We start from the raw sequence: 57148 nt of genomic DNA, 5'->3' as shown, positions 1-57148 counted from the left end.
CGTCGTCCTGGGGATCTCGAGCATCGCGCCGGTCTACGCCCTGACCGTGACGCTCGGCCCGACGGTGACCGAGGTCGGCCTGCAGATGCCGGCCGTCTTCCTGGTCGGTTTCATCCCGATGCTGCTCGTGGCCTACGGATACCGGGAGCTCAACCGCGTCGCGCCCGACTGCGGCACCTCGTTCACCTGGGCCACCAAGGCGTTCAACCCCTACCTCGGCTGGATGGCCGGCTGGGGCGCGCTGCTGGCCACGATCATCGTGCTCTCCAGCCTCGCCGGGGTCGCCGTCTCCTTCTTCTACCTGCTGCTCGGGGAGATCACCGGCTCCGAGGACGTCGGCGCGCTGGGCGACGACCGCCTCGTCAACGTGCTGACCTGCGTGGCCTTCGTGGCGCTGGCCACCTGGATCACCTACCGCGGCGTCGAGGCCACCAAGCGGCTGCAGTACACGCTGGTCGGCTTCCAGATGGCGGTGCTGCTGCTGTTCGTGGTGCTCGCGCTGGTCAGGTCCGGCTCGTCGCCCGGCGGCATCCCCTTCTCGTTCTCCTGGCTCGACCCGACGGCGATCAGCTCGTTCAGCGCGTTCACCGCGGGGCTGTCGCTGTCGCTGTTCATCTACTGGGGCTGGGACACATGTCTGACGGTCAACGAGGAGACGACGGGCTCCGCGCGGACCCCCGGCCGCGCCGCGCTGCTGGCCATCGCGGTCATCGTGGCCACCTACCTGGTCACGGCCATCGCCGTGCAGATGTACGCCGGTGTCGGCACGGAGGGCGAGGGGCTGGGCAACCCGGACACCGGGGACAACGTCTTCGCCGCGCTCGCGGGGCCGGTGCTGGGCTCCGGCCTGGCGTTCATCCTGTTCCTCGCGGTGCTGGCCAGCTCGGCGTCGTCGCTGCAGACCACGTTCCTCCCGCCCACCCGCACCCTGCTGGCGATGGCGACCTACGGCGCGCTGCCGGCACGCCTGGCCGACGTCCACCCGCGGTTCCGGGGCCCGTCGACGGCCACGCTCGTCGCCGGGGTCGCCACCGGCGCGTTCTACGTGGGGATGACGCTGATCAGCGAGAACGTCCTGATCGACACCATCTACGCGCTCGGCCTGATGATCTGCTTCTACTACGGGATCACCGCCTACGCCTGCGTCTGGTACTTCCGCCACGAGCTGCGGCGCAGCGTCAAGGACCTGTTCGTCAAGGGCGTCATGCCGCTGCTGGGCGCGCTGATGCTCACGGCGGTGTTCGTGCAGACGGCGATCGACACGCTCGACCCAGCCTACGGCAGCGGCTCGTCGGTGTTCGGGCTGGGCAGCGTGTTCGTCATCGGCATCGGCCTGCTGGTGCTCGGCGCGGTGCTGATGCTCGTGTGGCGGGCCCGGCACCCGGCGTTCTTCCGTGGTGAGACGCTGCGGCAGGACACCCCGTCCCTGGTCTTCGACGAGTGACGCCCGGCTGAGCGCCTCCCGTCCCGACCATCATCGGACGTGTGCACGGTCGCCCGGCGTGCCGGCGCGTGTCCGTGCACACGTCCGATGATCACGAGCGAACGGTGTCCGGGTGCCAGCCCCGGCTGACCAGCGCCGCCCGGGAGCGCTCCACCACCACGCCAGGCCCGCCCAGGTGCCGCGCGGCGAACCGGAGCACCAGCCACCCGCCGGCGGCCATGAGCGAGTAGCGGTCGACGTCGCGGCCGAACTGATCTGCCTCGGCGTGCTGGCGCCCCTCGTACTCGACGGCGATGCGGTGGCGCTCCCAGCCGAGGTCGGCGTGTGCCACCACGCGGCCCCGCCGGTCGAGGACCGGCACCTGCACCTCCGGGGCCGGCAGGTCGCTCGTCGCGAGCCAGTACCGCAGCAGGCTCTCGGGCCGGGACGTGGCCCGTCCGTCGAGGAGCGCCGCGCACTCCCGCGCCCGGACGATGCCGCGGACCCGTCCGCCGCGTGCCAGGCGCTCGGCCAGTGACGCCTCGCAGAGGCGCCGGGCCCGGAGCAGCGCGTCGCCGATCGCGAGGAGCTCGGCCGGCGGTGTCCGCAGTGCGAGGTCGAGGAGGGTCTGGGCGCCCGAGGTGACCCGCAGGCCGCCCACCTCGACGACGTCCTCCGGTCGCAGGTCACGCACTGCGACGACGAGTCCACGCCGCCGCGGCAGGACGGGCCGGGGCCGGAGCACGACCTGGACCTCAGGTGGAGGGTCAGTGTGCACCCCGAGCAGGGAGGCCGCGGTCTCCAGGCCGAAGGCGGCATCCCGCGGCAGGAGCCGTGTCCACGCACGGCAGCGCACGGAGAGCGACGAGGGCTGGGCGCGGGAGAGGTGCAGGCCGCGGGACAGCTGCTCGCCTCCCTCGGCGATCCGCCGCCGCGTCGCGCCGCGCCGCCGTGCGTCCGTCCACGTCCAGTTCGAGCCGAGGTCCAGGGGTTCCACCCGGCCACCGTCGGGTGCGCGGAGTCCGGTGCCCGGCGGCCGGTGTCATCTGTGGACGACGGCGACGGCTGTGCACTCGGGACCGTCTCGCCGCGATCGTCGGATGCGTGTACGCGTGCGCGGCGTGTCCTCCCGGTGTCGTGCACGCAGCCGATGGTCGGCGCGCCGGCCCTCAGCCGTCCAGGCGCGCCAGCTGCTCGGGTGTCAGCTGCAGCTCCGCCGCGGCCGCGGAGTCCTGGATCGACGCCGCCCGCGACGCCCCCGGGATGGGCAGCACGACGTCGGCCTGGGCGAGGTGCCAGGCCAGCGTCACCCGGTACACCGAGACACCGAGCTCCTGCGCCACCTCGGCGAACGCCGGCGCCGTCGAGTCGAGCGACCCCGCCGCGCCCACCCCGCCGAACGGGCTCCACGGGATGAAGGCCAGCCCGTGCCCGGCGCAGTGGGCGAGCTCGTCGGCGGAGAACCGCCAACCCGGCGCGAACTGGTTCTGCACGCTCACCAGCGCCGGTCCCACGATCGAGCGGGCGACGTCGATCTGCGCGACGTCGGCGTTGGAGATGCCGGCCCGCTGCACCAGGCCGTCGTCGACGAGCTGCCGCAGCGCGCCCATGGAGTCCTCCCACGGCGTCCGCGGGTCGGGCCGGTGGAACTGGTAGAGGCCGATGGCGTCGACGCCGAGCCGCCGCAGCGACGCCTCGCACGCCTGCCGCAGGTACCCGGGCGACCCGTCGAGCTCCCAGTCGCTGCCGCGGCGGGTGTGACCGCCCTTGGTCGCCACGAGCACGCCCGAGGTGTCGCCGCCGTAGGAGGCCAGCGCCGCGGCCACGAGCTCCTCGTTGTGGCCGAACTCCGACTCGTCGCGGGCGTAGGCGTCGGCGGTGTCGACGAGGGTCACGCCGGCGTCGAGGGCGGCGTGCACGGTGGCGACGGCGTCCTCCCGGGACGGCCGGTCGGTCTTGGTGGACAGGGGCATGGCCCCGAGCCCGATGGCACTGACGGTCAGGTCTCCGATGCGTCGCTGCTGCACGGGGCTGTCGTGCCCCGCGGGTAGCGTCGGTACCCGTGACTTCGCTGTTCGACGAGCCGGCGGAGGACGGCGGCACCGTCGACCCGGGCGCCCCGCTGGCGGTGCGGATGCGCCCGCGCTCGCTCGACGAGGTCGTGGGCCAGCAGCACCTGCTCGGCCCGCGGGCGCCGCTGCGCCGCCTGGTCGAGGCCGATGAGCCGATGTCGCTGGTGCTCTACGGCCCGCCCGGCACCGGCAAGACCACGCTGGCGCACGTCATCTCGCTGGCCACCAAGCGGCAGTTCGTGCAGCTGTCGGCCCTCGACGCCGGGGTGAAGGAGGTCCGCGCGGTCATCGCCGGCGCCAAGCGGGAGCTCACCTACGGCGGCCGGCGCACGGTGCTGTTCATCGACGAGGTGCACCGGTTCTCCAAGACCCAGCAGGACAGCCTGCTGTCGGCCGTGGAGGACCGGATCGTCAGCCTCGTCGCGGCCACCACCGAGAACCCGTTCTTCTCCGTCGTCAGCCCGCTGCTCTCGCGCAGCCTCGTGCTGGCGCTGCAGCCGCTGTCCGACGACGACGTGCGCTCGCTGCTGCGCCGGGCGCTCACCAGCGACCGCGGCCTCGACGGCGCCGTCACCCTCGGCCCCGACGCCGAGGAGCACCTCGTCCGCATCGCCGGGGGCGACGGGCGCAAGGCGCTGACCGCACTGGAGTCCGGCGCCGGGGCCGCGGTCGCCGCGGGCGCCGCCGAGATCGACCTCGCCACGCTCGAGACCGCCGTCGCCCAGGCCGCCGTGCGCTACGACCGGCAGGGCGACATGCACTACGACGTCGCCAGCGCGCTGATCAAGTCCATCCGCGGCAGCGACGTCGACGCCGCCCTGCACTACCTGGCGCGGATGGTCGTCGCGGGGGAGGACCCCCGGTTCATCGCCCGCCGCCTGGTCATCGCCGCCAGCGAGGACGTCGGCATGGCCGACCCGACGGCACTGCAGACGGCGGTCGCCGCGGCGGAGGCGGTCGCGTTCATCGGCATGCCCGAGGGCCACTTCCCGCTCGCCCACGCCGTCGTCCACCTGGCCACCGCGCCGAAGTCGAACGCGGTCACCGTGGCGATCGGCGAGTCGGTGGCCGACGTGCGCGCCGGGCTGGGCGGGCCGGTGCCGCCGGGACTGCGCGACGCCCACTACGGCGGGGCGAAGAAGCTCGGTCACGGCAGGACCTACGTCTACCCGCACGACGCGCCCGAGGGGATCGTGCCGCAGCAGTACCCGCCCGACGCGCTGGTCGGGCGCGACTACTACCGCCCCACCAGCCGCGGCGCCGAGGCCGGCATCGGGGCCCGGCTGGCCAAGCTCCGCGCGATCCTCCGCCGCCCCCGGTGACCGCGGAGGGCCGCGACTACTGTTGCCACGCCGGTCGCCTCCCCCGCCCGGCTGCCAGACGGAGAAGAGGAGACGCCGCGTGTCCGCAGGAGAGTGGGCCGGACTGATCGCCGCCCTGGCGCTGGTGCTGCTGGTGGTGCTGCTCGCCGTCCCGCTGCTCAAGCTGGGCCGCACGCTGGACGAGACGACGCTGACGATCCGCCAGGTGCGCGAGCAGAGCCAGCCGATCCTCGGCCAGGCGCAGACGACGATCGCCCAGGTCAACAGCAACCTCGAGCGGGTCGACGACATCACCGGCAACGCCGCCAACGTGTCGAGCAACGTCGCGGCCCTGACCAGCGTCGTCGCGGCCACGGTCGGCAGCCCGCTGATCAAGGTCGCCGCGTTCAGCTACGGCGTGCGCAGCGCCACGAGGAAGCGCCGGGAGGGCCAGGCCCTCGCCGAGGCCGCCGCCCGTGACAAGGCCGACCGCCGCGCCCGGCGTGCCGCCCGGCGGGCCGCCTGATGCGCCGGCTGTTCTGGCTGGCCATGGGCATCACGATCGGTGCCCTCGTCGTCCGCAAGCTGTCCCGCGCGGCCGAGAAGATGACGCCCGCCGGCATCGGCGCCTCCATCGCCGAGGGGCTGCGCGACCTCGCCGACGCCATCGGTGACTTCGGCGCCGACGTGCGCGCCGCGGCCGCCGCCCGCGAGGAGGAGCTGCGCGCCGGCACCGGCCTCGACGCCCCGCTGCCCGAGCGCGACTCCACCCCGCTGCAGCTCCCCGGCGGCCGCCGGGGCGGCGCCCACGCGGCCGACCGCTGAGCCGCACCCACCCCCGCGGGAGACGACCCGCCCTGAGGACCGAGTAGGCCATGCAGACCGCCGAGATCCGCCGCCGCTTCCTGCAGCACTTCGAGCAGCGCGGCCACACCGTCGTCCCCAGCGCCTCGCTGGTGTCGCCCGACCCGTCCCTGCTGTTCACCGTCGCCGGGATGGTCCCCTTCATCCCGTACCTGACCGGCCGCGAGCCCGCGCCGTTCCCGCGGGCCACCAGCGTGCAGAAGTGCGTGCGCACCCTCGACATCGAGGAGGTGGGCAAGACCACCCGCCACGGCACGTTCTTCCAGATGAACGGCAACTTCTCCTTCGGCGACTACTTCAAGGAGGGGGCGATCCGGCACGCCTGGGAGCTGGTCACCGGGCGGCTGGAGGACGGCGGGCTGGGCTTCGACCCCGACCGCATCTGGGCGACGGTCTACCTCGACGACGACGAGGCCGCCGAGGCGTGGCACCGCGTCGCCGGGCTGCCCAGGGAGCGCATCCAGCGGCTGGGCAAGAAGGACAACTACTGGCACACCGGTGCCGAGGGGCCCGGCGGTCCCTGCTCGGAGATCTTCTTCGACCGCGGCCCGGAGTACGGCCCCGACGGCGGCCCGTTGGTCGACAGCGCCGGGGACCGGTTCCTCGAGATCTGGAACCTCGTCTTCATGCAGTACGAGCTCGCCGACGTCCGGGGCAAGGAGGACTTCCGGATCGTCGCCGAGCTGCCGAACAAGAACATCGACACCGGCATGGGCATGGAGCGGGTGGCCTTCCTGCTCCAGGGCGTCGACAACCTCTACGAGATCGACGAGGTGGCGCCGGTGCTGCGCCGCGCCGCCGAGCTCGCCGGCGTCCGCTACGGCGCCGACCACGACGCCGACGTCCGGCTGCGCGTCGTCGCCGACCACGTCCGCAGCGGCCTGATGCTCATCGGCGACGGCATCACGCCCGGCAACGAGGGCCGCGGCTACATCCTGCGCCGGCTGCTGCGCCGCGCCGTCCGCTCCATGCGGCTGCTCGGCGTCGACGCCGCCACGCTGCCCGAGCTGCTGCCGGTCTCCCGCGACGCGATGGGCGTCAGCTACCCCGAGCTCGTGGCCGACTTCGACCGGATCAGCGCCGTCGCCTACGCCGAGGAGGAGGCGTTCCGGCGCACCCTCACCTCCGGCACCGCGCTGTTCGACACCGCCGTGGCGCAGGCCAAGGCCGCCGGCACGCCGTCGCTGTCGGGGGAGCAGGCGTTCTCGCTGCACGACACGTACGGGTTCCCGATCGACGTCACCCTCGAGATGGCCGCCGAGCAGGGCGTCACCGTCGACGAGGCCGGGTTCCGCGCGCTCATGCAGCAGCAGCGCGACCGCGCCCGCGCCGACGCCCGCGCCAAGCGCACCGGCTCGGTCGACGTCAGCGCCTACACCCGCCTGCTGGCCGAGCACGGCCCCACCGACTGGCGCGCCTACGACACCCTGCGCACCGACTCCCGCGTGCTCGGCCTCGTCACCGATCTCGCCGTCACCGAGCTCGCGGGCGACGACGGCGGCGCGGCCGAGGCCGGGGAGGGCGAGGTCGTGCGCGTCGTGCTCGACCGCACGCCCTTCTACGCCGAGTCCGGTGGCCAGGTCGCCGACGCCGGCGAGCTGCACTGGGACGGCGGCCGCGCCGAGGTGCTCGACGTGCAGCGCCCGGTCAAGGGCCTCGTCGTCCACCAGGTCCGCGTGCTCGAGGGCGCGCTCGCCCGGGGGGCCGAGCTGACCGCCGAGGTCGACCGGGAGTGGCGGCTGTCGGCCTGCCAGGCGCACTCGGGCACCCACGTGGTGCACGCCGCGCTGCGCCAGGTGCTCGGCCCGCAGGCGCTGCAGTCGGGCTCCTACAACCGCCCCGGCTACCTGCGGCTGGACTTCGCCTGGCAGGGCGCGCTGAGCGCGCAGCAGCGGCACGACATCGAGGACGTCGCCAACGCCGCCGTCCGCGCCGACCTGCGGGTGCGCGCCGACCACATGACCCTGCCCGAGGCCCAGGCCGCCGGTGCGCTGGCGCTGTTCGGCGAGACCTACGGCGAGCTGGTCCGCGTGGTCGAGATCGGGGGGCCCTGGTCGCGCGAGCTCTGCGGTGGCACGCACGTGTCCGGCAGCGCGCAGATCGGCACGCTGGCGCTGACCGGGGAGTCCTCGGTCGGGTCCGGGGCCCGCCGCGTCGAGGCCGTCGTCGGCATCGAGGGCTTCCGCTACCTCGCCCGCGAGCGCGACCTGGTCCGGCAGCTCGGCGAGCTGCTCAAGTCGCCCTCCGACGGGCTGGTCGACCGGGTCGGCGGCGTCCTGGCGCGGCTGCGCGACGCCGAGCGCGAGATCGCCGAGCTGCGCGCCTCGCAGACGAAGGCCGCCGCCGGGCAGTACGCCGCGGACGCCCGGGACGTCGACGGCACCGCCGTCGTCACCGCCGCGCCCGCCGGCCTGACCGGCGGGGACCTGCGCACGCTCGCCCTCGACGTCCGCGGGCGGCTCGGTGAGCGTCCGGGTGTCGTCTTGCTGGCCTCCGAGGCCGGGGGCAAGGTTGCTCTCGTCGCCGCGCTGACCCCCGCTGCCCAGGCGCGCGGTCTCTCGGCCGGGGACCTCGTGAAGGCGATGGCCCCGGCGGTGGGTGGCCGAGGTGGCGGCAAGGCTGACGTCGCCCAGGGCGGCGGCACGGACCCGGGCGGCATCCCCGCCGCCCTCCAGGCCGGTGAACAGGCGGTCGCGACCGCCGCAGGGAGGTGACCGGAGTGCCCGAGCAGCGCCCCGACGAGACCGGCGACGTCAACGAGCGGCGGGTCCAGGGCCGTCCGGCGGTCCCGCCGGCCCGCCCCCGGCAGAACCCGCCGCCGCCGCCGGTGCACCACCGCACCGAGCAGATCGACCTGCGCGCCGGCTTCCCGCCGGTCCGCAACGAGACCACCGAGATCGACCTGTCCCAGGGGCTGCCCGCCGGGCTGCCGCTGCCGCCGCGCCGCACCCGCCAGGGCCGCCGGCTCGGCCTCGACGTCGGCACGGTGCGGATCGGCGTCGCCCTGTCCGACCCCACCGGCACCCTGGCCAGCCCGCTGGAGACCGTCGAGCGCCGCCGCGACGGGGGCGACCTCGACCGGATCGCCGACCTCGTCGTGGAACACGAGGTGACCGAGGTGATCGTGGGGGAGCCGAGGCACCTGTCGGGTGCGTCGGGCGCCTCCGCCCGGGAAGCGCGTGCCTACTCTCGGTCACTCGCCGGGCGCATCGGCAGCGTGCCCGTGCACCTCGTCGACGAGAGGCTCTCCACCGTGACCGCAGCCAGTTCCCTGCGCGCGAACGGGCTCGACAGCCGCGCCCAGCGCCCTGTGATCGACCAGGCCGCGGCCGTGGTCATCCTCCAGGCGTACCTGGACTCGCAGCGGGGGCGCTCGTGAGTGGTCCGGTCCCGCCGTACGAGCGGGGCCGGTACGCGCCGTCCGACGTCCTGTCGCGCGGCGGGAGCCCGGCGGGCGCCTGGTACGGCCACCCCGCCGACGCGCCGCCGACGACGCGGTTGCCGGTCGGGCCGGTGCCCACGGGGTCCGGCGGCGTGCACCCGTCGGGTCCGCTCCCGGTCCCGCCCGTCCTCAGCGGCCGGCACTCCGCCCCCGGTGACGACGACCGCACCGGCCCGCTGCCGGGCGGCGACCAACCGGGCCCGCCCGCGCCCGGCCTGCCGCCCCGCCCGGCCGGCGCCTGGTCCCGCCTGGCCAAGCGGTCGGACGCCGGGCCCGACGCCACCGTCGCCGCGCCCGCGGTCGGCGGCCCGTACGACACCGCGGTGCCCGCCGAGGCGCCCACCGAGGCCCACCCCCTGCACGACCCGCACGAGGACGACGACTCCACCGGCGGCCTGGAGGTCCTGGGCGCCGGCGGCCGGGACCGGGGCCGCCGCGGCCGGCGCGCCCGCCGTGCCGCCGCCGGGGACGCGCACCACGACGACCTCCACCACGACGACCTCCACCACGACGACGAGCACGACGACCACCACCACGACCTCCACCACGACGACGAGCACGACGACCACCCCGTGCTCGGCCGGGGTGGACGCTCCCGCCCGGCGAAGCGCCGTCGCAGCCCGCTGGCCAACGTGCTGGCCCTCCTGGTGCTGGCCGGCGTGGTCGCCGGCGTCGTCTTCGGCGGCCGCGCGCTGATCGGCCTGCTGAACCCCGAGGCCGAGGACTTCACCGGCACCGGCACCGGCGCCGTCGACGTCCGCATCGACGACGGCGACACCCTCAGCGACATCGCCCGGACCCTGGTCGACGAGGGCGTCATCGCCTCCAGCGCGCCGTTCGTCGAGGCCGCCGAGGCCGACCCCGCGTCGATGGGCATCCAGCCCGGCGTCTACAGCCTGCGTGCGCAGATGAGCGGGTCGGCCGCCCTCGACCTGCTGCTCGACCCCGCCGCCCGGCAGGTGTCGCGGGTGACCGTCCCCGAGGGCTTCACCGTCGCCGCCACCCTGCAGCGCATCGCCGAGAGCACCGGCCTGCCGATCGAGGACCTGCAGGCCGCCGCCGCCGACCCCGCTGCGCTGGGCCTGCCCGCCTACGCCAACGGGCAGCTCGAGGGCTTCCTGTTCCCGGCCACCTACGAGGTCGAGCCCGACACCACCGCCGCCGACGTGCTGCGGGCGATGGTCACGCGCTTCACCGACACCGCCACCGAGCTGCAGCTCGAGCAGCGGGCCGCCGCCGCCGGCCGCTCGCCCTACGACATCGTCGTCGTGGCCTCGATGATCCAGTCGGAGACGCTGCTCGACGAGGAGCGGCCGAACGTCGCGCAGGTGGTCTACAACCGGCTGAACCAGGGGATCGCGCTCGGCATCGACGCCACGCTGGCCTACGGCCTGCAGAAGAACGGCAACGACCTCACCGTCACCGACCTGCAGACCGACGGCCCCTACAACACCCGGACCCGTCCGGGGCTCCCGCCGACGCCGATCAGCGCCCCGGGTGAGGCCAGCCTGGAGGCGGCGCTCGCGCCGACCACCGGCGACCTCCTGTACTACGTCCTGGAGTCCCAGGAGGGCCGGCACTACTTCACGGCCAGCTACGACGACTTCCTGGCGGCCCGCCAGCGCTGCGCCGACGCCGGCCTCGGGTGCGGTGGCTGACCGGCCGGTGCCCGGAGCAGGTCCCGCCGGCCGGGCGGCCGTCATCGGCCGCCCGGTCGCGCACTCGCTGTCCCCGCTGCTGCACCGCGCGGCGTACGCCGTCCTGGGCCTGACCGGCTGGACCTACGACGCACTCGACCTCGGCCCCGAGGACCTGCCGGTGCTGCTGGCCGGCCTCGGCCCGGAGTGGCGCGGGTTCTCGGTGACCATGCCGTGCAAGCAGGCGGCCGTCGCGGCAGCCGACACCGTCGAGCCGCTGCCGCGGCTGCTCGGCGCGGCCAACACCCTCGTGCACACCGACGCCGGCTGGCGGGCGGAGAACACCGACGTCCACGGGGTCGGCATGGCCCTGCAGACCGGTGGCGTCGAGCGGGTGGCGCACGCCGCGCTGATCGGTGCGGGCGGGACGGCGGCCGCCGCCGCCGTGGCGCTGGCCGAGCTCGGTGCCGAGTCCGTCGACGTGCTCGTGCGCGACCCCTCACGCGCCGCCGACGTCGTCCGGGTGCTGGGCGTGCTCGGTGTGGAGGCCGACGTCCGGCGGGTCGGCCCGGGACCGGTCGAGGCGCCCGTCGTGGTCAGCACGGTGCCCATCGGCGCGCACGCCGACCTCGCCGGACTGCGGTGGCGGGCGGGCCAGACCCTGCTCGACGTGCTGTACGCGCCGTGGCCCACCCCCGTCGCCGCGCGGGCCGCGGCCGCCGGGGCCACCGTGATCAGCGGTCTCGAGGTGCTGTTCTGGCAGGCCACCGTCCAGGTCGAGCTGATGACCGGGCAGCCCGCGCCGATCGGTGCCATGCGCGCCGCCCTGGACGCCCGCTGACCCGGGTGGACGACGTCCTGCCGCGCGGGCTGCTGCTCGCGGCCGCCCTGCTCGCCGCCGCCGCCACCGGGCCGCTGCTCGCCCGCACCGCCGTCCGGCTGGCCGCCCGCGACGCCGTCGCCCGGCCCGGCGCCGCCCGTGCGCTGGCGTCGGCCGCCGCCCTGGCCGTCCTGCTGTGCGGCGCCGTGCTGCTCACCGGCGCCCGCCCGGCCACGCTGGCCTACGCCTGGACCGCCGGCGCCGCCGTCGTCCTCGCGCAGGTCGACCTGGCCGTGCACCGGCTGCCCGACCGGGTCACCTACCCGGCCGCGGCGGTGGTCGCGGCCGCCCTGGCCGCCGACGCCGCGCTGCTCGGCACCTGGCCGGACCTGCTGCGCGCGCTGCTGGCCGCGGCCGCCGCCGGGGGAGTGTCGCTGCTCGGGGCACTGGCCGGGCCGTCCGGTCTCGGCCTCGGCGACGTCAAGCTGCTCGCGCTGCTCGGCCTGGTGCTCGGCTGGGCCGGGTGGGGGGTGCTGCTGGCCGGGGTGTTCCTCGGCCTGCTCGCCGGCGCCGCCGTGTCGCTGCTGCTGGTGGCCACCGGGCGGGCCGGCTGGCGCACCGCGCTGCCGTTCGGCCCGCCGCTGCTGCTCGGCGCCGTCCTCGCCCTCCTGGTGGAGGCACCGCTGGCCTGAGGGGAGTTCCGCGATGATCAGGTGACCTGATCGTCGGGCGTCCTCCCGCACGCTCCACCGCGAGGGAGGACGCCGCACGACCAGGGACCCTGATCGCGGCGCTCGCCGCGGGGACGGACGAGGCGCCCCGCGCACGGCTGGCACACTGACGGCATGTTGCGCTGGCTGACCGCCGGTGAGTCGCACGGCCAGCAGCTCACCGCCATCCTCGAGGGCCTGCCCGCCGGCGTGCGGGTGCAGACCGCCGACCTCGACGTCGACCTCGCCCGCCGCCGGCTCGGCCACGGCCGCGGCGCGCGGATGTCCTTCGAGCAGGACGAGGTCACGCTGACCGGCGGGGTCCGGCACGGGCTGACCCAGGGCGGCCCGATCGCCGTCCAGGTCGGCAACACCGAGTGGCCCAAGTGGCAGACGGTGATGTCCGCCGACCCGGTCGACGCCGAGGTCCTCGCCGGCCAGGCGCGCAACGCCCCGCTCACCCGCCCGCGCCCCGGCCACGCCGACCTCGCCGGCATGCAGAAGTACGGCTTCGACGACGCCCGCCCGGTGCTCGAGCGGGCCAGCGCCCGCGAGACCGCCGCCCGCGTCGCCCTGGGTGCCGTGGCCCGCGCGTTCCTGCGGCAGGCGCTCGGCGTCGAGGTGGTCAGCCACGTCGTCGCCATCGGGCCGGTCACCGTGCCCGACGGCGTGCTGCCCGGCCCACAGGACAGCCCGCGCATCGACGACGACCCGGTCCGCTGTGCCGACCCGGCCACCAGCGCGGTGATGGTGGCCGAGGTCGACGACGCCCGGAAGAACGGCGACACCCTCGGCGGCGTCGTCGAGGTCGTCGTCCACGGCCTGCCGCCGGGCCTGGGCAGCCACGTGCACTGGGACCGCCGGCTCGACTCCCGCCTGGCCGCCGCGCTCATGGGCGTGCAGTCGGTCAAGGCCGTCGAGGTCGGTGACGGGCTGGAGACCGCCCGCCGCCGCGGCTCGGTCGCCCACGACGAGATCGTGACGGAGGAGGGCCGGCTGCGGCGGGTCACCGACCGGGCGGGGGGCATCGAGGGCGGCATGACCAACGGCGAGGTCCTGCGGGTGCGCGCGGCGATGAAGCCCATCAGCACCGTGCCGCGGGCCCTGGCCACCGTCGACGTCGCCACCGGCGACGCCGCGATCGCGATCAACCAGCGCAGCGACGCCTGCGCGGTGCCCCGCGGCAGCGTCGTCATGGAGGCGATGGTCGCGCTGACCCTGGCCGACGCCGCGCTGGAGAAGTTCGGCGGCGACTCCCTCGCCGAGACCCGCCGCAACGCGCAGGCCTACCTCGACGCCCTCCCGTTCCGGTGAGCGGGCCGCTCCTGGTCCTGGTCGGCCCGCCGGCCGCGGGTAAGACGACCGTCGGCACGGCCGTGGCCCGCGCGGTCGGCGCCGGCTTCCGGGACACCGACGCCGACGTCGAGGCCGAGACCGGCACGAGCGTCGCCGACCTGTTCGTGACGCACGGCGAGGAGCACTTCCGCGCGCTGGAGGAGGCCGCCGTCGCGCGGGCGCTGTCCGGCCACGACGGCGTCCTCGCGCTCGGCGGCGGCGCGGTGCTCAGCCCGGCCAGCCGCGCGCTGCTCGTCGCGTACGGCCGCGCCGGCGGCACCGTCGTCCACCTCGACGTCGACCTGCCCTCGGCGGCCAAGCGCGCCGGGCTCTCCCGCGACCGCCCGCTCCTGGCGGTCAACCCCCGGGCGATGCTGCGCACCCTCCTCGAGCAGCGCGCCCCGCTCTACGCCGAGGTGGCCACCGTGGTCGTGCCGACCGGCGGCCGCCCGCCCGCCGACGTCGTCGCCGACGTCCTCGCCGCACTGCCCGCCGGGGCCGGCCGATGAGGCGGGTGACCGTGGCGGGGGAGCAGCCGTACGAGGTCGTCATCGGCCCGGGCGCGCAGGCCGAGCTGGCCCTGGTGCTGGCCGGCACGCCGAAGGCCGCGGTCGTGCACGCCCCGCCGCTGGCCGCGCTGGCCGGGGCGGCCGTCGAGACGCTGCAGTCGGCCGGGGTGGCCGCCGAGGCCGTCGTCGTCCCCGACGGCGAGGCGGCCAAGACCGCCGAGGTCGCCGCTGGCGCGTGGGAGCAGTTCGGCCGGCTCGGGCTGACCCGGTCCGACGCCGTCGTGGGCGTCGGCGGGGGAGCGGTCACCGACCTCGCCGGGTTCCTCGCCGCCACCTGGGTGCGCGGGGTGCGGGTCGTGCACCTGCCCACCAGCGTGCTGGGCATGGTCGACGCCGCAGTGGGCGGCAAGACCGGCATCAACACCGGCGCGGGCAAGAACCTCGTCGGCGCGTTCCACCCGCCCGCCGGTGTGCTCGCCGACACCGGCGTCCTCGCCGGACTGCCCGAGGCGGAGTTCCGCGCCGGGATGGCCGAGGTGGTCAAGTGCGGCTTCATCGCCGACGGCACCATCCTCGACCTGCTCGCCGCCGACCCGACCGGCCGCCGCGACACCGAGGAGCTCATCGAGCGTGCGGTCGCGGTGAAGGCCGACGCGGTCGGCCAGGACCTCTTCGACACCGGCGTCCGCGAGTACCTCAACTACGGCCACACCCTCGGCCACGCCATCGAGCGGGTCGAGGACTTCGGCTGGCGGCACGGCGAGGCCGTCGCCGTCGGGCTGGTGTTCGCCGCGGAGCTCGGCGTGCAGGCGGGGCGGCTGGCCCGGGCCGAGGCCGACCGGCACCGCGAGCTCGTCGCGGCGATGGGCCTGCCCACCGCCTACCGCGGCGACTGGGCGGCACTGCGGGCGGTCATGCGGGTGGACAAGAAGGCCCGGGGGGCGACGCTGCGGTTCGTCGTCCTCGACGGGATCGGCCGGCCGGGGATCCTGACCGACCCCGAGCAGGCGTGGCTCGACGCGGCGTGGGCCGCAGTCTCGGAGGAACGGTGACGGTCCAGGTCCTCAACGGCCCCAACCTCGGCCGGCTCGGCACCCGCGAGCCGGAGGTCTACGGCACGACCACGTACGCCCAGCTCGTCGAGCTGCTCGAGGACGCCGGCCGCGAGCTCGCCATGGAGGTCCGGGTCCGGCAGACCGACGACGAGGCCGAGATGCTCCGCTGGATCCACGAGGCCACCGACGCCGGGGACCCCGTGGTGCTCAACCCGGCGGCGTGGTCGCACACCTCGATCGCGCTGCACGACGCCCTCGCCGCCCTGGACGCGCCGCTCGTCGAGGTGCACATCAGCAACATCCACAAGCGCGAGGCGTTCCGGCACCACTCCCACGTGTCGGCGGTGGCCGACGGCGTCATCGCCGGCCTCGGCATCGAGGGCTACGTGCTGGCCCTGCAGTGGCTCTCCCTGCGCGGTGCCCGGTGAGCGCGCGGGAGGCGCCGCAGCGGGAGGCACAGCGCCGTGAGCGGCTGCGGGCGACGGCGGCCGAGCGCGGGCTGGACGCCGTCCTGGTGACGAACCTGCTCAACGTCCGCTACCTGACCGGGTTCACCGGCTCCAACGGGGCGCTGCTGCTGCGCGCCGACGGGACCGACGTGTTCGGCACCGACGGCCGCTACACCACCCAGGCCGGCACCCAGGTGCCCGACCTCGAGCTGCTGGTCGACCGCGGCACCGTGCCCGCGCTGGCCCAGGAGGCGGTGCGGCGGGGTGCCGGGCGGATCGGCTACGAGAGCCACGAGGTCACCGTCGACGGCCACGGGGTGCTGCAGCGGGTGCTCACCGACGCCGCCGCCGGGGGCACCGTGCCGGAGCTGGTGTCGGTGCGGCGGGCCGTGGAGGCGCTGCGCGCGGTCAAGGACGACGACGAGGTCGACGCCCTGCGGCGGGCCTGCGCCGTCGCCGACCGGGCGCTGGCCGAGCTGGCCGCCGAGGGCGCGCTGCGGCCCGGGCGCACCGAGCTCGAGGTCGGCCGCGACCTCGACGCGCGGATGCTGGTGCTCGGCGCCGAGGCGCCGTCGTTCGAGACGATCGTGGCCACCGGCGCCAACTCCGCGATCCCGCACCACCGGCCCGACCGCACGGTGCTGGCCGGCGGCGACCTCCTCAAGCTCGACTTCGGCGCGACCGTCGACGGCTACCACTCCGACATGACCCGCACGCTGGTGCTCGGGCACGCCGCCGACTGGCAGCGCGAGATCTACGCGCTCGTCGCGGAGGCGCAGGCGGCCGGGCGGGCGGCGCTGGCCGTCGGGGCCGACGTCGTCGCCGTCGACACCGCCGCCCGCGACGTCATCGCCGCGGCCGGCCACGCCGAGCACTTCACCCACGGGCTGGGCCACGGGGTGGGACTGGAGATCCACGAGGCGCCGGGCATCGGCCCGCAGGGCGCGGGTAGTCTGGCCGCCGGCATGGCCGTCACCGTGGAGCCCGGGGTGTACCTCCCCGGCCAGGGCGGAGTCCGGATCGAGGACGCGCTCGTCGTCACGGCGGACGCGCCCGAGTTGTTGACCCTCACGAGCAAGGAACTGCTGGTCCTCTAGATGGCTACCACCAACGACCTCAAGAACGGCATGGTCCTCAACCTCGACGGCCAGCTGTGGTCCGTCACCGAGTTCCAGCACGTCAAGCCCGGCAAGGGCGGCGCGTTCGTGCGGACGACGCTGAAGAACGTGCTCTCGGGCAAGGTCGTCGACAAGACCTTCAACGCCGGCACCAAGGTCGAGACCGCCACGGTCGACAAGCGGAACATGACGTACCTGTACAAGGACGGCACCGACTTCGTCTTCATGGACGGCGACACCTTCGACCAGATCCCGGTGCCGGCCGAGACCGTCGGTGACGGCGCGAACTACCTGCTCGAGAACACCGAGGCCGTCGTCGCCGTGCACGAGGGCGTCCCGCTCTACGTCGAGCTGCCGGTGACCTTGGAGCTCGTGGTCGAGCACACCGACCCGGGCCTGCAGGGCGACCGCTCCACCGGCGGCACCAAGCCGGCCACCCTGGAGACCGGGGCGCAGATCAACGTGCCGCTGTTCGTCAACACCGGCGACAAGCTCAAGGTCGACACCCGCGACGGCCGCTACCTCGGCCGCGTGAACTGACGCCCCGTCCTCCGACCGCCTGACATCGACCGCCTGACATGGCCGCCCGCACCAAGGCGCGCAAGCGCGCCGTCGACGTCCTCTACGCGGCCGACCTGCGCGGCGACGACCCCATCGAGACGCTCCGCGAGCGGGTCGCGTTGGCCAACCCGCCGGTGCCCGACCACGCCGTCCGGCTGGTGGAGGGTGTCGCCGCGCACGCCGGGCGCATCGACGAGCTGATCGAGGAGCACGCCCGCGGCTGGTCGCTGCAGCGGCTGCCCGACGTCGACCGCGCGATCCTGCGCATGGCGGTGTTCGAGCTGCTCTGGGCCGACGACGTGCCTGACGCCGTCGTCATCGACGAGGCGGTGGAGCTGGCCCGGTCGCTGTCGACCGACGACTCGCCGGCCTACGTCAACGGCGTCCTCGGCGCCATCCTCGACACCGAGGTGCCCACCTCCTCGTCGTGAGCCCGGTCGCCGCTCAGCAGCGGTGACCGGCCTCGGCGGCGGCCAGCATCGCCGCGGCCCGGGCGCCGGCGCCCAGCCGGCGCTGCCGGCGCAGCGCGGCCCGGCGGCCGGCCGCGAGCGCCGCGTCGCGGTCGGGCAGCGGGACGGACGGGACGGTGCTCATGGGGGTGCTCCTCGGGGGGCTCGGTGTCACCGTCCCCGACGCTAGGACCGCCCACCGACAGTTCCGCGTGCTCCGCCCGCCGCCCGCCCGCGGGCAGCACCGCGGTGTGCGCCCACCGGGGTCACTGGGGGCTCCGAGGCCCCGGTGAGTGCACACCCGGCTGCTGGGGCCACGACCCCGGGACGCGGCGAGGCCCGCCCCGGCGGGTGCCGGAGCGGGCCTCGGGCGCGCGGCGGGAGGTCAGCGGGGGCTGCGGCGCCGGTCGGTCCAGGCCTCGTCGTCGTCGTCGGCACCGGCGCCGAGCGACTCCATGCCGCCGGGCTTGAGCACGCCCCACTCGATGAGCCGGGTCGTGAGCTCGTCGGGGCTCATGTCGTAGATGATCGCCAGCGACTTGAGGTCCTCCGCGCGGATGGAGAGGACCTTGCCGTTGTAGTCGTGCCGCTGGGCCTGGATGGTCGAGGCGTAGCGGGCCAGCGGGCCGGCCTCGTCGGCGGGCAGCGAGCCCAGCGACTCGAGGTTCAGCACGATCTTCGTCGTCGACGTGACGGCCGACGACGGCCGCGGGTCGGGCAGCAGCTCGGACACCGGCACGCCGTAGAAGACGGCCAGCTCGGACAGGCGCTGGACGGTCACCGCCCGGTCGCCGCGCTCGTAGGAGCCGACGACGACGGCCTTCCAGCGCCCGTGGGACTTGTCCTCCACCCCCTGCAGGGAGAGGCCCTGCTGGTTGCGGATCGCCCGCAGCCGGGCACCGAGGGCCCGCGAGTAATCGGTGCTCATGCGTGTCTGCTCACTGTCCGTCGTCGTGTCCGGGGCATGGTCGTCACGCAGCGTACTGGTTCGTCGGGGACCGCAACAGCAGATCCCCCACCCGGGGAACTCATGGTCACCCGCACGGACCTGCGGGACCACCAGGCGCGACGACGGTCACCCGACCGGGTGCAGTACGGTCGGCCCCGGTCCACCCGCTCCTTTAACGACCCGTCCCGTGAGGCGGGGAAGGAGGCCTGATGGCCGGCTCACCCGAGCCCGCTGCGAGCCGCACGTCCACCGCCGGCGTCCTGCTCGCCCCCGCCGACGTCGCCCGCGTGGTCGACCGGATGGCGCACCAGCTCATCGAGAAGGCCGGCGAGCAGTTGCCCGACCTCGTGCTGGTGGGCATCCCGACCCGCGGCGCCCCGCTCGCCCGCCGCCTGGCCGCCCGGGTCGCCGCCTTCAGCGGCACGGCGGTCGACGTCGGCACCGTCGACATCACCCTCTACCGCGACGACCTGCGGATGCGCGGCGTCCGGGCGCTGGAGGACACCGTCCTGCCGGCGCAGGGCATCGACGGCCGGCTGGTCGTCCTGGTCGACGACGTCCTGTTCTCCGGGCGCTCGGTGCGCGCGGCCCTCGACGCGCTGCGCGACCTCGGCCGGCCGCGCACGGTGCAGCTCGCCGTGCTGGTCGACCGCGGCCACCGCGAGCTGCCCATCCGCGCCGACTACGTGGGCAAGAACGTGCCCACCTCCCGCGCGCAGCAGGTGCGGGTGCACCTCGCCGAGACCGACGGCACCGACGAGGTCCTGGTGACGGAGGAGGGGAGCAGAGCGTGAAGCGCCACCTGCTGGAGGCGGCCGACCTCGACCGCGCCGACGCCACGCTCGTCCTCGACACCGCCGCGCAGATCGACCAGGCGCTGGCCGGCCGCGAGGTCAAGAAGCTGCCCACGCTTCGCGGGCGCACGGTGGTCAACCTCTTCTACGAGGACTCCACCCGCACCCGCATCTCCTTCGAGCTCGCCGCCAAGCGCCTGTCCGCGGACGTCATCAACTTCAGCGCCAAGGGCAGCAGCGTCTCCAAGGGCGAGAGCCTCAAGGACACCGCGCTGACGCTGGAGGCGATGGGGGCCGACGCGATCGTCGTCCGGCATTCGGCGAGCGGCGCCCCGCACCGGCTCGCGAACTGGGTGCGGGGCAGCGTCGTCAACGCCGGCGACGGCACCCACGAGCACCCCACCCAGGCGCTGCTCGACGCCTACACGATCCGCCACCGGCTGGGCCGCCTCGACGGCGTCCGGGTGGCGATCGTCGGCGACGTCCTGCACAGCCGGGTGGCCCGCTCCAACGTCTGGCTGCTGACCACGCTGGGCGCCGAGGTCACCCTCGTCGCCCCGCCCACGCTGCTGCCGGTGGGCGTGGGCTCCTGGCCGGTGGGGGTCTCCTACGACCTCGACGCCGTGCTGCCGAAGGCCGACGCGGTGATGATGCTGCGCGTCCAGGCCGAGCGGATGAACGCCTCGTTCTTCCCCAGCGCGCGCGAGTACAGCCGCCGCTACGGCCTCGACGCCCGGCGGATGGCCGCGCTGCCCGACGAGGCGATCGTCATGCACCCCGGCCCGATGAACCGCGGCATGGAGATCGCCGCCGACGTCGCCGACTCGGTCCGCTCGACGATCGTCGAGCAGGTCGGCAACGGCGTCAGCGTCCGCATGGCCGTGCTCTACCTGCTGCTCGGAGGCTCGACCCGGTGACGTACCTGATCAAGGGGGCGCGCGTCCTCGGCGGCGACCCCGCCGACCTGCTGCTCGCCGACGGCCGGATCGCCGCGATCGGGGACCGGCTGTCCGCGACCGGGGCCACGGTGGTCGACGCCGGCGGGCTGGTCGCCCTGCCCGGCCTGGTCGACCTGCACACCCACCTGCGCGAGCCCGGCCGCGAGGACGCCGAGACCGTCGAGACCGGCAGCCGTGCCGCGGCGCTGGGCGGCTTCACCGCGGTGCACGCCATGGCCAACACCGACCCGGTCGCCGACACCGCCGGCGTCGTCGAGCAGGTGTGGCGGCTGGGCCGGCAGGCCGGGCTGGTCGACGTCGTCCCGGTGGGGGCGGTGACCGTCGGGCTGCGCGGCGAGCGGCTGGCCGAGCTCGGCGCGATGGCCGACTCCGCCGCCCGCGTGCGGGTGTTCTCCGACGACGGGCACTGCGTCGCCGACCCCGCGCTGATGCGGCGGGCACTGGAGTACGTCAAGGCCCTCGACGGCGTCGTCGCCCAGCACGCCGAGGAGCCGCGGCTGACCGCCGGCGCGCAGATGAACGAGGGCCACCGGTCGGCGCGGCTCGGGCTGACCGGCTGGCCGGCCGCCGCCGAGGAGGCCGTCATCGCCCGCGACGTGCTGCTGGCCCAGCACGTGGGCGCCCGGCTGCACGTCTGCCACGTGTCCACCGCCGGGTCGGTGGAGATCCTGCGGTGGGCGAAGTCGCGCGGCGTGCAGGTGACCGCGGAGGTCACCCCGCACCACCTGCTGCTCACCGAGGCCTGCGCGGAGACCTACGACCCGGTGTTCAAGGTCAACCCGCCGCTGCGCACCGACGCCGACGTCGAGGCCCTCCGCGCCGGCCTGGCCGACGGCACGATCGACGCCGTCGCCACCGACCACGCGCCGCACGCGGTGGAGGACAAGGAGAGCGAGTGGGCGCAGGCCCGGCCCGGGATGCTCGGGCTGGAGCAGGCGCTGTCGATCGTGGTCGAGACGCTGGTGGAGCCCGGCCTGCTCGACTGGGCCGGCGTCGCCGACCGCATGTCGGTGCGCCCGGCGGCCATCGGCCGCCTGGACGGGCGGGGTCTCCAGGCGCACGGTCGCCCCCTGGCGCCCGGCGAGCCGGCCAACCTGCTGCTGCTCGACCCCGCCGCCCGGGCCACCGTCGACCCGGCCGCGCTGGCCAGCCGTAGCCGCAACAGCCCCTACGCCGGCCGGGAGCTCCCGGGCCGGGTGGTCGCGACGTTCCTGCGGGGCGTCCCGACCGTTCTGGACGGAAAGGCAGTGCGTTGACAGACGCGATCCTCGTGCTCGAGGACGGCAGGACGTTCCGCGGCGAGGCCTACGGGAAGGTCGGGACGACGGTCGGCGAGGCGGTGTTCGCCACCGGGATGACCGGCTACCAGGAGACGCTGACCGACCCGAGCTACGCCGGCCAGATCGTCACCATGACCGCGCCGCACGTCGGCAACACCGGGGTCAACGGCGAGGACGACGAGAGCAGCCGCATGTGGGTGGCCGGCTTCGTCGTCCGCGACCCCGCCCGCCGCCCGGCCAACTGGCGCGCCACCGGCAGCCTGGACGACGAGCTGGCCGCGCAGGGCGTGGTCGGGATCAGCGGCATCGACACCCGCGCGCTCACCCGGCACCTGCGCGAGCGCGGCGCCATGCGCGCGGGCATCAGCAGCGAGCCGGGCGGGTGGGGCGAGGATGCGGTCGACGCCCTGCTCGCCCGCGTGCGGGCCGCCGAGGGCATGACCGGCGCCGACCTCGCCCCGCAGGTGAGCACCCGCGAGCCCTACGTCGTCCCGGCGGCGGGGGAGAAGCGGTTCACCATCGCCGCGCTGGACCTCGGCATCAAGACCGCCACCCCGCGGCACCTGGCCGCGCTCGGCGTCGAGACCCACGTGCTGCCCTCCACCGCGACGGCGGCCGACCTGCTCGAGCACGGCCCCGACGGCGTCTTCCTCTCCAACGGCCCCGGCGACCCGGCCGCGGCCGACTACGCGGTGGCGGCGGTGCGGGGCGTCCTCGACGCCGGCCGGCCGCTGTTCGGCATCTGCTTCGGCAACCAGATCCTCGGCCGCGCGCTGGGCCTGGGCACCTACAAGCTGCGCTTCGGTCACCGCGGGCTCAACCAGCCGGTGCTCGACCGGGTCAGCGGCACCGTCCGGGTCACCAGCCACAACCACGGGTTCGCCGTCGACGCGCCGCTGGACCGCGCCACCGACACCGCCCACGGCCGGGTCGAGGTCAGCCACGTGGGCCTCAACGACGACGTCGTCGAGGGGCTGCGCTTGCTCGACGCCCCGGCGTTCAGCGTCCAGTTCCACCCCGAGTCCGCCGCCGGCCCGCACGACGCCGCGCCGCTGTTCGGCCGGTTCGTCGACCTGATGGAGGAGCAGCGCTGATGCCGAAGCGGGAGGACATCCACCACGTCCTGGTCATCGGCTCGGGGCCCATCCTCATCGGCCAGGCCGCCGAGTTCGACTACTCCGGAACGCAGGCCTGCCGGGTGCTGCGCGCCGAGGGGCTGCGGGTCAGCCTGGTCAACAGCAACCCGGCGACGATCATGACCGACCCCGACGTCGCCGACGCCACCTACGTCGAGCCGCTGACGCCGGAGTTCGTCGAGCGGGTCATCGCCGCCGAGCGCCCCGACGCGCTGCTGGCCACCCTCGGCGGGCAGACGGCGCTCAACATCGCCATCGGCCTGTACGAGAACGGCACGCTGGAGCGCTACGGCGTGCGGCTCATCGGCGCCGACGTGGACGCGATCAACCGCGGCGAGGACCGGCAGCTGTTCAAGGACATCGTGCGGTCGATCGGCGCCGACGCCCCGCGCTCGCGGGTGTGCGGCAGCGTCGAGGAGGCGCTGGAGACCGCCGCCGAGGTCGGCTACCCCGTCGTCATCCGGCCGTCGTTCACCATGGGCGGCCTCGGCTCGGGCTTCGCCACCGACGAGGCGATGCTGCGCCGGATGGCCTCCCACGGCCTGGCGGACTCCCCGGTGCACACCGTGCTCGTCGAGGAGTCGGTGCTCGGCTGGAAGGAGTACGAGCTCGAGCTCATGCGCGACCGCAGCGACAACGTGGTCGTCGTCTGCTCGATCGAGAACGTCGACGCGATGGGCGTGCACACCGGCGACTCGGTGACCGTCGCCCCGGCGATGACCCTCACCGACGTCGAGTACCAGCGGATGCGCGACGTCGGCATCGCGGTGCTGCGCGCGGTCGGCGTCGACACCGGCGGCTGCAACATCCAGTTCGCCGTCAACCCCGCCGACGGGCGCCTGGTCGTCATCGAGATGAACCCGCGGGTGTCGCGGTCGAGCGCGCTGGCGTCGAAGGCCACCGGCTTCCCGATCGCCAAGATCGCCGCGAAGCTCGCCATCGGCTACACCCTCGACGAAATCACCAACGACATCACCGGCGTCACCCCGGCGAGCTTCGAGCCGGCGCTGGACTACGTCGTCGTGAAGATCCCGCGGTTCGCCTTCGAGAAGTTCCCCGGCGCCGACCCGCGGCTGACCACGACGATGAAGAGCGTCGGCGAGGTCATGGCGATGGGCCGCAACTTCCCCGAGGCACTGGGCAAGGCCATGCGGTCCACCGAGACGAAGGTCGCCGGCTTCTGGACCGGCGGGGAGGACCCCCGCTCGGCCGCCGAGCTCCTCGAGGCGCTGCGCACGCCGGTCGACGGGCGGCTCTACACCGCCGAGGCCGCGCTGGCCGCCGGCGCGACCGTCGAGGACGTCGCGGCCGCGAGTGGCTTCGACCCGTGGTTCGTCGACCAGATCGCCCTCGTGCAGGAGGTCGGCGCGCAGGTGCGCGACGCGCCGTCGCTGACCCCGGAGCTGCTGCGGCGGGCCAAGCGGCACGGCCTCTCCGACCGGCAGGTCGCCGCGCTGCGGCCCGAGCTCGCCGGCGAGGACGGCGTCCGGCTGCTCCGGCACCGGCTGGGCATCCGGCCGGTGTTCAAGACCGTCGACACCTGCGCGGCCGAGTTCGCCGCCCGCACGCCCTACCACTACTCCTCCTACGACGAGGAGACCGAGGTCGAGCCGCGGGAGCGGCCGGCGGTGCTGATCCTCGGCTCCGGGCCCAACCGCATCGGGCAGGGCATCGAGTTCGACTACTCCTGCGTGCACGCGGTCATGGCGCTGCAGGACGCCGGCTACGAGGCCGTGATGGTCAACTGCAACCCCGAGACCGTCTCCACCGACTACGACACCGCCGACCGGCTCTACTTCGAGCCGCTGACGTTCGAGGACGTGCTCGAGGTGGTCGAGGCCGAGCGCGCCGCCGGCCCGGTGGCCGGGGTGATCTGCACGCTCGGCGGGCAGACGCCGCTGGGCCTGGCGCAGCGGCTCAAGGACGCCGGGGTGCCGGTGCTGGGCACCTCGCCGGAGTCGATCGACGACGCCGAGGACCGCGGCGCGTTCTCCCGCGTGCTGGCCGACGCCCGCCTCCGGGCGCCCGAGCACGGCACCGCCACCACCTTCGCCGAGGCGCACGAGATCGCCGCCGGCATCGGCTACCCGGTGCTGGTGCGGCCCTCCTACGTGCTCGGCGGTCGCGGCATGGAGATCGTCTACGACGACGCCACGCTCGAGGCCTACATCGCCAAGGCCACCGACGTCAGCCCCGCCCACCCGGTGCTGGTCGACCGCTTCCTGGAGGACGCCGTCGAGATCGACGTCGACGCGCTCTACGACGGCGCCGAGCTCTACCTCGGCGGCGTCATGGAGCACATCGAGGAGGCCGGCATCCACTCCGGCGACTCGGCGTGCGTGCTGCCGCCCATCACCCTCGGCGCCGGCGACCTCGCGCAGATCCGCACCGCCACGCAGGCGCTGGCCGCGCGGATCGGCGTGCGGGGGCTGATGAACGTGCAGTACGCGCTGAAGGACGACGTCCTGTACGTGCTGGAGGCCAACCCGCGGGCGTCGCGGACGGTGCCGTTCGTGTCGAAGGCGACCGCCGTGCCGCTGGCGAAGGCCGCGGCGCGGATCGCGGTGGGGCAGTCGATCGCCGACCTGCGCGCCGCGGGCGTGCTGCCGGCCACCGGCGACGGCACCGACCTCTCCGAGCGCGCGCCGATCGCGGTCAAGGAGGCGGTGCTGCCCTTCCACCGGTTCCGCACCGTCGACGGCCACGGCGTCGACACCGTGCTCGGCCCGGAGATGAAGTCCACCGGCGAGGTCATGGGCATCGACGACGGGTTCGGCACGGCGTTCGCCAAGTCCCAGGTCGCCTCGTACGGGCCCCTGCCCACCGAGGGCACGGTGTTCGTGTCGCTGGCCAACCGCGACAAGCGGGCCGCCGTCTTCCCGGTCAAGCGGCTGGCCGACCTCGGCTTCCGGGTGCTGGCCACCGCCGGCACCGCGCAGGTGCTGCGGCGCAACGGCGTCGAGTGCGAGGTCGTCGGCAAGTACAGCGAGGGCCCCGGCAACTGCGTGGAGCGGATCCTCGCCGGCGACGTCGACATCGTCGTCAACACCCCGTTCGGGTCGCCGGGCAACAGCGGGCCGCGGCTGGACGGCTACGAGATCCGCACCGCGGCGGTGGCGGCCGGGATCCCCTGCATCACCACGGTGCAGGGGATGGCCGCGGCGGTGCAGGGCGTGGAGGCGCTGCGCCGCGGCGACATCGGCGTCCGCAGCCTGCAGGAGGTCCACGCCGCCCTGGCCCGGCGCCCGTGAGCAGCCTCTGTCGCGCTGATGGCTCCTCCCCGGGCGTCGTGGCACGGCTGCGCGACGAGCTGGTAGCACGCGGGCTGCTCGACGGGCTGCCCGCGGCGTTCCTGGCCGGCGTCACCCGCTTCGCCACCCCGCCGGCCGCGCAGCTCGACGCCCTGCGGGCGGACGCCGGACGCCTGACCGCGCGGCTCGCGGCGGGGGAGGCCGGCGAGGAGGACCTGCCGCTGCTCACCCGGGTCGCGTACTCCGCCGGGCACGGCGGCCTGCTCGCCGCCCACGGCGTCCGGACGCCGTCCTACGACGTGCTGCGCTCCTACCGGGAGAACCTGACGACGCCGGTCGGCCCGCGGCTGCCTGGGCGCCCGCGGGCGGGGGACCGGCGCTGGCGGGTGCTCGGCCGCGACGTCGGCTTCCCGCTCGGGGTGCCGGCGTGCGTGCTGGGCGGCGGCGAGGAGTGGGTGCGCTACCACGCGCGCAACGGGTTCAGCGTGCTCACCTACAAGACCGTGCGCAGCCGCGCGCACGAGCCGAACGCCCGGCCGAACTGGACGTTCGCGCCCCGGCCGCCGGGCGAGGTGGTCGTCTCCGACCCCTGGGACTGGGTAGCGCCCGGCGACCCCGGCGTCAGCACGGTCAACTCCTTCGGCGTGCCCTCGCCGTCGCCGGAGGAGTGGATGCCCGACCTCGAGCGGTCGCTGACCGCCGTCGACGACGACCAGCTGCTGCTGGTCAGCGTCATGGGGTCCGGCGACGGGACGGCGCTGGCGGACGACTTCGCCCGCGTCGCCTGCATGGCGCAGGAGGCCGGCGCCGAGGTGGTCGAGCTCAACCTGTCCTGCCCGAACACCCTGAGCGCGGCCGCCGACGACGGCGTGAAGCCGCCGCTGTGCCTCGACGCCGACGCCACGGTCGCCGTCGTCGAGGCCGTGCGGCGGGCGCTGGACGACCGCACCGGCCTGGTCGCCAAGATCTCCTGGCTCGACGCCGACCGCCTCGCCGCGCTGGTGCCCCGGCTGGCGCCGCTGGTCGACGGCGTCGCCGGCATCAACACGGTGCCGAGCCGGGTGGTGCGCAGCGACGGCGAGCCGACCTTCCCCGGCCGCGCGGTGGCCGGGCTGTCGGGTGCGGCCGTCCGCGGGCACGCGCTCGACCTCACCCGCCGCCTGGTCACGCTGCGGGGGGCCGGCGGGCACCGCTTCGACGTGCTGGCGATGGGCGGGGTCACCGACGTGGCCTCGTTCGCGGCCCTGTACGAGGCCGGCGCCGACGCCGTGCAGTCCGCCTCCGGCGCGTTCGCCGACCCGTTCCTCGCCCGCGACTGCATCGCCGCCCTCGGCGACACCCTGCCCCGGTCGGTGCCGCGGTGAGCACCCCGTTCGAGACCGTGCCGTTCGGGCAGCGCCTCGCCGACGCCGTCGCCGCGCGCGGCCCGCTGTGCGTGGGCCTCGACCCGCACGCCCCGCTGCTGGAGCGCTGGGGCCTGCCCGACGACGTCGACGGGCTGCGCCGCTTCACCGACGCCGTCGTCGAGGCCCTCGCCGGCGAGGTCGCGGTGCTCAAGCCGCAGTCGGCGTTCTACGAGCGGCACGGCTCGCGTGGGCTCGCCGTGCTCGAGGACGCCGTCGCCGGCGCCCGGGCGGCCGGTGCGCTGGTGCTGCTCGACGCCAAGCGCGGTGACATCGGCTCGACCATGGACGCCTACGCCGACGTGCTGCGCCCGGAGCACCCCATGGCCGTCGACGCGCTCACCGTCAGTCCCTACCTGGGCCCGGGCGCGCTGCAGCCGGCCGTCGACACCGCGCGGCTGACGGGGAGCGGGCTGTTCGTCCTCGCCCGCACGTCCAACCCCGACGCCGCGGCGCTGCAGTCCGCGGCGGTGGGGGAGCGGTCGGTGGCGCAGGTCGTCGTCGACACCGTGCGCGGGTGGAACACCCCGGGCTGGGTGGTCGGCGACCCGCTGCCCGACGTCGGCGGGGTGCAGGACCTCGGCAGCCGCTGGGGTGCCACGACGGGGTCCTTCGGCGTCGTCGTCGGGGCGACCCTGCGCGAGCTCGACGTCGACCTCGACGGCCTCGGCGGCCCGGTGCTGGCCCCCGGACTGGGCACCCAGGGCGGCACCCCCGCCGACCTGCGGCGGCTGTTCGGCACCGGCCGCGCGGTCGTCCCGACCGTCTCCCGTGACGTGCTCGCCGCCGGGCCGGACCCCGCCGCCCTGCGCGCCGCGGCCGCCCGCTGGGCGGAGGCGCTCGGCTGAGGCGCCGGGGCGCCCGCGGGCGGACGGAGCCCGGCCTCCGTCCGCCCGGCGTGTCGTCCCCCGCGTGTTTCCCCGCACGATAGCGGTCCTAATACGTTTCGTATACTTTCCGACCTGCGGGTCTCACGCACCGTCACACACCGGGTGGACGGAGCGTGAAGTGCGGGCGAACGGAGATCGGAAACGTCGCGCGCCTCGCGCGTGACCTGCGCATTCCCGGTTACTAGGTTGACCGCCGAAGCCCGAGACCACGGGCGCCCCGACGGCACGGACACAGAGCACGCAGACGCCGGGGTCCGACCCCTGCGACGACACGATGGGACGCACCATGCCCCTGCCCGACCTGTCACCCGAACAACGCGCCGCCGCCCTCGAGAAGGCGGCCGCGGCCCGCAAGGCCCGCGCCGAACTGCGCGAGCGGCTCAAGAGCAAGGGCGCCACCGTCGGCGACGTCCTGCGTCAGGGCGAGACCGACGAGGTGATCGGCAAGATGCGCGTCTCCGCGGTCCTGGAGTCCCTGCCCGGCGTCGGCAAGGCGCGGGCTGCGAAGATCATGGAGCGGCTCGAGATCTCGCCGACCCGCCGCGTCCGCGGCCTGGGCGCCAACCAGCGCCGGGCCCTGGAGACGGAGTTCGGCGGGGAGCCGGTGGTCGCCGAGCAGGTGCCCGCCGACTCGGCGAGCTGAGCCCGCGCGCCGGCACAGCCCGCACGGCCGCACCCCGCACCGAGGACGAGGACGACGCGTTGCCCACTGCACCACGGTCCCCGGTCCCGGCACGCCTGACGGTGCTCTCGGGCCCCTCCGGGGTCGGCAAGGGCACCGTCGTCGCGGAGGTCCGCCGCCGCCACCCCGACGTCTGGGTGTCGGTCTCGGTGACCACCCGGCGGGCACGGCCCGGTGAGGTGGACGGCGTGCACTACCACTTCCTCACCGACGCCGAGTTCGACCGGCTGGTCGCCGAGGACGGCCTGCTCGAGTGGGCGGAGTACGCCGGCAACCGCTACGGCACGCCGGCCGCCCCGGTCCGCGAGCGACTCGCGACCGGGGCACCGGCGCTGCTCGAGATCGAGCTGCAGGGCGCGCGCCAGGTGCGCGCCCGCGACGGCGATGCCCAGCTGGTGTTCCTCGCGCCGCCCTCGTGGGCGGAGCTGAAGAGCCGGCTGGCCGGGCGCGGGTCGGAGCCCCCGGCCGTGCAGGAGCGCCGCCTGGCGATCGCGCAGGCCGAGCTCGACGCCGCCGGGGAGTTCGACGTCGTGGTGGTCAACGACGACGTCGCACGGGCGGCCGACGAGTTGGTATCCTTGCTCGCTGCGCCGTCGTCCGCGAGGACCGGCGCCTCCGAGTGACCGGCCGCACAGGCCCCTCACTCCCGCCCAGACCAGCCGAGGAGTACACGCGCCCGTGTCCGGAGTCGCACCCGCCCCCGAGGGCATCACCAACCCGCCGATCGACGAGCTGCTCGAGCGCACCAGCAGCAAGTACGGCCTGGTCATCTTCGCCGCCAAGCGTGCGCGGCAGATCAACGCCTACTACAGCCAACTCTCCGAGGGCCTGCTCGAGTACGTGGGCCCGCTGGTCGACACCGCCCCGCAGGAGAAGCCGCTGTCCATCGCCCTGCGCGAGATCAACGAGGGTCTGCTGACCCACACCGCCGGCGAGAACTGACGGAGGACCCCGTCGCCCCCGCCGCTCGCGAGCTCGCGGCGGGCCCCTGCGACGGGCCCGTTCCAGCCCCTCAGGGGTGACGCCCCCGGCACGCGGTGCCGGGGGCGTCGTCGTGTGTGGAGGATGGTCGCCATGAGCCGGATCGTGCTGGGCGTGGGCGGCGGCGTGGCCGCCTACAAGGCCGCGCTGCTGCTGCGGGCGTTCACCGAGGCCGGGCACGACGTGCGCGTGGTCCCGACGCCGGCCGCCCTGCGCTTCGTCGGCGCGGCCACCTTCGAGGCGCTCAGCGGCAACCCGGTCACCACCGACGTCTGGTCCGACGTCGACGAGGTCGCCCACGTCCGGATCGGGCAGACCGCCGACCTCGTCGTCGTCGCGCCGGCCACCGCCGACCTGCTGGCCCGTGCCGCCGCCGGCCGGGCCGACGACCTGCTCACCGCCACGCTGCTCACCGCGCACTGCCCGGTCGTGTTCGTCCCGGCGATGCACACCGAGATGTGGCTGCACCCGGCCACCCAGGACAACGTCGCCACCCTCCGCCGCCGCGGCAGCCTCGTGCTGCCCCCGGCGGTGGGGCGGCTCACCGGCCCCGACTCCGGCCCGGGGCGGCTGCCCGAGCCGGCCGACGTCGCCGCGCTGGCGCACGTGGCGCTCACCGCCGGCCCCGACGTGCTGCGCGCCGACCTCGCCGGCCGGCGCGTGGTGGTCAGCGCCGGCGGCACCCGCGAGCCGCTGGACCCGGTGCGCTACCTCGGCAACCGCTCCTCGGGCAAGCAGGGCTGGGCGCTGGCCCGCGTCGCCGCCGCCCGGGGCGCCGAGGTGGTGCTGGTGGCCGCCGGCGTCGACCTGCCCGCGCCGTTCGGCGTCCGCGTCGTCCCGGTGGGGACGGCGGAGGAGCTGCGCACCGCCGTGCTGGCGGAGTCCCCGGACGCCGACGTCGTCGTCATGGCCGCCGCCGTGGCCGACTTCCGCCCGGCCTCGGTCGCGGCCACCAAGCTGAAGAAGAAGGACGACCCCCGCGAGGTCCCCGAGGTGCGGCTGGTGCGCAACCCCGACGTGCTCGCCGAGCTCGTCGCGAAGCGCCCGCCCGGGCAGCTCGTCGTCGGCTTCGCCGCCGAGACCGGCGACGACGACGGCGACGTGCTCGCCCACGCCCGCGCCAAGCTCGCCCGCAAGGGCTGCGACCTGCTGGTCGTCAACGACGTCTCCGGTGGTGGCGTGTTCGGCCGGCCCGACAACGCCGCCGTCGTGCTCGCCGCCGACGGCACCGCCACCGAGGTGCCGCACGGCAGCAAGGACGCCGTCGCCGCGGCCGTCTGGCAGACCGTGCTGGCCCGCCTGCCCTGACCGCCGGCTGCCCGCCCCCGGGCACGCCGGTAACGTGCTCACCCGGCGCGGACCCCGCGCCCGACCTCGTGACCGCGAGCCCCGTCACCGAAGCAGGGAGAACCGAGTGCCACGCCGCCTCTTCACGTCCGAGTCGGTGACCGAGGGCCACCCGGACAAGATCGCCGACCAGATCAGCGACGCGATCCTCGACGAGATGCTCACGCAGGACCCGCGCAGCCGGGTCGCCGTCGAGACCCTCATCACCACCGGCCAGGTGCACATCGCCGGTGAGGTCACCACCGCCGGCTACGTCGACATCGCCGAGATCGTCCGCCGCACCGTCCTGCGGATCGGCTACGACTCCTCCCGCAAGGGCTTCGACGGCGCCTCCTGCGGCGTGAGCGTGTCCATCGGCGCGCAGTCGCCCGACATCGCCCAGGGCGTCGACACCGCCTACGAGGCCCGCACCGCCGGCGCGGCCGAGGACGACGAGATCGAGCGCCAGGGCGCCGGCGACCAGGGCCTGATGTTCGGCTACGCCACCGACGAGACGCCCGAGCTCATGCCGCTGCCCATCGCGCTGGCCCACCGGCTCTCGCGCCGGCTGGCGGCGGTCCGCAAGGACGGCTCGGTGCCCTACCTGCGGCCCGACGGCAAGACCCAGGTCACCGTCGTCTACGAGGACGACCGGCCGGTCGGCGTCGACACCGTCGTCGTCTCCTCGCAGCACGCCGAGGACATCTCGATCGAGCAGCTGCTCGCCCCCGACGTGCAGGAGCTCGTCGTCGAGCCCGAGCTGCAGGCGCTCGGCCTGCCCACCGACGGCTACCGGCTGCTGGTCAACCCGACCGGCAAGTTCGTCATCGGCGGCCCCATGGGCGACGCCGGCCTGACCGGCCGCAAGATCATCGTCGACACCTACGGCGGCATGGCCCGCCACGGCGGCGGTGCCTTCTCCGGCAAGGACCCGTCGAAGGTCGACCGGTCGGGTGCCTACGCGATGCGCTGGGTGGCGAAGAACGTCGTCGCGGCGGGCCTGGCCCGCCGCTGCGAGGTGCAGGTGGCCTACGCCATCGGCGCCGCGCACCCGGTCGGCCTGTTCGTCGACACCCACGGCACGGGCACCGTCGCCGACGACGTCCTGGAGAAGGCGGTCACCACCGTGTTCGACCTGCGCCCTGGCGCGATCGTGCGCGACCTCGACCTGCTGCGCCCCATCTACGGCCCGACCGCCGCCTACGGCCACTTCGGCCGCACCGACGTCGAGCTGCCGTGGGAGCGCACCGACCGCGCCGAGGCGCTGCGCTCGGCCATCGGCGTCTAGCGGGACCGTCGTACCCGGCCGGGACACTGCCGCGACACGACCCCGCCGGACGGAGATCCTCCCTGAGCACGCCCGCACCACCCCCCGGCGACCCGGGCCACCCGACGGTGGCCCGGGTCGTCGTCGACGTGCCGCTGGCACACCTCGACCGCGCGTTCGACTACGCCGTCCCCGAGGACGTCGCCGCGGAGGTCCGTCCCGGCTGTCGCGTGCGGGTGCGCTTCGCCGGGCAGCTGGTCGACGGGTTCGTGCTCGAGCTGGCCGACTCCAGCGACAGCGGCCGCAGGCTCGCGCCGCTCAAGCTGGTCTCGCCCGAGCCGGTGCTGACCCCGGAGGTCGTCGCGCTGGCCCGCTCGGTGGCGCAGCGCTGGGGCGGCACGCTCATGGACGTCCTCCGGCTGGCCGTCCCGCCCCGCCGCGCCGCCGCGGAGAAGCGCCCCCGCACCGAGCCGCCGGAGCCGCCGTCCCCGCCGGACCCGGCCGGCTTCGCCCGCTACCCGACCGGCACCGCGCTGCTGACCGCCGTCGCCGAGGGCCGGCCGGCCCGCGCGGTGTGGACGGCGCTGCCCGGCGAGGACTGGCCGGCCCGGCTGGCCGAGCTGTGCCGGGCCGCGCTGTCGGGCGGCCGGGGCGCGCTCGTGGTCGTCCCCGACGGACGCGACCTCGACCGGCTCGAGGCCGCGGCCGCAGCGACCCTGCCACCGGGGTCGTTCGTCGTCCTGCGGGCCGACGCCGCCCCCGACGCCCGCTACCGCCGCTTCCTCGACGCCGCCCGCGGCAGCGCGAAGGTGGTGCTGGGCACCCGGGCCGCGGTGTTCGCGCCGGTCGCCGACCTCGGCCTGGTGGCCATCTGGGACGACGGCGACGACCTGCACGCCGAGCCCCGCGCCCCCTACGCGCACGCCCGCGACGTGCTCGTGCACCGCGCACACCTGACCTCGTGCGCGGCGGTCCTCGCGGCCACCGCCCGCACCGCGGAGGCCGCGCTGCTGGTGGAGAGCGGCTGGGCGCACGCGCTGGCCGCCGACCGCGCCACGCTGCGCGCGGTCGCCCCGCGGGTGCAGGCCCTCGGCGAGGACTCCGAGCTCGCCCGCGACCCGGCCGCGCGCACCGCCCGGCTGCCGAGCCTGGCCCACCGGGTGGCGCGCGCCGCGCTGGCGGAGGGCACCCCGGTGCTCGTCCAGGTGCCCCGCGCCGGCTACGCACCCGGCCTGTCCTGCGACCGCTGCCGGGCGCCGGCCCGCTGCGCCGTCTGCGCGGGGCCGCTGGGCATCGCGCCCGCACCCGGGCCGGGCGGCTCGCGGATCCCGGCCTGCCGGTGGTGCGCCCGCCCCGCGACCACCTTCGACTGCCCGCACTGCCACGGCACCAAGCTGCGCGCCTCCGTCGTCGGCGCCGCGCGGACCGCCGAGGAGCTGGGCCGGGCGTTCCCCGGTGCCCCGGTGCGGGTGTCGGGCCGCACGTCGGGCGTGCTGGCGTCGGTGCCCGCCGGGCCGGCGCTGGTCGTCGCCACGCCGGGCGCGGAGCCGATCGCGGAGGGCGGCTACGGCGCGGCGCTGCTGCTGGACTCCTGGGCGCTGCTCGCCCGGGCCGACCTGCGGGCGGGGGAGGAGACGCTGCGCCGCTGGATGAACGCCGCCGCCCTCGTGCGCCCGCACGGCTCGGTGGTCGTCGCCGCCGACGCCGCCCACCCCGTCGTCCAGGCGCTGGTGCGCTGGGACCCGGGCTGGCTCGCCGAGCGGGAGCTCGCCGACCGCCGGGCGCTGGGCTTCCCCCCGGCCACCCGGATGGCCGCGCTGTCGGGTTCCCCGGCGGCACTGGCGGAGTTCCTCGCGGCCGCGCGGCTGCCGGCCGACGCCGACCTGCTCGGGCCCGTCCCCGAGCAGCCGCGCCCGGGGCAGGAGGGCGAACGGGAGCGCTACCTCGTCCGGGTGCCGCGCGGGGAGGGTGCGGCCCTGGCCACGGCGCTCGCCGAGGTCCAGGGGGTGCGGAGCGCGCGGAAGGCCGGCGAGCACGTGCGGGTCCAGCTCGACCCGCTCGAGCTCGTCTGAGCCGCTCCCTCAGCCGCCGGCGGCCATCTCCTGCAGCTCGGCCTCGATGGCCGCCTCGCGCTCGGCGTCGGCCCGTGCCCGCTCCGCGGCCAGGCGCCAGTACACCGGCGCGAGGACCGCGGTGTGCGCCACCGCGGCGGCGGCGCCGAGCCACCGGTGCGGATGCGGGATGCCGCGGCGGGTGAGCCGCTCGAGGGCGGGGCGGTCCACCACCTGCAGCAGCACCCCGAGCAGCAGCGCGCGGGTGCCGGCCTCGACCAGGGCGCCGCGCTCGTGCGCCGGGACGGGACCGACCGTGCCGGTGGTGCGGGCCTCCCGCAGCACGGCGGGGAGCTCGAGCGCGGTCTGGTCGGCGGCGATGACCGCACCGGCGGCCGTCGCGGTGAGGACCCGGCGCCGGGACCGGGGCGGCGCCTCGCGGCTGGCGAGGACGGCACCGACGGCGGCGCCCTCGGCCACGATGCTGGCGAGGGCCCGGACCCGGTGGGCGCGCAGCGTGGTCACCCCCCGACAGTAGGACGGTGCGCCGCCCGGGGGCACGGGGACGCCGCCGGGGCCCGCATACGATCGACCGGTGAGCGTCACCCCCATCCGGCTGCTGGGCGACCCGGTCCTGCACCGGCCGGCCGCGCCGGTCGTCGACTTCGACGCCGAGCTGCGCGGCCTGGTCGCCGACCTGACCGAGACCATGCACGCCGCCGGGGGCGCCGGCCTGGCCGCACCGCAGATCGGCGTCGGCCTGCGGGTGTTCACCTGGCACGTCGACGGCGAGGTCGGCCACCTGGTCAACCCCTCGGTCGACCTCGTCGGCGAGGAGACCGAGGAGGCCCCCGAGGGCTGCCTGTCCATCCCCGGCTACCGCTTCGACTGCCGCCGCCACCTGCACGTGGTCGCCACCGGCTGGAACCAGCACGGCGACCCGGTGCGGGTGGAGGGCTCGCACCTGCTGGCCCGCGCGGTGCAGCACGAGGTCGACCACCTCGACGGCGTCGTGTTCGTCGACCGGCTCGACCCCGAGGCGCGCGCCGCCGCGCTGGCGGCCCTGGCCGACGCCGAGTGGCGGGGCATGGCCGCCTGGGTGCCGCGCGTGGAGGTGAGCCCCCACTGAGACTCCTCTTCGCCGGGACGCCCGAGGCCGCCGTCCCCTCGCTCGACGCGCTGCTGTCCTCCGGCCACGAGGTCGCCGCCGTCCTCACCCGGCCCGACGCGCGGTCCGGCCGCGGCCGCAGGGTGAGCCGCTCACCGGTCGCCGAGCGCGCCGACGCCGCCGGGCTGCCCGTGCTGCAGCCCCGTTCGCCGCGCGAGCCGGAGTTCCTCGCGCAGCTCGCCGACCTCGCCGTCGACTGCGCGCCGGTGGTCGCCTACGGCGCGCTGGTGCCCCCGGCGGCCCTCGGGGTCCCCGCGCACGGCTGGGTCAACCTGCACTTCTCGCTGCTGCCGGCCTGGCGCGGCGCCGCCCCGGTGCAGCACGCCCTCATGGCCGGCGACGAGGTCACCGGCGCGTGCACGTTCCTGCTGGAGTCGGGTCTCGACACCGGACCGGTGTACGGCGTGGTCACCGAGGAGATCGGCCCGCGCGACACCGCCGGCGACCTGCTCGCCCGGCTCGCGGTCAGCGGCGCCCGGCTGCTCGTGGCCACCCTCGACGGCATCGCCGCCGGCACGCTCGAGCCCCGCCCGCAGCCGGCCGAGGGCGTCAGCCTGGCCCCGCGCATCGAGACCGCCGACGCCCGCGTCGACTGGGACCTGCCCGCGCACGTCGTCGACCGGCGGGTCCGGGGCGTCACGCCCGCGCCGGGTGCCTGGACCACCTGGCGGGGCGAGCGGTTCCGGCTCGGCCCGGTCGAGCCGCTGCAGACCTCGCCGGCCCTGACGCCGGGTGAGGTGTCCGTGGGCCCGAGCGGCGTCGTCGTCGGCACCGGCCGCGGCGCTGTGCGCCTCGGCGACGTGCAGCCCGCCGGCAAGCGGGTGCACCCGGCCGCCGACTGGGCGCGCGGAGCCCGCCCCGCCCCCGGCGAGCGGTTCGGGGCGTGAGCGGCCCGCCCCGGCGGCCGGCCGGCGGCCGCAGCGGGCAGCGCGGCGGCTCCCGCGACCGCCGCCCGCCCCGCCGCGCACCGCTCGACGGCGCCCGGCTGACCGCCTACGACGTCCTCGACGGCGTCTCCGCGCGCGAGGCCTACGCCAACCTGCTGCTGCCCCAGCTGCTGCGCGAGCGCGACCTCGACCCGCGTGACGCCGGCTTCGCCACCCAGCTCGCCTACGGGGCGCTGCGCGCGCAGGGGACCCTCGACGCCGTCCTCGCCCGGCTCGTCGACCGCCCGCTGGCCGACCTCGACCCCCGCGTCCTGGACCTGCTCCGGCTGGGCGCCTACCAGATCGTCGACCTGCGGGTGCCCGCGCACGCGGCCGTCACCACCACCGTCGACCTCACCCGCGCCATCGTCGGCACCGGCGCCTCGGGGCTGGTCAACGCCGTCCTGCGCAAGGTGGCCGCCGGTGGCGACCGCGCCGCCTGGCTCGCGCAGCTCGCCGCCGACGGCGACCGGCGGCTGGCCCTGGCCACCGACCACCCCGGGTGGGTCGTGGCCGCGTGGCGCGAGGCGCTCGGCGGCGACGCCGAGCTGGAGGAGGCCCTGCTCGCCGACGGCGCCGCCCCCGAGGTCCACCTCGTCGCCCGGCACGTTGCCCGCGAGCAGCTGGCCGAGGAGTCCGGCGGGACGCCCGGCCCGTGGTCGCCCTACGCCGTCCGCCTCGGCGGGGGAGACCCCGGACGGCTGCCGTCGGTGCGCTCGGGCGCCGCCGCGGTCCAGGACGAGGGCAGCCAGCTCGCCGCGCTGCTGCTCACCCGCGCCCCGCTGGAGGGCCCCGACGCCCGCTGGCTCGACGTCTGCGCCGGCCCGGGCGGTAAGGCCGCGCTGCTGGCCGCCGTCCGCCCCGCCGGGGTGCACCTGACCGCCGCCGACCGTGCGCCGCACCGCGCCGAGCTGGTCCGCGGGGCGCTGGCGGGGGAGGACGACGTCGAGGTGCTGGTCGCCGACGGGCGGGAGCCGCCGTGGGCGCCGGGCTCCTTCGACCGGGTGCTGCTCGACGCCCCCTGCACCGGCCTGGGCGCGCTCCGCCGCCGGCCGGAGGTCCGCTGGCGGCGCACTCCCGACGACGTCGGCCCGCTGGTGGAGCTGCAGACGGCGCTGCTCGGCAGCGCGCTGGGCTCCGTGCGGCCGCGCGGGGTGGTCGCCTACGTGACCTGCTCGCCGCACGCCGCGGAGACGGTCGCGGTCGCCGACGCCGCGGCCGCGCGCGACGACGTCGAGGTGCTGCCGGTGGCACCGCTGTTCCCCGACGTCCCCGGGGTCGAGCGCGGCCCGTACGGGCAGCTCTGGCCGCACCGGCACGGCACCGACGCGATGTTCCTGGCCCTGCTGCGCCGCACCCGCTGAGCCGCGCCGGCCGGGCCGCGGTCAGGCGCCGGTGAGCAGCGTGACCGCGACGACCGCGAGCACGTAGCCGCCGGCCAGGGCGAGCACCCGCCGCCCGCCCAGCCACGGCTCCCACCACGGCGGCGGCGGGACGGCGCGCAGCGGCCCGGGACGGTCGGCCACCCAGGCGGCCGCGGCGACGGTCTGGCGCCGGTGCCACAGGGCCAGCGCGGCGTAGCCGGCGACCAGGACGACGGCGGCCGGCAGCGCCGTCCCCGGCCGGTCCCAGCGGCCCTGCAGCAGCAGCACGGCGGGGACGACCGGCATGGCCCGTCCCACCCAGTGCAGCCGCAGCACGCGGCGGGCGTGGACGTCGAGCCGCGTGCGCAGCCCCGGGCCGGGGTCGGTGTGGGCGTGCAGCGCCTGCCGCACGCGAGCGGCCTCCCCGGCGCGGCGGGCGAGCCACGGCACCACCGGGGTGAGGAGGGCCAGCGCGGTCAGCGACCCGGCCACCACGGCGAGCAGCGCCCAGGCGGCGGCGCCGTGCACCCCCGCGTAGCCCCCGGTGAGCAGCATGCGCGGCACGCCGAGCCCGAGGACGACGGCGGGCAGGACGAGCCCGGCCCGGACCCGGCGCGTCGCGGCCGGCGTGGCGACGTCGGCGTCGCCGTCGGAGTGACCGACGGTCACCGGATCGCCCGACGGCCAGGTCTGCCGACGGGCCGCCGGGGTCGCCACGGTGCGCACGATCACCGACCGTAGCCGCCGGCAGGCCCGGGACCCGCGCCCGTCACCCGCACCGGTGTCCCCCGGCAGGCACCGGTCACCCGTCCCGGTCGTCGGGGACCGGTGGCGGAGGGAGTGCACGTGCACGTGGGGGTGGCCGGCGCGGGCATCGGCGGGCTGGTGCTCGCCCGGGCGCTGCGGGCCCGGGGCGTCGAGGTCACCGTGTTCGAACGCGACCGGGCGCCCGGGGACACCGCCGGCTACCGCCTGCACCTCGACCCCGCCGCGCTGGCTGCCCTGCGCCGCGTGCTGCCCGCCGGGCGCCTCGCCGCCCTGCTCGCCAGCGGCGTCGGCCGCGAGGCGTTGGCGGCCGCCCAGGAGCGGGTCCGGGCCGTGGCCCCGGTCGCCGTGCGGGAGGTGCTGCCCGCGCTGCGCCGGCAGCGGCGGCTGGCCTGGCCACCGCTGCGCGTGCTCACCACGGGCCTGGTGCTCCCGGCCGTCGACCGGGGACCCGCGCTGGACGCGGTACTGCGCGGGGCGCGCGTCACCTACCCTGCCGCGCCGTGAGCTGGCTCCCCGACGACTTCGTCCACCCGCTGCGTGCCGACCTGCCGACCGGGCAGCACCTGCGCCCGATCCGCGCGGCCGACACCGCGATCGACCACCCGGCCGTGATGGGCTCCCGGGAGCGGCTGTGGGGCATCTACGGCGAGGCGTGGGGCTGGCCGCCGGCGACCATGACCGAGGAGCAGGACCGCGAGGACCTCGCCCGCCACGAGCGGGAGATCGAGGCGCACGAGAGCTTCAACTACGCGCTCCTCGACGAGGACGAGACCGAGCTGCTCGGCTGCGTGTACGTCGACCCGCCGGAGAAGACCGGCGACGCCGACGCCGAGGTCTCCTGGTGGGTGGTCGACCGGCTGGCCGGCAGCGACGTCGAGCGGGCGCTGGACGCGTTCGTGCCGCGCTGGCTGGCGCAGGAGTGGCCGCTGCGGGCACCCCGCTACGTCGGCCGCGACCTGAGCTGGGCCGACTGGGTCGCCCTGCCCGACCGGGGCTGAGCCGCCGGGGCGGGGAGCGCCGGTCACCGGCTGCCTAGACTCGGAGGACGTGGCCCGCACCCCGATGATCGCCCCCAGCCTGCTCTCGGCGGACTTCGCCCGGCTGGCCGACGAGGTGCTGCGCGTGCGCGACGCCGACTGGCTGCACGTCGACGTCATGGACGCCCACTTCGTGCCGAACCTGACGCTGGGCCGGCCGGTCGTCGAGGCGATCCAGGCGGTGAGCCCGGTGCCGCTGGACTGCCACCTGATGATCGAGGCGCCCGAGCGGTGGGCGCCCGGCTACGCCGAGCTCGGCGCCCGCAACGTCACCGTGCACGCCGAGGCCTGCACCGGCGACCCCCGCGCCGTCGCCCGCGACCTGCGCGCCGCCGGGGCGCTGGCCGGCCTGGCGATCAAGCCCGGCACCCCGCTGGAGCGGTACGAGGACGTCCTCCGCGACTTCGACACGCTGCTGGTCATGACCGTCGAGCCCGGGTTCGGCGGCCAGGCGTTCATGGCCGAGGTGCTGCCCAAGGTGCGCCGCGCCCGCGAGCTCGTCGACACCGGCCACCTGACGCTGCTGGTCGAGGTCGACGGCGGCATCAACGCCGACACGATCGAGCAGGCCGCCGAGGCCGGCGCCGACGTGTTCGTCGCGGGCTCGGCCGTCTACGGCGCCGACGACCCGGCCCGCGCGATCGCCGCCCTGCGCGCCCAGGCGGCCCGGGCCGCGTGAGCCTCACCCAGGCCGAGTCCGGCGCCATGGCCCGGGCCCGCGAGCTCGGCGAGTCCGTCCTCGGCACCACCAGCCCCAACCCCGCCGTCGGGGCGGTCGTCCTCGACGCCGGCGGCGCGGTGGTGGGGGAGGGCGCCACCTCCCCGCCCGGCGGCCCGCACGCGGAGGTGCACGCGCTGGCCCGGGCCGGCGACCGCGCCCGCGGCGGCACCGCCGTCGTCACCCTCGAGCCGTGCGCGCACACCGGCCGCACCGGCCCGTGCGCCGACGCGCTGATCGCCGCCGGGGTCGCCCGCGTGGTGGTCGCCGTCCCCGAGCCCACCCGGCTCGCCGTCGGCGGAGCCGAGCGGCTGCGGGCGGCCGGGGTCGACGTCGAGGTGGGTGTCGAGCAGCAGGCCGCCGAGGAGGGCGCGCTCGCCGCGTGGCTCACCGGCGTCCGCGACCAGCGCCCGTACGTCGTCTGGAAGGTGGGCGCCACCCTCGACGGGCGGGTGGCCGCCGCCGACGGCACCAGCCGCTGGATCACCGGACCCACCGCCCGCGCCGCCGTGCACGCGCTGCGGGCCACCTGCGACGCCGTCGTCGTCGGCTCGGGCACCGCCCTGGCCGACGACCCGCAGCTCACCGTCCGCGACGCCGACGGACGCGACGCCGCCCGCCAGCCGCTGCGCGTGGTGCACGACCGGCGCGGCCGGCTGCCGGCCGGCGCCCGCGTCCTCGACGGCGCCGCGCCCACCCACGTCAGCCGCGCCGCGGGACCGGCGGAGCTGCTCGCCGAGCTCTTCGACCGCGACGTGCGCCGGGTGCTGCTGGAGGGCGGGCCCACGCTGGCCGCCGCGTTCCTCCGGGCGGGCCTGGTCGACGAGGCCGTGGTCCACCTGGCGCCGATGCTGCTCGGCGCCGGTCCCGCCCTCGTGGGGGACCTGGGAATCAGCACGATCGGCGCGGCGCTGTCGCTGCAGGTACGGGACGTCACCCTGCTGGGCGGGGACGTGCAGATCCGCCTGCGGCCCACCCGGCACACTGGAGACCGACCGCACGCCGACGAGAGGGGCTGACGTGTTCACCGGCATCGTCGAGGAGGTCGGCTCCCTCGTCGTCCGCGAGGATTCGGCCGACGCCGCCGTGCTGCGCATCCGCGCCCGCCGCGTCCTGGAGGACGTCTCGCTCGGCGACTCGATCTCGGTCAACGGCGTCTGCCTCACCGTCACCGGCGTCGAGCCCGCCGGCGACGGCGCCGCCGTCTGGTCGACCGACGTCATGGCCGAGACGCTGCGCCGCAGCAGCCTCGGCGGCCTGGCCGACGGCGACCCGGTCAACCTCGAACGGGCCGTCAGCGCCGGTGGTCGTCTCGGCGGGCACGTCGTGCAGGGCCACGTCGACGGCGTCGGCAGCGTGCTGTCCCGCTCACCCAGCGAGCACTGGGACGTCGTGCGGATCGCCCTGCCGCCGGAGCTGGCCCGCTACGTCGTCGAGAAGGGCTCGATCACCGTCGACGGCGTCTCGCTGACCGTCAGCGCCCTCAGCGCCGTCGACGACCCCGAGCCGTGGTTCGAGGTCAGCCTCATCCCCGCCACCCTGCGCGAGACCACGCTGGGCGGCCGCGCCCCGGGGGACCCGGTCAACCTGGAGGTCGACGTGATCGCCAAGTACGTGGAACGCCTGCTGGGAGCGCGCTCGTGAGCGGCACGGTCCGCCTGGACACCGTCGAGGACGCGATCGCCGCGATCAAGGACGGCCGACCGGTCGTCGTGGTCGACGACGAGGACCGCGAGAACGAGGGCGACCTCATCTTCGCCTCCGAGCTCGTCACCCCGGAGCTGGTGGCGTTCATGGTCCGCTACACGTCCGGCTACATCTGCGTGTCGGTCACCGAGGCCGACGCCGACCGGCTGGACCTGCCGCCGATGTTCCGGGTCAACCAGGACCGCCGCGGCACCGCCTACACCGTCACCGTCGACGCCCGCGAGGGCGTGACCACCGGCATCTCAGCGGCCGACCGCGCGCACACCATCCGGCTGCTCGCCGACGCGGACACCACCTCGGCCGACCTCGCCCGGCCCGGCCACATCGTGCCGCTGCGCGCCAAGGACGGCGGCGTGCTGCGCCGACCCGGCCACACCGAGGCCGCCGTCGACCTCGCCGTGCTCGCCGGGCTGCGGCCCTCCGGCACGCTGTGCGAGCTGGTGAGCGAGAAGGACCCGACCGGCATGGCGCGCGCGGAGGAGCTGCGCGTCTTCGCCGACGAGCACGACCTCTGCCTCATCTCGATCGCCGACCTCATCGCCTACCGCAAGCGGTTCGACAAGCTGGTGGAGCGGGTCGCCGAGGCCACCGTGCCGCTGCTGCCGGGCACCTTCACCGCCGTCGGGTACCGCAGCTCCTACGACGACCGCGAGCACGTCGCCTTCGTCTACGGCGACGTCGGCGACGGCGAGGACGTGCTGGTGCGCGTGCACTCCGAGTGCCTCACCGGCGACGTGTTCGGCTCGCTGCGCTGCGACTGCGGCCCCCAGCTGCAGGCGGCGCTCGCCGCCGTCGCGCAGGAGGGCCGCGGGGTGGTGCTCTACATCCGCGGGCACGAGGGCCGGGGGATCGGCCTGCTGCACAAGCTGCAGGCCTACCAGCTGCAGGACGCCGGCGTGGACACCGTCGACGCCAACCTCGACCTCGGCCTGCCCGCCGACGCCCGCGACTACGGCACCGGCGCGCAGATCCTCGTCGACCTCGGCGTGCACACCATGCGGCTGCTGACCAACAACCCGGCCAAGCGCGCCGGGCTCGAGGGCTACGGCCTGCGCATCACCGGCCGGGTGCCGCTGCCCAGCCACGTCACCGCCGAGAACCTGTCCTACCTGCGGACCAAGCGCGACCGGATGGGTCACCTGCTCGACATCATCGAGCCCGAGACCGAGTCCGGCCCGGCCGACGTCCCCGTCCCCGCCGCTCCCTCCACCGTCCCCGCCACGGTGCCCGGCACCGACGTGCCGCTGGGGCAGCGGGAGCAGCAGCTGTGAGCGGTCAGGGACGTCCCGACGCCGGGGCTGTCGACGCCGCCGGGCTGACCCTCGGCATCGTCGCCACCACCTGGCACGCCGAGATCACCGACGCGCTGCTCGCCCGGGCGGTCGAGGCCGCCCGCGCCAGCGGGGTGCCCCAGCCCACCGTGGTCCGCGCGCCCGGCGCCGTCGAGCTGCCGGTGGTGGCCCAGGCGCTGGCCGAGCGGCACGACGCCGTCGTCGCCCTCGGGGTGGTCGTCCGCGGCGGGACGCCGCACTTCGAGTACGTCTGCGACGCCGTCACCGCCGGCCTCACCCGGGTGGCGCTCGACGCCGGCAAGCCGGTGGGCAACGGCGTGCTCACCTGCGACACCGAGGAGCAGGCGCGCGACCGTGCGGGCCTGCCCGGGTCGGCCGAGGACAAGGGCTGGGAGGCCGCGATCGCGGCCCTGGCCACCGCGCTGACCCTGCGCGGCCTGCGCCCACCGCCGCGGGCCACCGGCTTCCAGGCCACCCCCGCCTCCGGGCAGGGGCTGGCGTGAAGACGTTCGACGAGCTGTTCGCCGAGCTCTCCGGCAAGGTCGCCGCCGGCGACCCCGCCTCGGGCACCGTCACCGCGGTCCGCGACGGCGTGCACGCCGCGGGCAAGAAGGTGGTCGAGGAGGCGGCGGAGTCCTGGATGGCCGCCGAGCACGAGGGCCCCGAGCGGACGGCGGAGGAGATCAGCCAGCTGCTCTACCGGGTGCAGGTCCTCATGCTCGCCCGCGGGCTGAGCCTCGACGACGTCTACACCCACCTGTAGGAGAACCCCCGCGCTCCCGCGGCAGGCCCCCGTGCCGCGGGTCCCTGCGCGGGGCCGTTCGATCCGGTCACGAAGGAGTACTGCCGTGCTGCGTGTCGCCGTGCCCAACAAGGGTGTCCTCAGCGAGCCCGCGGCGGAGATGCTGAGCGAGAGCGGCTACCGGCAGCGGCGCAGCACCAAGGACCTCGCCGTGTACGACCCCGACAGCGACACCGAGTTCTTCTACCTGCGCCCGCGTGACATCGCCGTCTACGTCGCCGCCGGCACGCTCGACGTCGGCATCACCGGGCGGGACATGCTGCTGGAGACCGCGCCGGCCGACGGCGAGGGCCCGGCGGCGGCCGAGGACATGCCACTGGGGTTCGGGCGGTCGTCCTTCCGCTTCGCCAGCCCGGCCGAGTCCGGCATCGACTCGGTCGCCCAGCTGGCGGGCAAGCGCATCGCCACCGCCTACCCGGTGCTGCTGCAGCGCTTCCTGGCCGAGTCCGACGTCAAGGCGAGCGTGGTGAAGCTCGACGGCGCGGTGGAGACCGCCTGCCGCCTCGGGGTCGCCGACGCCGTGTGCGACGTCGTCGAGACCGGGACGACGCTGCGCGCGGCCGGCCTGCGGATCTTCGGCGAGCCGGTCCTCACCAGCGAGGCGGTGCTCGTCCGCCGGGAGGGCGCCGAGGAGATCCCCGCGGTCGCCCAGCTGCGCCGGCGGCTGCGCGGCGTCCTGGTCGCCCGGCAGTACGTGCTGCTCGACTACGACTGCCCCAACGAGATCCTCGGGCGGGCCACCGAGCTCACCCCCGGCCTGGAGGGGCCGACGGTCAGCCCCCTGCAGACGCCGGGCTGGTCGGCGGTGCGGGCGATGGTCCGCCAGAACGACACCAACCGGGTGATGGACGAGCTGTGGGAGCTCGGCGCCCGCGCCATCCTCGTCACCAGCATCCACGCCTGCCGCCTGTAGGCGAAGGACCGCGTCCTCCGTAGGCGCATGACGGGATCCGGGGTCACGTCGGCTTCGTGGCCTTGCCGTCCAGCCAGAGGGTGTCGGACTCGTCCCGGTGCATACCGGTACTGCCGACGTGCTTCGAGTCGATCTTCGGGCCGTTCTTCAGCACGTGGACCATGGCCATGGCGTGGCCGCGGCCCAGGCCGTAGTCGTCCTTCAGCCAGGCGACGACGTCGGCCGCCTTGGTGCCCGGGGCGTCGAGACCGCGCTCGTGCGCCAGGGCCGTCAGCTGGCGCGGGGTGAGACCGGTCCTGTCCTCGATCGTGTCGAGGTAGGCCTGAAAGGACATGGTCAACTCCTCGGGGCGGTGGGTCGTCGAGAGGACAGACCGGGGCGGCGGGGGAGAACTCATCGCCACGGACGGCAGCGGCCCCCTCCCACACCGGGAGGGGGCCGCCGTGGTCCGTGCGTGCCGTCAGCGCACGCGCGTGGTGCGGTCGACCAGGTCGATCGCTGTGCACAGGCCCAGCGCCATGGCGCGGCCACTGGTCGAGCCGGTGGCCAGCAGGCCCTCGATCGCCGGGCCGAGCGGCCGCTCGCCGACCAGGCCCTGCAGCACCGCGGCGTACTCACCGCTGACCCGGCCGGCGGCCGCGTGCCGCAGCAGCGCCCGCGACAGCTCGGTCGTGCGGCCGGCGGCCAGCGAGAAGACCGCCGCGGAGAACCGGTCGGCCGCCGGGTGCCCGAGCAGGACCAGCCCGGCCATCGTGCCGGCCATGACGTCGTCACCGGCCGGGGTCAGGCCGGGGCCGAGACCGATCAGCCGGGTGGCGGTGCGGAGTGCTGCGTCCAGGTCGGCGCGGCGGACCGCCCCGCGGAGCGCGGCCAGCGGGCCACCCGGACCGGCGGGCAGGCCCGGCAGCGTGAAGGCGCTGTGCGGCACGCCCTCGCCGTAGAGGGTGTTGCGCAGCTGCCGGACGCCCTCGGGGAGCAGCGCCGGGCGCAGGCTGGGCAGCCGGGGCCGCGGGTCCCACCAGGCGGCAGCCCGGACCACGAGGTCACCGACGACGATCCGGCCGCCACCCACCTGCGCGGGGGCGCCGCTGGGCAGCGTGACGAGGGGACGGCCGTTGCTCGGCCGGAAGAGGATGCAGCCCAGGGGGAGGCGGGCGGCGTCACTGGTGAGCACGCCGACGATGTCGGTGCCCCGCTCGGTGGGCACCTGCAGGTACACCGCCGCCGGGACGCTCATCAGCACGCGCGCCGGGCGCACCGGCCCGCGGAGCAGGTCGGCCACGCCGGTGCTGGCCGACGCCGGCACCGCGGAGGTGGCCCGTGCCGGGGAGGCGCTGCGCAGGGTCGCCTGGTCGGAGCGGCGGGGGAGGGGGATCAGGGGAGCGCCGGAGCGCGTCGCCCGATCGTGCTCGGTGCCGCCACTGGCGTCGTGGTCGATGGTGCGCATGTGGGTGCCCTTCCCCGTCGGGACGATGGCGGTGACCCTCCGCTCGGGCCCCCACCCGGCCGGCTCGTCCGCCGGAGGGGGGAGGGCACCGCGAGCGGTGACCGCCTACCATCCAGCGGACGGGAACTGGCCTGGCTCGAAGCTAGGCGGCGCGTCGCACGTCCTCGTATGGCGAATGTGACCAAGAATGGGCAGTGCCGTCCAGACACACCTGCCAGATTCATGCAACCTGAGAACGACGTCGGCCACTTGGGAGGGCGATCCGTGACCCACGGTGAGGGATCCTTGACCTCCGGGTCGCACCCCACCGCCCCGCTGTCCTTCCCCCGGGGGTGGCACACCGAGCACGTCGGGCGGTCGGCGGGGCCGCGGGACGAGTGGCGCGACCGGGTCGGCCTGCGGGTCGACGAGGCCCTGCGGCTGCCGCGCCTCGCGGGGGTCGAGGTGGTCGCCGGCCGGTCCGGCCTGGACCGGATGGTCCGGCACATGGTCGTGGACGATCCGTCCGTCCCCCTGGCCACCGCCGGCCCGGACGTCGTCGTCGTCCTGGGGGCGCGGCTGCCGCCGGCCGACCCCGCCGACTGCCGGGCCCTGGTCGACAAGCTCGACTCGCTGGGCACCGCCGCGCTGGCCTACCGGCGCACCGAGGGGCCGCCCGCGGTGCCCGCCGAGGTGCTCACCGAGGCCGAGCGCCGTGGCCTGCCGATCCTCGCCCTGCCGCCCACGGTGCGCATGGACGAGGCGGTGTCGGAGGTGCTGGGCGCCGTCGTCCGCAAGCAGAGCGAGGCGCTGACGCTGTCGGCGCGCATGCACGACCAGTTCATCGACGTCGCCCTCAGCGGCGGCGGGCTGGCCGAGGTGACCGACCGGCTGGCCACCTACCTCGAGGGCGCGGCGGTGCTGGGGCTCGGGCCCGACCGCGAGATCGTCACCACGGCGGGGCCGCCCGGTGACGTCGCCGAGATCAGCGACTGGCTGTGGCTGCTCGACGCCGAGGCCGAGGACGAGCTGGCGATGATGGCCCCGGCCAACCGGCTCTCCGGGGTGCGCGCCGACCAGACCGTCGTCACCCCGGCCGACGTGCTCGCCGACGCCGACCTGTCCCCGGCCGACGGCATCCTGCTCGTCCCGGGCCACCACGAGCTGCCCGGCGGGATCGGCGAGTACGCCGTCGCGCCGATCATGGCCGGCGAGCAGCGGCACGGGTGGCTGGTGGCGGTGCACCGCACCGGCCAGATGGTCGTCGGGGCCGGCGGTGTGCTCGAGCGGGCCGCCGTCGTCTCGGCGCTGTCGGTCATCCGGCAGCAGGCCGTGCACTCGGTGGAGCTGCGCTTCCAGGGCGACCTGGTGCGCCGGCTGGTCGCCGGGTCGCTGCGGCACACCGAGCGGGCGCTGGCCCAGACCCGGTCCTTCGGCTGGCGGCTCGACGGGCCCGTCGTGGTCCTGGTGACCGCCACCGAGACCGCCGCCGACCCGCAGGCCGACCCGACCCGCGCGCTCGACGTCCTCGACCGGCTGGCCGACGGCTGGCGGGCCGCGCTGGAGTCGGAGGTGACCGGGGCCGCGGTCGCCGGGCTGTCGACCGAGATCGTCACCGTGCTGCCGCTCGACGGGCGCACCCCGGAGGAGATCACCTCGCTGGTGACCGCGGTGACCAGCCGGGTCAACGCCCGGGTGCGGCGGGTGGGGCGCGTGCTGGCCACGGGCATCGGCCGGCCGGCGGAGTCGCTGTCGGCGCTGGGGGAGGCCCACCAGCAGGCGCAGCGGGCGCTGGGTGTCGGTCAGGAGATCCACGGGCCGGCGACGGTCACGCACTTCGACCAGCTCGGCGTCTTCCGGCTGCTCTCGCTCATCCCCGACAGCACCGAGCTGCGGTCCTACGTCGACGAGGTGCTCGGATCGCTGGCCGACGCCTCCGACCCCGACTCCGCCGACCTGCGCGAGACGCTGCGGGTGCTGCTGGAGACCAACCTCAACGTCGCCGAGTCGGCCCGCCGCCTGCACTTCCACTACAACACGATGCGCTACCGCATCGGGAAGCTGGAACGGCTGCTCGGGCCCTTCACCACCGACCCGACGCTGCGGCTGAACCTGCTGCTGGCCCTGCACGCCGCACGGATGCGCGGCCTGGACCAGCCGCACCGGCCACCGGTCGACGCCGGCCTCCTGCCGCCCGACGACGGGTTCGACGCCCTCATCTAGCCGGCACCCCGACCAGCTCGGCGCTGACCTCCCACAGCTCCCGGGCCCGGTCGGGGTCGGTGCTCTCCGGGGAGGACGGCGCCTCCCTGTCGCGCTCGACGTAGCGGCCGCTGCGCCCGGCCGGCCCGGTGACCAGTGCGGCGAGCTGGGCGGCGGCCTGCGCGGGCTCCTGGGCGAAGGGCAGTCGCGTCACCAGCGGCGCCAGCGCCGCGTAGAGGGCGCGGGCGGGTGCCGGGTAGGCGCGGGCCAGTCCGGTGACCGGCATGAGCCCGGGGTCGTACACGGCCACTGAGAGCTCCGGGTGCCGGCGGGCGAGCTCGCGGCCGAAGTAGACGTTCGCCAGCTTCGACGTCGCGTAGGCCCGCGCACCCGACTCCACCCGCGGCCGCGCCAGCTCGCGCGGGTCGGCCCACCGCGGACCGGGGAACGGCCCGGACTGCCGGAACGTGCCGAAGTGGGTGCCGCTGCTCACCACCACGACCCGGGCACCCGGCGCGAGGTGCGGCAGCAGCTCCTGCGTGAGCAGGAAGTGCCCGAGGTGGTTGACCGCGAAGGTGAGCTCGAACCCGTCGGCGGAGGTGCGGTCGGCCCGGGTGGACTGCAGGCCGGCGACGAGCAGCAGGGCGTCGATCGGCGCGTGCCCGGCGGCCGCGGCCGCGGCCGCGCGGACCGAGCCGAGGTCGGCCAGGTCCAGCGGCACGACGCCGGTGGACGGACCGAGCCCTCCGGCGAGCCGCAGTCCGGCGTCGACGTCGCGGGCGCCGAGCAGCACCCGCCAGCCCGGCGTGGCCGCCAGCAGGCCGGCGGTGTGCCGGCCCAGCCCCGAGGTGGCGCCGGTGACCAGCGCCGTCCGTGTCCGGTCCATGGTGTCTCCTGCACACTCGGGCGAAGGATCCGGGACGACGTCCCGATGTGAGACTCTGTGCCAGATCGGCATGTCGTGTCAAGGAGGAGCCGTGACCGAGACCGCCGCGCAGCGCCGGCGCCGCCGCACGCGGGCCGAGGTGACCCGCCGCGCCGTCGAGCTGTTCGCCGCGCAGGGGTACGCGGCCACCAGCACCGAGCAGGTGGCCGCGGCGGCCGACCTGTCCCGCAGCACCCTGTTCCGGCTGTTCGCCGACAAGGAGGACCTCCTCTTCGGCCTCGAGGACGACCTGCTGGCCACGGCCGCGGCCGCGGTCGCTGAGGTCCCGCCGGAGCTCCCGCCGTGGGCGGCGCTGCGGGCCGCGGCCGTGCGGATCGCCGAGCAGGTGGCGCCGCTGCGGGACCTGCTGGTCACCCGGGAGCAGGTGGTCGCCACGGTGCCGGCCCTGGGTGCCCGGGCCGCGGCCAAGCACCGGCGCTGGGAGGCGGCCCTGGCGGCCGGGCTCACCGGGCACCGCGGCGTCCCCGACGCCGACGCGCGGCTGCTGGCCAAGCTCGTGCTCGCCTGCTTCGAGGTGGCGCAGGACGACTGGCTGGCCGGCGCGGCGGAGGACCTCCCCGGCCTGCTCACCGCAGCGCTCGACCGGGTGCCGGGCATGCTGCACGACTGAACTGCGGAACCCGCCGTAGCCGGGCACCATCGCTCGCGTGACCGCGCCGGTGGACGAGCTCATCGACCGCATGCAGGGACTGCTCGACGGGCTCACCGCCGAGGGGAACCCCGCCCGCCACTTCCTCGGCACCTACCTGCGCACCACGCGCGCCGTCGGTGCCGCCATCGACGCGGGGCGGTTCGAGGACCCCGGCTGGGTCACCACCTGGGACGTCGACTTCGCCGGCCTCTACCTCGACGCCCTCGAGGCGCACCGCCGCGACCCGGCGAGCCCGCCCGCGCCGTGGCGGGCGGCGTTCGGCACCGACCCGTCCACCCGGCCGGAGGGGCACGTCCTGCTGGGCATGAACGCCCACATCAACTTCGACCTGCCGCAGTCGCTGGTGCGGGTGATCGGCCCGGCCGACTTCACCGACCCCACGGTGCTGGACAGCCGCCGCCGCGACCACGAGCGCATCGACGAGGTCCTGGCCGGGCGGGTCTCCGAGGAGGACCGGGAGCTGGAGGCGTCCGGCAGCCGGCGCACGCCGCTGGACCGGGTCATGGGCGGGGCGAACCGCGCCGCGGCCCGCGCGCTGCTGCGCGAGTCGCGGCGCCGGGTGTGGCTCAACACCGAGGCCCTGCACGCCGCCCGCCTGTCCGGTCCGGAGGCGCTGGCGCGACGGGTGGGACAGCTGGAGGAGGTCAGCGCGGCGCGGGTGGCCGACCTGACGCGGGGCGGCCCGGTGCTGCTGCGGCTGGCCGTGTTCGGCTTCGGCGTCTCCCTCCCACCGGCCTGAGCCGTGTCCGCCGGGATCAGGTGACCTGATCCCGGGGCGTCCTCCCTCACGTCCCACCGTGAGGGAGGACGCCCGACGATCAGGGAGGCTGATCGTCGCGCAGGGTCCGGCACGGCGCGGGAGGCTGTCCGGGGTGCCGCACCGGGCGGCCCGGGAGGAGGACCGCATGACCGACGCCGGCCGACCACTGTCCGGGAGGGTCACCCTGGTCACCGGGGCGTCGTCGGGGATCGGCGAGGCCACCGCCGTGGCGCTCGCGCAGGCCGGCGCCGCCGTCGCGATCGGCGCCCGCCGGGCCGACCGGCTCACCGCGCTCGCCGACCGGCTCCGCGCCGACGGGACGTGCGTGCTGACCCTCGACCTCGACGTCACCGACGAGGCGGCCTGCCGCGACGCCGTCGCGCGCACCCGCGCGGAGCTCGGCGGGCTCGACGTCCTGGTCAACAACGCCGGCGTGATGCTGCTGGGCACGATCGTCGGCGCCGACGTCGAGGACTGGCGGCGGATGCTGTCGACCAACGTCCTCGGCCTGATGTACATGACGCACGCCGCGATCGACGGCATGGTCGAGCAGGGCTCCGGCGACGTCGTGAACATCTCCAGCGTCGCCGGGCGGACCGCCCGCAAGGGCGCCGGCGTCTACAACGCGAGCAAGTGGGCGGTGAACGCCTTCAGCGAGTCCCTGCGGCAGGAGGTGACCACGCGGGGGGTGCGGATCTCCCTCGTCGAGCCGGGTGCGGTGGCCACCGAGCTCACCGACCACATCACCCAGCCCGACGCGAAGGCCGCCTCGCAGCGCATGTACACGGAGATGACGCCGCTGCAGGCCGACGACGTCGCCCGCGCGATCCTCTACGTCGTCAGCCAGCCCCCGCACGTCGCGGTGAACGAGGTGCTGGTCCGGCCCACGGAGCAGGAGCGCTAGCTCCCGCCGGGCCGCCGCCCCAGCGAGCCGGTGACGGTGGCGTTCCAGGCCGGGTCGGCGGCGACGTCGTCGAGCCGCGGCGCGGTGAGGACGACGACGTAGCCGTCGGGGTCGGTGGCGACCAGGTCGCGGGTGAACCACGGCGTGTCCACCGGCCCCTCGACCGAGCCGGCGCCGCCGGCCCGCCGCACCCGTGCGGCCCGACCGGCGAGGTCCTCCTCCCCGGCGGCGAAGCTGACCCGCGGGCCCGGCGTCGGGGAGCCGGGGACCAGCAGCAGGTCCTGGTGGCGCAGCCGGCGCAGGTGCACGAGGGCGTCGGTGCCGTCGGGCCGGGGCATGGTGGCCAGCACGACGAAGCCCAGGGCCTCGTACCAGCGGGTGCTGGCGGTCAGGTCGGTCACCGGGAAGGTGACGAACACGGGCATGGGGTAGATGGCCCGGTCGACGCCGGGAGCTGCGGTCTCGGTCACGGCTCCAGGGAAGTGCCTGACGTCGCGTCAGGGTCAAGTCCCGTCAGTCGGAGAAGACCTCGATCGAGGCGCCCATCTCCACCAGCCGCTCGTAGAGGTGCTCGTACCCGCGGGCGATGATGTCGACGTTGCGCAGCACCGACGTGCCGCGCGAGGCGAGCATCGCCAGCAGGAGGCACACCGCGGGCCGCAGCGCCGGCGGGCACACGACCTCGGCGCTGCGCCAGCGGGTCGGGCCGGTCACCAGCACGCGGTGCGGGTCCATGAGCCGGACGTCGGCGCCCAGGCGGGTCAGGTCGGACAGGTGGATCGCCCGGTTGTCGTAGACCCAGTCGTGGATCAGCGTCGAGCCGCTCGCCGTCGCCGCGATGACGGCGAAGAAGGGCAGGTTGTCGATGTTGAGCCCCGGGAACGGCATCGGGTGGATCTTGTCGATCGGGGCCTTGAGCTGCGACGGCGAGATGGTGACGTCGGCCAGGCGGGTGTGGCCGTTGTCGGCGCGGTACTCCGGCGAGAGCGTGTAGCGCAGCCCCATCTCGGCCAGCACGGCGAGCTCGATCTCGAGGAACTCCACCGGCGCCCGGCAGACGGTGAGCTCGGAGCCGGTGACGATGCCGGCGGTGAGCAGGCTCATCGCCTCGACCGGGTCCTCGCTGATCGTGTAGTCGACGTCGGCGTCGAGGACGGTCCGCCCGTGCACGGTGAGCGTCGTCGTCCCGAGGCCCTCGACGCCGACGCCGAGCAGCTGCAGGTACAGGCACAGGTCCTGGACCATGTAGTTGGAGCTGGCGTTGCGGATGACGGTCGTGCCCTCGGTGCGCGCCGCGGCGAGCAGCGCGTTCTCGGTGACGGTGTCCCCGCGCTCGGTCAGCACGATGGTCCGCCGGCCGGGGTCGGTCGCGGCCACGGTGGCCTGGTACTCGCCGGCGTGCGCCTCGATCGCCAGCCCGAACTGCCGCAGCGCGATCATGTGCGGCTCGACGGTGCGGGTGCCGAGGTCGCAGCCGCCGGCGTAGGGCAGCCGGAACTCGCGGAACCGGTGCAGCAGCGGGCCGAGGAACATGATGATGCTGCGGGTCCGGCGGGCGGCGTCGGCGTCGATGCCGGCGAGGTCCAGCTCGTCGGGCACCTGCAGGGTGAGGTCGCGGCCGGCGGCGTCCCAGGTGGCCGAGACGCCGATCGAGCGCAGGACGTCGAGGATCCGGTCGACCTCGACGATGCGGGCGACGTTGCGCAGCGTGGTGCGGCCGCGGTTGAGCAGGGCGGCGCACAGCAGGGCGACGGCGGCGTTCTTCGACGACTTCACCGTGACGCTGCCGCGCAGCGGCGTGCCGCCGGTGACCCGCAGGTGCGTGGGGCCGGCCGGGCCGACGCTGATGAGCTCGCTCTCCAGTGCCTCCGACAGGCGGCCCAGCAGCTCGAGGGTGAGGTTCTGGCCCCCCTGCTCGATGCGGGCGACGGCGCTCTGGCTGGTGCCCAGGCGTTCGGCGAGCTGCTGCTGGGTCAGGCCGCGGTGGCGGCGGGCGTCGCGCACGAGTGCGCCGATGCGGGCGGCGCTGGCGAGGGCGGCGTTGGCCAGGACGGGGGAGGGGAGGGCAGGCGAGGAGGTCGTCGTCTCGGCCGGGAGCTCGGTCGCGGTCACGGGAGGCCACGGTATCTCGCACGTGAGATGCACCGGGGAGGCACGCCGGGAAGGACCGGTCCGCCCACGGCGGGCGGCAGACTGTCGGCATGGAGGTACTGGTCACCGGAGGCAGCGGCCCACTGGGCCGGAGGGTGGTGCCCGCGCTGCAGCAGGCGGGCCACGCGGTGCGGCAGATGTCACGCCGCGGAGCGGGTCCCGGTGGGGTGCGGGCCGACCTCGCCACCGGCCGCGACCTGGCGGCCGCGGTGCGCGGGGTCGACCTCGTCGTGCACGCCGCCAGCGACCCGCGCGGCGACCCGTGGCAGGTCGACGTCGCCGGGACCCGCCGGCTCGTGCAGGCCCTCGACCGGGCGCGTCTGCAGCACCTGGTGTACGTCTCGATCGTCGGCGTCGACCGCGTGCCGTGGGGCTACTACCGGGCCAAGTTCTCCGCCGAGCAGGTGCTGTTGGCCTCCGGGCTGCCGGTGACGATCGTGCGGATCACCCAGTTCCACCACTTCGTCGACGAGCTGCTGTCCACCGCCCGCCGCGGCCCGGTGCTGCCGGTGCCGATGAGCTGGCAGGCGGCGCCGGTCGACGTCGGCGAGGCGGCGGGCTTCCTCGCCGAGGTGGCCGGCCGCCCGCCCAGCGCCGACGTCGTCGAGTTCGGCGGGCCCGAGGTGCTGGCGGCCGCCGACCTCGCCCGGGCGTGGGCGGCCGCGCGCGAGCCGGGCGCGCGGGTCGTGGCCACGCCGCTCCCGGGCAGGCTCTCGGCGGCCTTCCGCGGGGGTGGCGTGCTGCCCGGCCCGCGCGCGGCGCGCGGCCGGCGCACCTACGCCGAGCACCTGCGCGGCGCGTAGCGCGCCTTCCCTGCCGGACTCCGCAGCGGTCCTGCCAGGTCCGGTGCGGAGTCCGGAAGTCGCCAGCGCGGCGTCGGTGGCCCTCCCTACGTTCAGGGCATGCCCTCCTCCCGCGCGGTGTCCCTGCCGGTGCTCGCCGCCGTCGCCGTCACCGTGCTCGCGTGGGCGTCGGCGTTCATCGGCATCCGGGCGGTGGGCTCCGACGTCTCACCCGGTGCCCTGGCGCTCGGGCGGCTGCTGGTCGGGACGGCGGTGCTCGCGCTGCTGTCGCTCGGCCGCGGGTGGGTGGCGCCGACGCGGCAGGAGTGGCGGCTGCTGGTCCTGTGCGGGGTCGGCTGGTTCGCGGTCTACAACGTCGCGCTCAACGCCGCCGAGCAGCACCTCGACGCCGGCACGACGGCGATGCTGGTCAACACCGGGCCGGTGCTCATCGCCGTGCTGGCCGGCGTCTGGCTGGGCGAGGGGTTCCCGCGCTGGCTGGTGGCCGGCCTGGCCGTCGCCTTCGGCGGGGTGCTGCTCATCGGCGTGGCCACCGGCGGTGGCGGCGGCGACCTGACCGGGGTGCTGCTGTGCCTGGTCGCGGCGGTCACCTACGCCGTCGGCGTCGTGGCGCAGAAGCCGGTGCTGCGCCGGATCCCCCCGCTGCAGGTGACGCTGACGGCCTGCGCGATCGGCGCGGTGTGCTGCCTGCCGTGGACCGGCGCGCTGGTGTCCGACCTGGCCGCCGCGCCCGCGTCATCGGTGCTCGGCCTGGTCTACCTGGGCGTGGTGCCGACGGCGCTGGCGTTCAGCACGTGGGCCTACGCGCTGGCCCGCACCGACGCCGGGCGGCTCGGGGTCACCACCTACCTGGTGCCGCCGCTGGTGATCGCGATGTCGTGGCTGCTGCTCGACGAGGTGCCGCCGGCGCTGGCTGTCGTGGGCGGTGTCGTCTGCCTGGCGGGCGTGGCGCTGTCCCGCCGGCGCAGCCGGGTGCGCCGGCCGGTCCCGGTGGCGCAGGGGGCCGGCGCGGCGTGAGCGGTCACCGCCCGCGGCGCCGCCGGGGACCGGCCCAGGGGTCGTCCGGGTCGAGGTCGTCGTGGTCGAGGTCGTCGTGGGCGGTGTCGTCGACTGCGTCCTGCACCGGCTGGTCGTGGACGGACGAGTGCGGCCCGGTCGTCCCGGTGCGGCGGGCCGCGGCCTCGAGGGCCTCGTCGCGCTCGGCGGAGCGCCGGGCCCGGGCCAGCCGCTCCTCCTCCTTGGCCCGGGCGCGCAGCTGGCGCCGGGTGGGCCCGCCGGGGCGCGGCTCGTCGCGGTTGCCGGTCAGCCACCACAGCGCTGGCCCGGCCAGTGCCAGCCCGATCGGGAGCACGTAGGCCGCGGCCCGCTCGGTGCCGCCCTCGCCGAGGAACCCGACCACCCCGGCGCCGTAGAAGACCGTCATCGCCGTGCCGAACAGGCCCAGCAGCACCAGCGTCGTCCCCAGTGCCTCCGACCACGGGCGCACCGCGTAGGCCACGGCGATCAGGCCGAGCCCGCCGCCCACCAGGTAGAGGGCCGCGCCGGTGGTGTGCAGCGCCGCGAGCTCCGACGTCCGCGGGAAGACGCCGACCAGCAGCACGCCGAGCGCGGCGGCGCCGAGCAGCGCCACCGCCGGCCGGGCGGCGCGGCCGCGCAACGCCGGCAGCAGCAGCACCGCCCCCGCGCCGATCAGCGCGGCCTGCACCACGAAGGAGGCGTTCATCAGCGGGGCGCCGGGGGAGACGCTGTCGCCCAGCGCGCTGATCACCTCCGCCGACCGCGAGTAGGGCAGCTGCGCGCGCCGCCGGGTGATCGCGATCGCCTCGACCACGAAGAACTGCAGGGTCAGCACCCAGGCGAGGGCGCCTGCGGTGATCCGCTTCCTCGGCACGCGC

General features: G+C 75.9%; 59 protein-coding genes (2 of these 59 running past the window's edge). 47 read left to right on the top strand and 12 right to left on the bottom strand.

The genetic code is table 11. The features are described from left to right. Positions 1 to 1444: the 3' portion of an APC family permease gene (locus BM165_RS20615; RefSeq protein ID WP_075015409.1), read on the top strand. 86 nt of this gene lie to the left of the window's left edge; 1444 of the gene's 1530 nt are visible here — the last part of the coding sequence; the start codon falls outside the window, past its left edge; it ends in the stop codon at positions 1442 to 1444. A 91-nt stretch (positions 1445 to 1535) separates the two neighbouring features. On the opposite strand, the gene BM165_RS20610 is transcribed toward BM165_RS20615, so the two are convergent. Both BM165_RS20610 and BM165_RS20605 read right to left on the bottom strand, forming a co-directional pair. Beyond that, positions 1536 to 2279: an endonuclease domain-containing protein gene (locus tag BM165_RS20610; RefSeq protein WP_280140741.1), complete on the bottom strand. Its 744-nt coding sequence runs from the start codon at positions 2277 to 2279 to the stop codon at positions 1536 to 1538. A 313-nt stretch (positions 2280 to 2592) separates the two neighbouring features. Next, positions 2593 to 3450, bottom strand: coding sequence for an aldo/keto reductase (locus BM165_RS20605; protein ID WP_075015407.1), 858 nt, complete (start codon positions 3448 to 3450; stop codon positions 2593 to 2595). Positions 3451 to 3485: 35 nt separating this feature from the next. Here BM165_RS20605 and BM165_RS20600 point away from each other — a divergent pair, with 35 nt between their 5' ends. From BM165_RS20600 to nusB, 15 genes are all read left to right on the top strand, one after another. Beyond that, the gene (locus tag BM165_RS20600; protein WP_075015406.1) at positions 3486 to 4817 is read left to right on the top strand and encodes a replication-associated recombination protein A; all 1332 of its coding nucleotides are present in this window, start codon (positions 3486 to 3488) and stop codon (positions 4815 to 4817) included. 79 nt (positions 4818 to 4896) lie between these two features. Then, on the top strand, positions 4897 to 5322 hold the full coding sequence (locus tag BM165_RS20595) for a DUF948 domain-containing protein (RefSeq protein WP_075015405.1): 426 nt from the start codon (positions 4897 to 4899) through the stop codon (positions 5320 to 5322). Next, positions 5322 to 5621 (top strand): hypothetical protein, encoded by a 300-nt coding sequence (locus BM165_RS20590; RefSeq protein WP_075015404.1) that lies wholly within the window; start codon positions 5322 to 5324, stop codon positions 5619 to 5621. The genes BM165_RS20595 and BM165_RS20590 overlap by 1 nt, the downstream gene beginning before the upstream one ends. Before the next feature lie 50 nt (positions 5622 to 5671). Continuing rightward, positions 5672 to 8374: an alanine--tRNA ligase gene (alaS, locus tag BM165_RS20585; RefSeq protein WP_075015403.1), complete on the top strand. Its 2703-nt coding sequence runs from the start codon at positions 5672 to 5674 to the stop codon at positions 8372 to 8374. 5 nt (positions 8375 to 8379) lie between these two features. Next, on the top strand, positions 8380 to 9039 hold the full coding sequence (gene ruvX / locus BM165_RS20580) for a Holliday junction resolvase RuvX (protein WP_244274369.1): 660 nt from the start codon (positions 8380 to 8382) through the stop codon (positions 9037 to 9039). Next, the gene (gene mltG, locus BM165_RS24975) at positions 9036 to 10760 is read left to right on the top strand and encodes an endolytic transglycosylase MltG (RefSeq protein WP_075015402.1); all 1725 of its coding nucleotides are present in this window, start codon (positions 9036 to 9038) and stop codon (positions 10758 to 10760) included. Before ruvX ends, mltG begins: the two co-directional genes overlap by 4 nt. Continuing rightward, positions 10753 to 11580: a shikimate dehydrogenase gene (locus tag BM165_RS20570; RefSeq protein WP_244274368.1), complete on the top strand. Its 828-nt coding sequence runs from the start codon at positions 10753 to 10755 to the stop codon at positions 11578 to 11580. Before mltG ends, BM165_RS20570 begins: the two co-directional genes overlap by 8 nt. A gap of 5 nt (positions 11581 to 11585) precedes the next feature. Further along, positions 11586 to 12251 carry a prepilin peptidase gene (locus tag BM165_RS20565; protein ID WP_083427556.1) on the top strand — a complete coding sequence of 222 codons (666 nt, stop codon included), beginning with the start codon at positions 11586 to 11588 and terminating at the stop codon, positions 12249 to 12251. 153 nt (positions 12252 to 12404) lie between these two features. Further along, entirely contained in the window at positions 12405 to 13583 is a 1179-nt protein-coding gene (gene aroC / locus BM165_RS20560; RefSeq protein ID WP_075015401.1) for a chorismate synthase, read from the top strand. Further along, positions 13580 to 14113, top strand: coding sequence for a shikimate kinase (locus BM165_RS20555; RefSeq protein WP_075015400.1), 534 nt, complete (start codon positions 13580 to 13582; stop codon positions 14111 to 14113). Before aroC ends, BM165_RS20555 begins: the two co-directional genes overlap by 4 nt. After that, positions 14110 to 15165, top strand: a complete 1056-nt coding sequence (gene aroB, locus BM165_RS20550) for a 3-dehydroquinate synthase (RefSeq protein ID WP_075015399.1) — start codon at positions 14110 to 14112, stop codon at positions 15163 to 15165. The genes BM165_RS20555 and aroB overlap by 4 nt, the downstream gene beginning before the upstream one ends. Next, positions 15162 to 15596, top strand: a complete 435-nt coding sequence (gene aroQ / locus BM165_RS20545; protein WP_075015398.1) for a type II 3-dehydroquinate dehydratase — start codon at positions 15162 to 15164, stop codon at positions 15594 to 15596. The genes aroB and aroQ overlap by 4 nt, the downstream gene beginning before the upstream one ends. Further along, on the top strand, positions 15593 to 16714 hold the full coding sequence (locus BM165_RS20540) for a M24 family metallopeptidase (RefSeq protein ID WP_075015397.1): 1122 nt from the start codon (positions 15593 to 15595) through the stop codon (positions 16712 to 16714). Before aroQ ends, BM165_RS20540 begins: the two co-directional genes overlap by 4 nt. Continuing rightward, positions 16715 to 17275, top strand: coding sequence for an elongation factor P (gene efp, locus BM165_RS20535; protein ID WP_075015396.1), 561 nt, complete (start codon positions 16715 to 16717; stop codon positions 17273 to 17275). A 38-nt stretch (positions 17276 to 17313) separates the two neighbouring features. Next, positions 17314 to 17727: a transcription antitermination factor NusB gene (nusB, locus tag BM165_RS20530; protein WP_075015395.1), complete on the top strand. Its 414-nt coding sequence runs from the start codon at positions 17314 to 17316 to the stop codon at positions 17725 to 17727. A gap of 13 nt (positions 17728 to 17740) precedes the next feature. On the opposite strand, the gene BM165_RS24970 is transcribed toward nusB, so the two are convergent. Further along, a complete protein-coding gene (locus BM165_RS24970) occupies positions 17741 to 17890 on the bottom strand; it encodes a hypothetical protein (RefSeq protein ID WP_177225265.1) in 150 nt (49 codons plus the stop codon). 240 nt (positions 17891 to 18130) lie between these two features. After that, entirely contained in the window at positions 18131 to 18673 is a 543-nt protein-coding gene (gene bldD, locus BM165_RS20525) for a transcriptional regulator BldD (protein WP_075015394.1), read from the bottom strand. Between the two features lie 230 nt (positions 18674 to 18903). On the opposite strand from bldD, the gene pyrR reads away from it, so the two are divergent. From pyrR to BM165_RS20460, 13 genes are all read left to right on the top strand, one after another. After that, the gene (pyrR, locus tag BM165_RS20520) at positions 18904 to 19488 is read left to right on the top strand and encodes a bifunctional pyr operon transcriptional regulator/uracil phosphoribosyltransferase PyrR (protein WP_075015393.1); all 585 of its coding nucleotides are present in this window, start codon (positions 18904 to 18906) and stop codon (positions 19486 to 19488) included. Continuing rightward, the gene (locus BM165_RS20515; RefSeq protein WP_075015392.1) at positions 19485 to 20405 is read left to right on the top strand and encodes an aspartate carbamoyltransferase catalytic subunit; all 921 of its coding nucleotides are present in this window, start codon (positions 19485 to 19487) and stop codon (positions 20403 to 20405) included. Before pyrR ends, BM165_RS20515 begins: the two co-directional genes overlap by 4 nt. Continuing rightward, the gene (locus BM165_RS20510; RefSeq protein WP_075015391.1) at positions 20402 to 21703 is read left to right on the top strand and encodes a dihydroorotase; all 1302 of its coding nucleotides are present in this window, start codon (positions 20402 to 20404) and stop codon (positions 21701 to 21703) included. The genes BM165_RS20515 and BM165_RS20510 overlap by 4 nt, the downstream gene beginning before the upstream one ends. Continuing rightward, positions 21700 to 22821, top strand: coding sequence for a glutamine-hydrolyzing carbamoyl-phosphate synthase small subunit (gene carA / locus BM165_RS20505; protein ID WP_075015390.1), 1122 nt, complete (start codon positions 21700 to 21702; stop codon positions 22819 to 22821). Before BM165_RS20510 ends, carA begins: the two co-directional genes overlap by 4 nt. Continuing rightward, complete coding sequence (gene carB, locus BM165_RS20500; RefSeq protein ID WP_075015389.1) at positions 22821 to 26114, top strand: carbamoyl-phosphate synthase large subunit; 3294 nt, start codon at positions 22821 to 22823, stop codon at positions 26112 to 26114. Before carA ends, carB begins: the two co-directional genes overlap by 1 nt. Further along, positions 26111 to 27478: a beta/alpha barrel domain-containing protein gene (locus BM165_RS20495; RefSeq protein WP_244274367.1), complete on the top strand. Its 1368-nt coding sequence runs from the start codon at positions 26111 to 26113 to the stop codon at positions 27476 to 27478. Before carB ends, BM165_RS20495 begins: the two co-directional genes overlap by 4 nt. Further along, complete coding sequence (gene pyrF / locus BM165_RS20490; protein ID WP_075015388.1) at positions 27475 to 28365, top strand: orotidine-5'-phosphate decarboxylase; 891 nt, start codon at positions 27475 to 27477, stop codon at positions 28363 to 28365. Before BM165_RS20495 ends, pyrF begins: the two co-directional genes overlap by 4 nt. A 328-nt stretch (positions 28366 to 28693) precedes the next feature. Continuing rightward, complete coding sequence (mihF, locus tag BM165_RS20485; protein ID WP_075015517.1) at positions 28694 to 29050, top strand: integration host factor, actinobacterial type; 357 nt, start codon at positions 28694 to 28696, stop codon at positions 29048 to 29050. A 59-nt stretch (positions 29051 to 29109) separates the two neighbouring features. Next, on the top strand, positions 29110 to 29712 hold the full coding sequence (gene gmk / locus BM165_RS20480) for a guanylate kinase (RefSeq protein ID WP_075015387.1): 603 nt from the start codon (positions 29110 to 29112) through the stop codon (positions 29710 to 29712). A 55-nt stretch (positions 29713 to 29767) separates the two neighbouring features. Beyond that, on the top strand, positions 29768 to 30031 hold the full coding sequence (gene rpoZ / locus BM165_RS20475; protein ID WP_012949163.1) for a DNA-directed RNA polymerase subunit omega: 264 nt from the start codon (positions 29768 to 29770) through the stop codon (positions 30029 to 30031). 132 nt (positions 30032 to 30163) lie between these two features. Beyond that, on the top strand, positions 30164 to 31378 hold the full coding sequence (gene coaBC, locus BM165_RS20470) for a bifunctional phosphopantothenoylcysteine decarboxylase/phosphopantothenate--cysteine ligase CoaBC (protein ID WP_075015386.1): 1215 nt from the start codon (positions 30164 to 30166) through the stop codon (positions 31376 to 31378). A 106-nt stretch (positions 31379 to 31484) separates the two neighbouring features. Further along, positions 31485 to 32684: a methionine adenosyltransferase gene (metK, locus tag BM165_RS20465; protein ID WP_075015385.1), complete on the top strand. Its 1200-nt coding sequence runs from the start codon at positions 31485 to 31487 to the stop codon at positions 32682 to 32684. Between the two features lie 107 nt (positions 32685 to 32791). Then, the gene (locus BM165_RS20460) at positions 32792 to 34735 is read left to right on the top strand and encodes a primosomal protein N' (protein ID WP_075015384.1); all 1944 of its coding nucleotides are present in this window, start codon (positions 32792 to 32794) and stop codon (positions 34733 to 34735) included. Between the two features lie 9 nt (positions 34736 to 34744). Here the strand turns inward: BM165_RS20460 and BM165_RS20455 are convergent, their stop codons facing one another. Continuing rightward, on the bottom strand, positions 34745 to 35239 hold the full coding sequence (locus tag BM165_RS20455; RefSeq protein WP_075015383.1) for a hypothetical protein: 495 nt from the start codon (positions 35237 to 35239) through the stop codon (positions 34745 to 34747). Positions 35240 to 35309: 70 nt separating this feature from the next. Between BM165_RS20455 and def the strand changes: the two genes are divergently transcribed. From def to BM165_RS20440, 3 genes are read left to right on the top strand one after another with little or no spacing between them, the layout of a single operon-like run. Further along, the gene (def, locus tag BM165_RS20450; protein WP_075015382.1) at positions 35310 to 35843 is read left to right on the top strand and encodes a peptide deformylase; all 534 of its coding nucleotides are present in this window, start codon (positions 35310 to 35312) and stop codon (positions 35841 to 35843) included. Further along, the gene (gene fmt / locus BM165_RS20445; protein WP_244274366.1) at positions 35792 to 36769 is read left to right on the top strand and encodes a methionyl-tRNA formyltransferase; all 978 of its coding nucleotides are present in this window, start codon (positions 35792 to 35794) and stop codon (positions 36767 to 36769) included. Before def ends, fmt begins: the two co-directional genes overlap by 52 nt. Continuing rightward, entirely contained in the window at positions 36766 to 38172 is a 1407-nt protein-coding gene (locus BM165_RS20440; protein ID WP_075015381.1) for an RsmB/NOP family class I SAM-dependent RNA methyltransferase, read from the top strand. Before fmt ends, BM165_RS20440 begins: the two co-directional genes overlap by 4 nt. Before the next feature lie 21 nt (positions 38173 to 38193). Here the strand turns inward: BM165_RS20440 and BM165_RS20435 are convergent, their stop codons facing one another. Further along, on the bottom strand, positions 38194 to 38898 hold the full coding sequence (locus tag BM165_RS20435; RefSeq protein ID WP_143108255.1) for a hypothetical protein: 705 nt from the start codon (positions 38896 to 38898) through the stop codon (positions 38194 to 38196). 120 nt (positions 38899 to 39018) lie between these two features. Between BM165_RS20435 and BM165_RS20430 the strand changes: the two genes are divergently transcribed. The 9 genes from BM165_RS20430 to hisG all read left to right on the top strand — a co-directional run bounded on the left by BM165_RS20430 (position 39019) and on the right by hisG (position 45409). Further along, positions 39019 to 39444, top strand: coding sequence for an NAD(P)-binding protein (locus tag BM165_RS20430; protein WP_177225264.1), 426 nt, complete (start codon positions 39019 to 39021; stop codon positions 39442 to 39444). After that, positions 39441 to 39938 (top strand): GNAT family N-acetyltransferase, encoded by a 498-nt coding sequence (locus tag BM165_RS20425; protein ID WP_075015378.1) that lies wholly within the window; start codon positions 39441 to 39443, stop codon positions 39936 to 39938. Before BM165_RS20430 ends, BM165_RS20425 begins: the two co-directional genes overlap by 4 nt. Positions 39939 to 39987: 49 nt before the next feature. Further along, complete coding sequence (gene rpe, locus BM165_RS20420) at positions 39988 to 40656, top strand: ribulose-phosphate 3-epimerase (RefSeq protein WP_244274365.1); 669 nt, start codon at positions 39988 to 39990, stop codon at positions 40654 to 40656. Then, complete coding sequence (gene ribD, locus BM165_RS20415) at positions 40653 to 41714, top strand: bifunctional diaminohydroxyphosphoribosylaminopyrimidine deaminase/5-amino-6-(5-phosphoribosylamino)uracil reductase RibD (RefSeq protein ID WP_244274364.1); 1062 nt, start codon at positions 40653 to 40655, stop codon at positions 41712 to 41714. The genes rpe and ribD overlap by 4 nt, the downstream gene beginning before the upstream one ends. A gap of 1 nt (position 41715) precedes the next feature. Further along, complete coding sequence (locus BM165_RS20410) at positions 41716 to 42339, top strand: riboflavin synthase (protein ID WP_075015377.1); 624 nt, start codon at positions 41716 to 41718, stop codon at positions 42337 to 42339. Next, positions 42336 to 43673 (top strand): bifunctional 3,4-dihydroxy-2-butanone-4-phosphate synthase/GTP cyclohydrolase II, encoded by a 1338-nt coding sequence (locus BM165_RS20405; RefSeq protein WP_075015376.1) that lies wholly within the window; start codon positions 42336 to 42338, stop codon positions 43671 to 43673. Before BM165_RS20410 ends, BM165_RS20405 begins: the two co-directional genes overlap by 4 nt. Then, positions 43670 to 44197: a 6,7-dimethyl-8-ribityllumazine synthase gene (ribH, locus tag BM165_RS20400; RefSeq protein WP_075015375.1), complete on the top strand. Its 528-nt coding sequence runs from the start codon at positions 43670 to 43672 to the stop codon at positions 44195 to 44197. The genes BM165_RS20405 and ribH overlap by 4 nt, the downstream gene beginning before the upstream one ends. Beyond that, a complete protein-coding gene (locus tag BM165_RS20395; protein ID WP_075015374.1) occupies positions 44194 to 44457 on the top strand; it encodes a phosphoribosyl-ATP diphosphatase in 264 nt (87 codons plus the stop codon). Before ribH ends, BM165_RS20395 begins: the two co-directional genes overlap by 4 nt. Before the next feature lie 85 nt (positions 44458 to 44542). Beyond that, positions 44543 to 45409: an ATP phosphoribosyltransferase gene (gene hisG, locus BM165_RS20390; RefSeq protein ID WP_075015373.1), complete on the top strand. Its 867-nt coding sequence runs from the start codon at positions 44543 to 44545 to the stop codon at positions 45407 to 45409. A 43-nt stretch (positions 45410 to 45452) separates the two neighbouring features. On the opposite strand, the gene BM165_RS20385 is transcribed toward hisG, so the two are convergent. Together BM165_RS20385 and BM165_RS20380 are read right to left on the bottom strand one after the other, a co-directional pair. Then, on the bottom strand, positions 45453 to 45743 hold the full coding sequence (locus BM165_RS20385; RefSeq protein ID WP_075015372.1) for a DUF4287 domain-containing protein: 291 nt from the start codon (positions 45741 to 45743) through the stop codon (positions 45453 to 45455). A 126-nt stretch (positions 45744 to 45869) separates the two neighbouring features. Then, positions 45870 to 46856 carry an oxamate carbamoyltransferase subunit AllH family protein gene (locus tag BM165_RS20380; protein ID WP_075015371.1) on the bottom strand — a complete coding sequence of 329 codons (987 nt, stop codon included), beginning with the start codon at positions 46854 to 46856 and terminating at the stop codon, positions 45870 to 45872. Positions 46857 to 47141: 285 nt separating this feature from the next. On the opposite strand from BM165_RS20380, the gene BM165_RS20375 reads away from it, so the two are divergent. Continuing rightward, positions 47142 to 49058 (top strand): PucR family transcriptional regulator, encoded by a 1917-nt coding sequence (locus tag BM165_RS20375; protein WP_244274363.1) that lies wholly within the window; start codon positions 47142 to 47144, stop codon positions 49056 to 49058. Here BM165_RS20375 and BM165_RS20370 read toward each other — a convergent pair. Next, the gene (locus BM165_RS20370; protein ID WP_075015370.1) at positions 49051 to 49923 is read right to left on the bottom strand and encodes an SDR family NAD(P)-dependent oxidoreductase; all 873 of its coding nucleotides are present in this window, start codon (positions 49921 to 49923) and stop codon (positions 49051 to 49053) included. The genes BM165_RS20375 and BM165_RS20370 overlap by 8 nt on opposite strands. A gap of 91 nt (positions 49924 to 50014) precedes the next feature. On the opposite strand from BM165_RS20370, the gene BM165_RS20365 reads away from it, so the two are divergent. From BM165_RS20365 to BM165_RS20355, 3 genes are all read left to right on the top strand, one after another. Beyond that, the gene (locus BM165_RS20365; RefSeq protein ID WP_075015369.1) at positions 50015 to 50593 is read left to right on the top strand and encodes a TetR/AcrR family transcriptional regulator; all 579 of its coding nucleotides are present in this window, start codon (positions 50015 to 50017) and stop codon (positions 50591 to 50593) included. Positions 50594 to 50630: 37 nt separating this feature from the next. Beyond that, positions 50631 to 51374, top strand: a complete 744-nt coding sequence (locus BM165_RS20360; protein WP_075015368.1) for a DUF5995 family protein — start codon at positions 50631 to 50633, stop codon at positions 51372 to 51374. A gap of 166 nt (positions 51375 to 51540) precedes the next feature. Then, a complete protein-coding gene (locus BM165_RS20355) occupies positions 51541 to 52299 on the top strand; it encodes an SDR family NAD(P)-dependent oxidoreductase (RefSeq protein WP_075015512.1) in 759 nt (252 codons plus the stop codon). Here BM165_RS20355 and BM165_RS20350 read toward each other — a convergent pair. Together BM165_RS20350 and BM165_RS20345 are read right to left on the bottom strand one after the other, a co-directional pair. Beyond that, entirely contained in the window at positions 52296 to 52769 is a 474-nt protein-coding gene (locus BM165_RS20350) for a VOC family protein (RefSeq protein ID WP_143108254.1), read from the bottom strand. The genes BM165_RS20355 and BM165_RS20350 overlap by 4 nt on opposite strands. 43 nt (positions 52770 to 52812) lie before the next feature. After that, positions 52813 to 54411, bottom strand: coding sequence for a helix-turn-helix domain-containing protein (locus tag BM165_RS20345; RefSeq protein ID WP_244274362.1), 1599 nt, complete (start codon positions 54409 to 54411; stop codon positions 52813 to 52815). An 89-nt stretch (positions 54412 to 54500) separates the two neighbouring features. Between BM165_RS20345 and BM165_RS20340 the strand changes: the two genes are divergently transcribed. Continuing rightward, complete coding sequence (locus BM165_RS20340) at positions 54501 to 55253, top strand: SDR family oxidoreductase (protein WP_075015367.1); 753 nt, start codon at positions 54501 to 54503, stop codon at positions 55251 to 55253. Positions 55254 to 55352: 99 nt separating this feature from the next. Then, a complete protein-coding gene (locus BM165_RS20335) occupies positions 55353 to 56270 on the top strand; it encodes a DMT family transporter (protein ID WP_075015366.1) in 918 nt (305 codons plus the stop codon). Positions 56271 to 56274: 4 nt separating this feature from the next. Here BM165_RS20335 and BM165_RS20330 read toward each other — a convergent pair whose 3' ends face one another. Further along, positions 56275 to 57148: the 3' portion of a DUF998 domain-containing protein gene (locus BM165_RS20330; protein ID WP_075015365.1), read on the bottom strand. Its footprint extends 5 nt past the window's final position; only the last 874 of its 879 coding nucleotides appear in the window; its start codon lies beyond the right edge, outside the window; its stop codon occupies positions 56275 to 56277.

Source organism: Geodermatophilus obscurus, from assembly GCF_900115395.1.
GTDB lineage: Bacteria > Actinomycetota > Actinomycetes > Mycobacteriales > Geodermatophilaceae > Geodermatophilus > Geodermatophilus obscurus_B.
Note: the sequence above shows the minus strand (reverse complement) of the source record. Positions and strands in the feature narration are given on the sequence as shown.

What these genes read in the sequence shown, in the direction of transcription:
- carB (WP_075015389.1), top strand. Translation starts at nt 22,821, where the DNA reads ATGCCGAAGCGGGAGGACATCCACCACGTCCTGGTCATCGGCTCGGGG.
- alaS (WP_075015403.1), top strand. Translation starts at nt 5,672, where the DNA reads ATGCAGACCGCCGAGATCCGCCGCCGCTTCCTGCAGCACTTCGAGCAG.
- BM165_RS20370 (WP_075015370.1), bottom strand. Translation starts at nt 49,923, where the DNA reads ATGGACCGGACACGGACGGCGCTGGTCACCGGCGCCACCTCGGGGCTG.
- mihF (WP_075015517.1), top strand. Translation starts at nt 28,694, where the DNA reads ATGCCCCTGCCCGACCTGTCACCCGAACAACGCGCCGCCGCCCTCGAG.
- aroC (WP_075015401.1), top strand. Translation starts at nt 12,405, where the DNA reads ATGTTGCGCTGGCTGACCGCCGGTGAGTCGCACGGCCAGCAGCTCACC.
- BM165_RS20590 (WP_075015404.1), top strand. Translation starts at nt 5,322, where the DNA reads ATGCGCCGGCTGTTCTGGCTGGCCATGGGCATCACGATCGGTGCCCTC.
- pyrR (WP_075015393.1), top strand. Translation starts at nt 18,904, where the DNA reads ATGGCCGGCTCACCCGAGCCCGCTGCGAGCCGCACGTCCACCGCCGGC.
- BM165_RS20385 (WP_075015372.1), bottom strand. Translation starts at nt 45,743, where the DNA reads ATGTCCTTTCAGGCCTACCTCGACACGATCGAGGACAGGACCGGTCTC.
- nusB (WP_075015395.1), top strand. Translation starts at nt 17,314, where the DNA reads ATGGCCGCCCGCACCAAGGCGCGCAAGCGCGCCGTCGACGTCCTCTAC.
- BM165_RS20380 (WP_075015371.1), bottom strand. Translation starts at nt 46,856, where the DNA reads ATGCGCACCATCGACCACGACGCCAGTGGCGGCACCGAGCACGATCGG.
- coaBC (WP_075015386.1), top strand. Translation starts at nt 30,164, where the DNA reads ATGAGCCGGATCGTGCTGGGCGTGGGCGGCGGCGTGGCCGCCTACAAG.
- aroB (WP_075015399.1), top strand. Translation starts at nt 14,110, where the DNA reads ATGAGGCGGGTGACCGTGGCGGGGGAGCAGCCGTACGAGGTCGTCATC.
- BM165_RS24970 (WP_177225265.1), bottom strand. Translation starts at nt 17,890, where the DNA reads ATGAGCACCGTCCCGTCCGTCCCGCTGCCCGACCGCGACGCGGCGCTC.
- BM165_RS20355 (WP_075015512.1), top strand. Translation starts at nt 51,541, where the DNA reads ATGACCGACGCCGGCCGACCACTGTCCGGGAGGGTCACCCTGGTCACC.
- BM165_RS20335 (WP_075015366.1), top strand. Translation starts at nt 55,353, where the DNA reads ATGCCCTCCTCCCGCGCGGTGTCCCTGCCGGTGCTCGCCGCCGTCGCC.
- BM165_RS20340 (WP_075015367.1), top strand. Translation starts at nt 54,501, where the DNA reads ATGGAGGTACTGGTCACCGGAGGCAGCGGCCCACTGGGCCGGAGGGTG.
- efp (WP_075015396.1), top strand. Translation starts at nt 16,715, where the DNA reads ATGGCTACCACCAACGACCTCAAGAACGGCATGGTCCTCAACCTCGAC.
- bldD (WP_075015394.1), bottom strand. Translation starts at nt 18,673, where the DNA reads ATGAGCACCGATTACTCGCGGGCCCTCGGTGCCCGGCTGCGGGCGATC.